This window comes from Pseudonocardia yunnanensis (assembly GCF_039534065.1).
Lineage (GTDB): Bacteria > Actinomycetota > Actinomycetes > Mycobacteriales > Pseudonocardiaceae > Pseudonocardia > Pseudonocardia yunnanensis.
Window position 1 is genome coordinate 340,726 of record NZ_BAAAUS010000027.1, and the last position, 57,671, is coordinate 398,396.

General features: G+C 71.9%; 51 protein-coding genes (2 of these 51 only partly in view). 24 read left to right on the top strand and 27 right to left on the bottom strand.

All coding sequences use genetic code 11. The features are described 5' to 3' along the window. From metK to ABD743_RS26355, 6 genes are all read right to left on the bottom strand, one after another. Positions 1-301, bottom strand: the 5' end (the start) of a protein-coding gene (gene metK / locus ABD743_RS26330) for a methionine adenosyltransferase (protein WP_379659419.1). Its footprint begins 905 nt before the window's first position; 301 of the gene's 1,206 nt are visible here — the first part of the coding sequence; it begins with the start codon at positions 299-301; its stop codon lies beyond the left edge, outside the window. Between the two features lie 5 nt (positions 302-306). Further along, a complete protein-coding gene (locus ABD743_RS26335; RefSeq protein ID WP_344724903.1) occupies positions 307-1,416 on the bottom strand; it encodes a uroporphyrinogen decarboxylase/cobalamine-independent methonine synthase family protein in 1,110 nt (369 codons plus the stop codon). After that, positions 1,416-2,891, bottom strand: a complete 1,476-nt coding sequence (locus tag ABD743_RS26340; RefSeq protein ID WP_344724904.1) for an SAM-dependent methyltransferase — start codon at positions 2,889-2,891, stop codon at positions 1,416-1,418. The genes ABD743_RS26335 and ABD743_RS26340 overlap by 1 nt, the downstream gene beginning before the upstream one ends. After that, positions 2,881-3,825, bottom strand: a complete 945-nt coding sequence (locus tag ABD743_RS26345; protein WP_344724905.1) for a methylenetetrahydrofolate reductase — start codon at positions 3,823-3,825, stop codon at positions 2,881-2,883. The genes ABD743_RS26340 and ABD743_RS26345 overlap by 11 nt, the downstream gene beginning before the upstream one ends. Beyond that, positions 3,822-4,361, bottom strand: a complete 540-nt coding sequence (locus tag ABD743_RS26350) for a methylenetetrahydrofolate reductase C-terminal domain-containing protein (RefSeq protein ID WP_344724906.1) — start codon at positions 4,359-4,361, stop codon at positions 3,822-3,824. The genes ABD743_RS26345 and ABD743_RS26350 overlap by 4 nt, the downstream gene beginning before the upstream one ends. 79 nt (positions 4,362-4,440) lie before the next feature. Further along, complete coding sequence (locus ABD743_RS26355) at positions 4,441-4,734, bottom strand: hypothetical protein (protein WP_344724907.1); 294 nt, start codon at positions 4,732-4,734, stop codon at positions 4,441-4,443. 136 nt (positions 4,735-4,870) lie between these two features. Here ABD743_RS26355 and ABD743_RS26360 point away from each other — a divergent pair, with 136 nt between their 5' ends. The 3 genes from ABD743_RS26360 to ABD743_RS26370 are packed head-to-tail and all read left to right on the top strand — an operon-like array spanning position 4,871 to position 8,692. Then, complete coding sequence (locus tag ABD743_RS26360; RefSeq protein ID WP_344724908.1) at positions 4,871-6,211, top strand: PucR family transcriptional regulator; 1,341 nt, start codon at positions 4,871-4,873, stop codon at positions 6,209-6,211. Beyond that, positions 6,208-8,052, top strand: coding sequence for a bifunctional homocysteine S-methyltransferase/methylenetetrahydrofolate reductase (locus ABD743_RS26365; RefSeq protein ID WP_344724909.1), 1,845 nt, complete (start codon positions 6,208-6,210; stop codon positions 8,050-8,052). Before ABD743_RS26360 ends, ABD743_RS26365 begins: the two co-directional genes overlap by 4 nt. Before the next feature lie 46 nt (positions 8,053-8,098). Beyond that, positions 8,099-8,692, top strand: coding sequence for a UdgX family uracil-DNA binding protein (locus ABD743_RS26370; protein WP_344724910.1), 594 nt, complete (start codon positions 8,099-8,101; stop codon positions 8,690-8,692). A 23-nt stretch (positions 8,693-8,715) separates the two neighbouring features. On the opposite strand, the gene ABD743_RS26375 is transcribed toward ABD743_RS26370, so the two are convergent. Next, positions 8,716-10,836 (bottom strand): helix-turn-helix domain-containing protein, encoded by a 2,121-nt coding sequence (locus ABD743_RS26375; protein ID WP_344724911.1) that lies wholly within the window; start codon positions 10,834-10,836, stop codon positions 8,716-8,718. Positions 10,837-11,563: 727 nt separating this feature from the next. On the opposite strand from ABD743_RS26375, the gene ABD743_RS26380 reads away from it, so the two are divergent. Next, positions 11,564-12,673, top strand: coding sequence for an alpha-hydroxy acid oxidase (locus tag ABD743_RS26380; RefSeq protein WP_344724912.1), 1,110 nt, complete (start codon positions 11,564-11,566; stop codon positions 12,671-12,673). A 152-nt stretch (positions 12,674-12,825) separates the two neighbouring features. Here ABD743_RS26380 and ABD743_RS26385 read toward each other — a convergent pair whose 3' ends face one another. The 8 genes from ABD743_RS26385 to ABD743_RS26420 form a co-directional block, all read right to left on the bottom strand. Then, complete coding sequence (locus tag ABD743_RS26385) at positions 12,826-13,479, bottom strand: 2'-5' RNA ligase family protein (RefSeq protein ID WP_344724913.1); 654 nt, start codon at positions 13,477-13,479, stop codon at positions 12,826-12,828. Between the two features lie 42 nt (positions 13,480-13,521). Next, positions 13,522-14,166, bottom strand: coding sequence for a 2'-5' RNA ligase family protein (locus ABD743_RS26390; protein ID WP_344724914.1), 645 nt, complete (start codon positions 14,164-14,166; stop codon positions 13,522-13,524). After that, complete coding sequence (locus ABD743_RS26395) at positions 14,163-15,554, bottom strand: ABC transporter substrate-binding protein (protein WP_344724915.1); 1,392 nt, start codon at positions 15,552-15,554, stop codon at positions 14,163-14,165. Before ABD743_RS26395 ends, ABD743_RS26390 begins: the two co-directional genes overlap by 4 nt. A 73-nt stretch (positions 15,555-15,627) precedes the next feature. Next, positions 15,628-16,521: a carbohydrate ABC transporter permease gene (locus tag ABD743_RS26400; RefSeq protein WP_344724916.1), complete on the bottom strand. Its 894-nt coding sequence runs from the start codon at positions 16,519-16,521 to the stop codon at positions 15,628-15,630. Then, a complete protein-coding gene (locus tag ABD743_RS26405; RefSeq protein WP_344724917.1) occupies positions 16,518-17,411 on the bottom strand; it encodes a carbohydrate ABC transporter permease in 894 nt (297 codons plus the stop codon). The genes ABD743_RS26400 and ABD743_RS26405 overlap by 4 nt, the downstream gene beginning before the upstream one ends. 1 nt (position 17,412) lies before the next feature. Beyond that, positions 17,413-18,492 carry a LacI family DNA-binding transcriptional regulator gene (locus ABD743_RS26410; protein ID WP_344724918.1) on the bottom strand — a complete coding sequence of 360 codons (1,080 nt, stop codon included), beginning with the start codon at positions 18,490-18,492 and terminating at the stop codon, positions 17,413-17,415. Further along, the gene (locus tag ABD743_RS26415; RefSeq protein WP_344724919.1) at positions 18,485-19,108 is read right to left on the bottom strand and encodes an HAD family hydrolase; all 624 of its coding nucleotides are present in this window, start codon (positions 19,106-19,108) and stop codon (positions 18,485-18,487) included. Before ABD743_RS26415 ends, ABD743_RS26410 begins: the two co-directional genes overlap by 8 nt. A gap of 80 nt (positions 19,109-19,188) precedes the next feature. Next, positions 19,189-21,741 carry an ATP-dependent Clp protease ATP-binding subunit gene (locus ABD743_RS26420; RefSeq protein WP_344724920.1) on the bottom strand — a complete coding sequence of 851 codons (2,553 nt, stop codon included), beginning with the start codon at positions 21,739-21,741 and terminating at the stop codon, positions 19,189-19,191. 211 nt (positions 21,742-21,952) lie between these two features. Between ABD743_RS26420 and ABD743_RS26425 the strand changes: the two genes are divergently transcribed. The 3 genes from ABD743_RS26425 to fabG all read left to right on the top strand — a co-directional run bounded on the left by ABD743_RS26425 (position 21,953) and on the right by fabG (position 25,025). Continuing rightward, positions 21,953-23,335 carry an MFS transporter gene (locus ABD743_RS26425; RefSeq protein ID WP_344724921.1) on the top strand — a complete coding sequence of 461 codons (1,383 nt, stop codon included), beginning with the start codon at positions 21,953-21,955 and terminating at the stop codon, positions 23,333-23,335. Positions 23,336-23,385: 50 nt separating this feature from the next. Then, complete coding sequence (locus ABD743_RS26430; RefSeq protein ID WP_344724922.1) at positions 23,386-24,141, top strand: IclR family transcriptional regulator; 756 nt, start codon at positions 23,386-23,388, stop codon at positions 24,139-24,141. 122 nt (positions 24,142-24,263) lie between these two features. Next, positions 24,264-25,025, top strand: a complete 762-nt coding sequence (gene fabG, locus ABD743_RS26435) for a 3-oxoacyl-ACP reductase FabG (protein ID WP_344724923.1) — start codon at positions 24,264-24,266, stop codon at positions 25,023-25,025. A gap of 101 nt (positions 25,026-25,126) precedes the next feature. On the opposite strand, the gene ABD743_RS26440 is transcribed toward fabG, so the two are convergent. The 7 genes from ABD743_RS26440 to ABD743_RS26470 form a co-directional block, all read right to left on the bottom strand. Continuing rightward, positions 25,127-26,467 (bottom strand): hypothetical protein, encoded by a 1,341-nt coding sequence (locus ABD743_RS26440; RefSeq protein WP_344724924.1) that lies wholly within the window; start codon positions 26,465-26,467, stop codon positions 25,127-25,129. 42 nt (positions 26,468-26,509) lie between these two features. Further along, positions 26,510-28,261 carry a thiol reductant ABC exporter subunit CydC gene (gene cydC / locus ABD743_RS26445; protein WP_344724925.1) on the bottom strand — a complete coding sequence of 584 codons (1,752 nt, stop codon included), beginning with the start codon at positions 28,259-28,261 and terminating at the stop codon, positions 26,510-26,512. After that, the gene (gene cydD / locus ABD743_RS26450; RefSeq protein ID WP_344724926.1) at positions 28,258-29,979 is read right to left on the bottom strand and encodes a thiol reductant ABC exporter subunit CydD; all 1,722 of its coding nucleotides are present in this window, start codon (positions 29,977-29,979) and stop codon (positions 28,258-28,260) included. The genes cydC and cydD overlap by 4 nt, the downstream gene beginning before the upstream one ends. Beyond that, positions 29,976-30,980: a cytochrome d ubiquinol oxidase subunit II gene (cydB, locus tag ABD743_RS26455; RefSeq protein WP_344724927.1), complete on the bottom strand. Its 1,005-nt coding sequence runs from the start codon at positions 30,978-30,980 to the stop codon at positions 29,976-29,978. Before cydB ends, cydD begins: the two co-directional genes overlap by 4 nt. 18 nt (positions 30,981-30,998) lie before the next feature. Continuing rightward, positions 30,999-32,432, bottom strand: a complete 1,434-nt coding sequence (locus ABD743_RS26460) for a cytochrome ubiquinol oxidase subunit I (RefSeq protein WP_344724928.1) — start codon at positions 32,430-32,432, stop codon at positions 30,999-31,001. Positions 32,433-32,642: 210 nt separating this feature from the next. Further along, complete coding sequence (locus ABD743_RS26465; protein ID WP_344724929.1) at positions 32,643-33,353, bottom strand: anti-sigma factor family protein; 711 nt, start codon at positions 33,351-33,353, stop codon at positions 32,643-32,645. Further along, positions 33,350-33,889, bottom strand: a complete 540-nt coding sequence (locus tag ABD743_RS26470) for a sigma-70 family RNA polymerase sigma factor (RefSeq protein WP_344724930.1) — start codon at positions 33,887-33,889, stop codon at positions 33,350-33,352. The genes ABD743_RS26465 and ABD743_RS26470 overlap by 4 nt, the downstream gene beginning before the upstream one ends. A 209-nt stretch (positions 33,890-34,098) precedes the next feature. Between ABD743_RS26470 and ABD743_RS26475 the strand changes: the two genes are divergently transcribed. From ABD743_RS26475 to ABD743_RS26540, 14 genes are all read left to right on the top strand, one after another. Then, on the top strand, positions 34,099-34,809 hold the full coding sequence (locus tag ABD743_RS26475; protein WP_344724931.1) for a hypothetical protein: 711 nt from the start codon (positions 34,099-34,101) through the stop codon (positions 34,807-34,809). Continuing rightward, positions 34,806-35,402, top strand: coding sequence for a DUF6529 family protein (locus ABD743_RS26480; protein WP_344724932.1), 597 nt, complete (start codon positions 34,806-34,808; stop codon positions 35,400-35,402). Before ABD743_RS26475 ends, ABD743_RS26480 begins: the two co-directional genes overlap by 4 nt. A gap of 10 nt (positions 35,403-35,412) precedes the next feature. Continuing rightward, complete coding sequence (locus ABD743_RS26485; RefSeq protein ID WP_344724933.1) at positions 35,413-35,877, top strand: Rieske (2Fe-2S) protein; 465 nt, start codon at positions 35,413-35,415, stop codon at positions 35,875-35,877. A 165-nt stretch (positions 35,878-36,042) separates the two neighbouring features. Next, a complete protein-coding gene (locus tag ABD743_RS26490) occupies positions 36,043-38,007 on the top strand; it encodes a methylmalonyl-CoA mutase family protein (RefSeq protein ID WP_344724935.1) in 1,965 nt (654 codons plus the stop codon). Continuing rightward, positions 38,004-40,175, top strand: coding sequence for a methylmalonyl-CoA mutase (scpA, locus tag ABD743_RS26495; protein WP_344724936.1), 2,172 nt, complete (start codon positions 38,004-38,006; stop codon positions 40,173-40,175). The genes ABD743_RS26490 and scpA overlap by 4 nt, the downstream gene beginning before the upstream one ends. A gap of 34 nt (positions 40,176-40,209) precedes the next feature. After that, the gene (gene meaB, locus ABD743_RS26500; RefSeq protein ID WP_344724937.1) at positions 40,210-41,193 is read left to right on the top strand and encodes a methylmalonyl Co-A mutase-associated GTPase MeaB; all 984 of its coding nucleotides are present in this window, start codon (positions 40,210-40,212) and stop codon (positions 41,191-41,193) included. Positions 41,194-41,378: 185 nt separating this feature from the next. Then, positions 41,379-42,392 carry an aldo/keto reductase gene (locus ABD743_RS26505; RefSeq protein WP_344724938.1) on the top strand — a complete coding sequence of 338 codons (1,014 nt, stop codon included), beginning with the start codon at positions 41,379-41,381 and terminating at the stop codon, positions 42,390-42,392. Between the two features lie 59 nt (positions 42,393-42,451). Further along, entirely contained in the window at positions 42,452-43,255 is an 804-nt protein-coding gene (locus tag ABD743_RS26510; protein ID WP_344724939.1) for a metal-dependent hydrolase, read from the top strand. A 76-nt stretch (positions 43,256-43,331) separates the two neighbouring features. After that, positions 43,332-44,159: a DUF1932 domain-containing protein gene (locus tag ABD743_RS26515; RefSeq protein WP_344724941.1), complete on the top strand. Its 828-nt coding sequence runs from the start codon at positions 43,332-43,334 to the stop codon at positions 44,157-44,159. A 738-nt stretch (positions 44,160-44,897) separates the two neighbouring features. Further along, positions 44,898-45,401 (top strand): adenylyl-sulfate kinase, encoded by a 504-nt coding sequence (cysC, locus tag ABD743_RS26520; protein ID WP_344724942.1) that lies wholly within the window; start codon positions 44,898-44,900, stop codon positions 45,399-45,401. A gap of 25 nt (positions 45,402-45,426) precedes the next feature. Next, positions 45,427-46,173 carry an HAD family hydrolase gene (locus ABD743_RS26525; protein WP_344724943.1) on the top strand — a complete coding sequence of 249 codons (747 nt, stop codon included), beginning with the start codon at positions 45,427-45,429 and terminating at the stop codon, positions 46,171-46,173. Next, the gene (locus tag ABD743_RS26530; protein WP_344724944.1) at positions 46,170-48,530 is read left to right on the top strand and encodes a glycoside hydrolase family 65 protein; all 2,361 of its coding nucleotides are present in this window, start codon (positions 46,170-46,172) and stop codon (positions 48,528-48,530) included. The genes ABD743_RS26525 and ABD743_RS26530 overlap by 4 nt, the downstream gene beginning before the upstream one ends. 128 nt (positions 48,531-48,658) lie before the next feature. Beyond that, entirely contained in the window at positions 48,659-49,018 is a 360-nt protein-coding gene (locus ABD743_RS26535; protein ID WP_344724946.1) for a TraR/DksA C4-type zinc finger protein, read from the top strand. A gap of 60 nt (positions 49,019-49,078) precedes the next feature. Further along, positions 49,079-50,137 (top strand): DNA topoisomerase IB, encoded by a 1,059-nt coding sequence (locus ABD743_RS26540; RefSeq protein ID WP_344724947.1) that lies wholly within the window; start codon positions 49,079-49,081, stop codon positions 50,135-50,137. A 22-nt stretch (positions 50,138-50,159) separates the two neighbouring features. Here the strand turns inward: ABD743_RS26540 and ABD743_RS26545 are convergent, their stop codons facing one another. Then, complete coding sequence (locus tag ABD743_RS26545; RefSeq protein ID WP_344724948.1) at positions 50,160-50,369, bottom strand: hypervirulence associated TUDOR domain-containing protein; 210 nt, start codon at positions 50,367-50,369, stop codon at positions 50,160-50,162. A 76-nt stretch (positions 50,370-50,445) separates the two neighbouring features. On the opposite strand from ABD743_RS26545, the gene ABD743_RS26550 reads away from it, so the two are divergent. Both ABD743_RS26550 and ABD743_RS26555 read left to right on the top strand, forming a co-directional pair. Next, entirely contained in the window at positions 50,446-51,027 is a 582-nt protein-coding gene (locus ABD743_RS26550) for a type 1 glutamine amidotransferase domain-containing protein (RefSeq protein WP_344724949.1), read from the top strand. Between the two features lie 72 nt (positions 51,028-51,099). Beyond that, positions 51,100-51,657 (top strand): DUF6328 family protein, encoded by a 558-nt coding sequence (locus tag ABD743_RS26555; protein WP_344724950.1) that lies wholly within the window; start codon positions 51,100-51,102, stop codon positions 51,655-51,657. A gap of 27 nt (positions 51,658-51,684) precedes the next feature. Here ABD743_RS26555 and ABD743_RS26560 read toward each other — a convergent pair whose 3' ends face one another. After that, positions 51,685-52,458 carry an RNA polymerase sigma factor SigF gene (locus tag ABD743_RS26560; protein WP_344724951.1) on the bottom strand — a complete coding sequence of 258 codons (774 nt, stop codon included), beginning with the start codon at positions 52,456-52,458 and terminating at the stop codon, positions 51,685-51,687. Positions 52,459-52,592: 134 nt separating this feature from the next. Here ABD743_RS26560 and ABD743_RS26565 point away from each other — a divergent pair, with 134 nt between their 5' ends. Next, positions 52,593-55,031 (top strand): HelD family protein, encoded by a 2,439-nt coding sequence (locus ABD743_RS26565; protein ID WP_425566981.1) that lies wholly within the window; start codon positions 52,593-52,595, stop codon positions 55,029-55,031. 4 nt (positions 55,032-55,035) lie between these two features. On the opposite strand, the gene ABD743_RS26570 is transcribed toward ABD743_RS26565, so the two are convergent. The 3 genes from ABD743_RS26570 to ABD743_RS26580 form a co-directional block, all read right to left on the bottom strand. After that, positions 55,036-55,803, bottom strand: coding sequence for a 3-oxoacyl-ACP reductase (locus ABD743_RS26570; protein WP_344724952.1), 768 nt, complete (start codon positions 55,801-55,803; stop codon positions 55,036-55,038). Positions 55,804-55,854: 51 nt separating this feature from the next. Then, positions 55,855-56,901 carry a hypothetical protein gene (locus tag ABD743_RS26575; RefSeq protein ID WP_344724954.1) on the bottom strand — a complete coding sequence of 349 codons (1,047 nt, stop codon included), beginning with the start codon at positions 56,899-56,901 and terminating at the stop codon, positions 55,855-55,857. 64 nt (positions 56,902-56,965) lie between these two features. Beyond that, positions 56,966-57,671: the 3' portion of a gamma-glutamyl-gamma-aminobutyrate hydrolase family protein gene (locus ABD743_RS26580; RefSeq protein ID WP_344724956.1), read on the bottom strand. It continues 20 nt past the right edge of the window; only the last 706 of its 726 coding nucleotides appear in the window; its start codon lies off the right edge, out of view; its stop codon occupies positions 56,966-56,968.

Sequence of the window (57,671 nt, forward strand, 5' to 3'; positions counted from 1 at the left end):
GCTTGTCGAGCGTGATCATCACGGCGCAGTGCCGGCCGTCGAACCCGTAGGCGCCGTCGTCGTAGCCGATGTCGCAGATGGTGCGCCGGACGACCGAGGCGAAGTCGATCGTGGCCCTGGTGGTGATCTCGCCCGCCACGACGACGAGCCCGGTGGTGACCAGCGTCTCGCACGCCACGCGCGAGGTCGGGTCCTCAGCGAGTGCCGCGTCGAGAATCGCGTCCGAGATCTGGTCGGCGATCTTGTCGGGGTGGCCCTCGGTGACCGACTCCGAGGTGAAGAGGTGTTCGTTCTCGGCCAGGGGGATCACGTGTTCTCCTTCTGGATACGGTCGCGGACAGCGGCGGCCGCGCTGGTCATTGCGCGCAGCTTCGCGCGGGCGGCGTCGGCCGGCACATGCCGGAGCCCGCAGTCGGGGGTGACGAGAATCCGATCGGCGGGCAGAACCTGAAGAGCGCGCTCGATGCGCTTCTCGATGACGTCGACCGCTTCGACGTCGGGCGTCTTCACGTCGAGGACGCCCACGCCGAGCACGCGGTCCCACCCGTGTCGCTCGATCAGCTTCAGGTCCTCGTCGCCCTTGCGCGCGAACTCCAGCAGGAGCTGGTCGACCGCGGCGTCCAGGACGGCGGGGAACAGGAAGTCGTAGTGCCCCTCCCACAGGGGACGGGCATAGCGGTTGCCGTAACAGACGTGCAGCGCCCAGGTGACCGGGACGTCCTCGGTGACGATGTTGACCGCCTCCACAGCGAGCCCCACGTCCTCAGGGTGCCCTGCGAGCAGCGGTTCGTCGATCTGCAACAGTTGCGCGCCCGCCGCGGCGAGCGCGCGGGCCTCGGCGTTGAGCACGCGGGCGATCCCGCGCACGAGGTCGGCCCGCTCCGAGTAGGCGGCGGTGCCTCCGCACCGCAGCCGTCGCGACAGGGAGAACGGGCCCGTGACGGAGAACCGCACCGGCCGGTCGGTGTGCGCGAGGGTGAACTCCAGGTCGGGAACCAGCCCGAGGGGCCCCGGCCCGGGGTCGGGGATCGGCCTGGGCAGGTGCAGGTCCAGGTAGTCGAAGTAGAAGGCCTTCACGGCGTCGCGCACCTCGACGCCGGGCACGCGGGCCAGCAGGTAGTCGATGTCGTTGTCGCGGCGCAGCTCACCGTCGGACACGATGTCGATGCCTGCCACCTCCTGGTCCTTCAGCGCGGCCTTCACCGCCATGTCGTGCATGTCCGCGAGCTGGCTTCGGCTCACGCTGCCGTGGTGGACACCGGTCTTGGCCCGCTCCAGCCAGTCCGGCACCGACCATGATCCGATCACAGTGGTGGGGAGCAGCGTGCGGGTGGGCCGGGGCGAAGTTTCCGGTGCGGCCTGCGGGCCCGCCGGGGCCGTGTCCGGGATCGTCTCCTGGGCCGTCGTCACGGTCATCAGTCCCTCACGTCCGCCGTCATCGTGGTGATGTTGCTGCCGCTGCGCCGGAACGGCGCGAACGAGACGTCGAAGCCCTTGCGGGCACCGATGTGGGCGAGCAGCGGCCCGTTCACCCAGTTCACGACCGACCCGTCGTACTTGCCCGGACCGCGGAAACTGTTGCGGAACTGGTGGGAGTCGGTGACGACGATGTCGTGGCACTGCAACGTGCCGTAGGGGTGCAGCAGCGGGAGTGTCTCGGCGAAGCTCGTGGCCGCCCCGTTCGACACGTGCATCCGCACGTCCCCGCCGGTGGAGAGCAACGGCCGCAGCAGCTCGCCGTTGATGCCGGGTGCGATCTCGTAGGTGTCGAGGCCGTGCAGCGGAACGTAGCGCTCCTGCAGCTTCAACGCCTGCCAGCAGGCCCGCCAGAACTGCACCGCCGCGGGGACGTCGGCGAAGTGCTGCGGCATCGCCTCGGCCAGGAGGGCGGGACCCAGACGCAGCAGCTTCTGCACGAGTGCGGCGAGCGCCTGCTGCTCGATCCCGAGGCCCGCGGCGATCGCCTCGGCCTCGGGCTCGGGGAGGTAGGCCCGCGCTTCCACCAGGTGCTCGCGCTGCCCGATCGTGGCGATCTCGTCGGTGGGCAGGTTGTCGTAGACGTTGGAGATGTAGACGAAGAAGACCTTGAACTTCAGGAAGGCGAGCGAGGTCAGCGGGCGCATGGCGTCGAGCACGAACGAGCTGACGTGCTCGGCGTGGCCGCGGACGGTGGCTCTGGCCATCTCGAGGACGTGCGGGGAGTAGTCGCACATGAGGTAGTGCAGGCGCCGGTAGTACTCGCGGCCGTGTGCCCGGTCCATCTCGACGAACGTGTCGAGCCAGGTGCTGGCCTGGTTGCCGTTGCCCACGCCGAGCTCCACGACGTAGAGCTCCTCGGGCAGCGCCCGGCGCTCGGCCAGCGAGTCCCAGATCGCGAACAGCCTGCCGATGGTCTCGCGTACCGGCTCCAGGTGGCGAGCGTCGCTCTGCCCGCCCGGCAGCGCCGACTCGTAGCCCTGCCCCGTCGCCTCCTCCCACAGCTGCAGGTGCTGCCAGTACAGCGAGTTGAACGCCCAGATCAGGCTGGAGCGGCTGGGCGCCCACTCCTCCAGGATCACGTGGCGGGCGCTCGCGCCCCCGCCCCGGTGGGCGTGGAGGGCGGCGCCCACCCCGGAGCTGACGGCGTCCGGGTCCGCCCCGGAGAGCCCGCGCAGGTCCAGGGCCAGCTCGGGCGATCCACCCCCGACCACGGGGCGCAGCTCGATGGGGGTGCGGAAGTTGTTGCGGTACTGAACCCAGTCGGCCACCACCCGCAGCCGGGACAGGTCGGTGACCGGCCCGTCGTCGGCGTTCTCGGTGCCGAGGGCGCCGAACACCGGGGCCAGCGCCGCGGTGATGTCCACGGCGTTCTTGCCCCGCAGCCGGGCCGCCGGCCGGATCTCAACCAGCACGTGCACTCCTCTCCAGCCCGGCCCGCTCGAGGATCTCAGGGATCCCACGCTCGTAGCCGAACGCCATGATGTGCACCCCGGCGACACCGGGGATCTCGCGCAACGCCTGGATGGTCTCCACGCAGATCGCCACGCCCTCCGCGGCGACGCGGTCGGCGGGCACACCGCGGAGCCTGCGGCCGACCTCGTCGGGGACGTGGATGCCGGGCACCTTGGTGCGGATGAACTCGTATGCGCGCAGCGACCGGATCGGGCCCACTCCGGCGAGCACGGCGCAGCGTGTGTCCAGTCCACGGTCCGTGACCTCGGCCATGAAGCGCGCGAAGCCCGCGACGTCGAACACGAACTGGGTCTGGCAGAACTCCGCGCCCGCGGCCACCTTCTTGCCCAGCCGCGCCGCGCGGAAGTCGGCCGGCGGGGCGAACGGGTTCTCCACGGCGCCGATCAGGAACCCCGGCCGCGGGTCCAGCGGCCGCCCGGAGAGCAGCAGTCCGTCGTCCCGCATGGTGCGGGCGGTCCACACGAGCTGGACGCTGTCGAGGTCGAACACCGGCTTCGCGTCCGGATGGTCACCGAACCTGGGGTGGTCCCCCGTGAGCAGCAGCACGTTGGGGATGCCGAGGGTGGCGGCGGCGATCAGGTCGGACTGCAGCGCGATCCGGTTGCGGTCGCGGCAGGTCAGCTGCATCACCGGCTCCACACCGGCCTCGGCCGCCAGCAGGCTCCCGGCGAGGCTGGAGAGCCGGACGTGGGCCCCCTGGTTGTCGGTGACGTTGGCGGCGTCGACCCAGCCCCGCAGAAGCGCCGCCGACTGCCGGACGGAATGCGGATCGACCCCGCGGGGCGGCCCGATCTCGGCCGTCACCGCGAACCGGCCCGCCGCGAGCGCACCGCGCAGGCCGCCTGCCGTGCGGAGCTGCGGTGGCGCGTTCACGTGCGCACCGCCGGCAGCCCGAGGTCGACGGGCGTGCGGTGGATCGCGGGACGGTCGGCGAGCCCGTCGTCGCCGGTCCAGAGGTTCTCGTCACGGCCGAGCCAGTAGTTGACCCAGGAGCTCGACCCACCGCAGCGGTGGTCCACCGGCCGCTGCAGCAGGGCGAGGTCGTCCGCCCGGCCCGCGCTCGCGGCCCGTTCATGGGCGATGACCCAGACGCAGCGTTCGGCCGGGTACACCTCGCACGCGCCGCTCGGCGACACCCCGCCGCACGGCCCGTTGCGCAGCTGCTTCGGGCAGGTCATCGGGCAGGCGTAGCCGGTGGCGGGAAGCGCGCACTGACCACACATCCGGCAGCCGAACACGGCTTCCTTGGTGCGCCGCTCCGCGGCGGTGAACACGCGCAACGCCCGCGGCGAGCGCTCCAGCCAGGCGGCCACTCGTCGATACGCGGAGTTCGGTCGCAGGAACGGAGCCAGGCGATAGGTGCCGCGCGCGGATGCCGCCGGCGGAGTGGGGTGCGGCCGTTCCGTCATCGGGGTGCCTCTCCCTCGCACGTGCTGTCGAATCGCGAGCGGTCACCGCGTTTGTGGCCGATTACAGCCGCGCGGGCACTCAGCCCGTGGACGTGGAAGGGTCGGAGCCTGCCGACTCCACAGCGATCATGGCGCGCGCAACGACGGGCTGCAGGTGCCTCGGCAGCGCGGCGGTGCCTGCGCGCAGGTGTGCCACGGCCGCCCGCAGAGCGCTGACCTCCGCGCGCAGTGCGGCGATGACAGCCTGGTCAGCGGCGGCACGCTCGGTGTCGGCATGCCCGGAGATGCGTTCCAGCTCGCGCAGGAGCGGGCCGACCGGGGAGCTCTCGGCGGCGGTGCGCAGATCTTGTCGCGGCCTCGAAGTCGTGTCCACGCCCGCTCCTTCGCTTCGTCGTCCCGGTGGGTGTTGTTGACGTTATCCAGGCCATGGCGCCGATCACATGTGCCGGAACACAAAGAGCGACCGTTGATCCTTGGGTCAATCGGACAGAGGTGATTACGCTCCCCCCATGCCTGCGTCGGCGCATCCGTCACGGGTCGCTCCGGCCGCGACGGCGGCGGGCGACCGGCGGGAGAACGTGCTCCTGCGTGAGCTGGTGGCCGTCTACAGCCACCTGTCGGGCCTCGCCTCGCAGGACTCCGACGTCGACGGCGTCGTGCGGCTCGTCGCGCACCGCACGGGATCGGCGGTCGCCGTGCTGGGGCCCGCGGTCGAGGTGCTCGCCGCCGCGCCTGCCGACACGGGGGAGCGGCTGGCGGAGACCTCGGCGTCCGCCTCGCTCGGGCCCGTCCTCGCGGCGGCCGCGCAGAACCGCAGGCCGGTGTCGCTGCCGGGACTGGGCGTCGACGCCGGGCCGGTCGTGGGGCCGGTCGTGGTGGCGCCGATCCTCGTCGGTGACGAGGTCGCCGCGTACCTCGTGACGCTGCCGCCGGCGCAGCCCCGTGCGCCGGAACAGGAGCTCGACGACGACCTGAACCTTTTGCTGACCGAGCACGCGGCCACCATCTGCGGGATCATCCTGGGCCGCGAGCGGGTGGTCGCCGCAGCCGCGGGCCGGGCCCGCACCGACCTGATCGAGGGCCTGCTGCTGGCCAAGGACCGCGACGACGAGGAGGCCCAGCGCTGGGCCGGGCACCTCGGGTTCGTCCGGGGCACCGACCATCACGTCCTTGCCGTCGGGCTTCTCGACGGCAGCGCGGGGCGCGCCCCTGCCGACACCGCCCGCGTGCTCACGCCGGCCCAGCACGTGATCGCACGCCGGATGCCGGGCGCCATCGTCGCCTTGCGGGACACGGAGGTCGTGGCCGTGGTGCCGGCGCCCCCCGACCGCGGTTGCGGCCTCGACGGGGTCCGTGCGCTGGCCGAGAAGTGCCGGGCGGCCGTGCTGGACCGCCATCCCGACGCGGCCGTCGTCGCGGGAGTCGGCGGGTGCTGCCGCACGGCCGGGGAGATCTCCCGGAGCTACTCCGAGGCGCGCAGCGCGGTCGACGCGGCGCGTCGGATGGGCCGGGCGCCCGCCGTGCTCGCCTTCGACGACCTGGGGGTACACCGGCTGCTGCTGCAGGTGCCCGACCTCGGCGAGCTACGCGCCTTCGCCGCGGACGTACTCGGCGAGCTCGTGCGCGACCGGGAGCACCGCGCCGATCTGGTGGGCACGCTCTGCGAGTGGTTCCGCTGCAACGGCAGCCCGCAGCGCACCGCCCGGGAGCTGCACGTGCACCCCAACACGGTGACCTACCGGATCCGGCGGGTCGAGGAGATCGCGGGCCTGCGGCTGGACCACTACCGTGACCGGCTGATGGCGCAGCTGGCGTGCGAGATCATGCAAGTGCTGGGGGACGTGCCATGACAGGGTCGAACGGGTCGCCCGAGGGGTTCCGGGAGCGGGTGGCACAGGGGGTGCTCGTCGCCGACGGTGCGATGGGCACGGTGTTGCACGCCGCGGGCAACCCGCTGGAGCGGGCGCTACCGGAACTGAACCTGTCCGATCCGGACCAGGTGCAGCGGATCCACGACAGCTACCTCGCCACCGGGGTGGAGCTGATCCAGACCAATACGTTCGGGGCGAGCCGGCTGCGGCTGGAGGTGCACGGCCTCGGCGATCGCACGGCCGAGATCAACATGGCGGGCGTGCGGGTCGCCAGGGCGGCCGCGGCGGCAGCGGGCCGTCCCGTGTTCGTGGCCGGATCGGTGGCCCCGGCGGTCACACTGCAGCAGCGGCGCCGGGTGGCGCCAGCCGACCGCGAGGCAGCGGTGCGCGAGCAGGTGGCAGCGCTCGTCGCCGCCGGGGTCGACGTGCTCGTGCTCGAGACCTTCGGCTACCTCGACGAGCTGGTGGAGGCCGCAGGCGTCGCCGTGGCGACCGGCGTTCCGGTGCTGGCCCAGGCCACGTTCGCCGCCGACGGGCGCACCCTCGGCGGGGACACCCCGCACGACGTGTGCGCAGCGCTGGCCGACCTGCCCGTTGCGGCGCTCGGCACCAACTGCACCCTCGGGCCGCAGGGCGTGCTCGCGGTGGTGCAGGAACTGCGCTCCCACACCGACCTCCCGATGTCGGCGTTGCCGAACGCCGGGCTCCCGCGCCGCACCAGCGGTCCCCGCTTCTCCTACGACGTCGACGCGCACTACTTCGCCCGCTACGCGCAGTTGCTCGTGGCGGCGGGCGTCTCGGTGGTGGGCGGGTGCTGCGGCACCACCCCGGCGCACCTCGATGCGGTCGTCCGCGCGATCGCCCGCACCGTCCCGGGCGTGGCCTCGCGCCGTGCGGCCGCCGTGGCCGAGCCCGCCGCCGCCGGATCCGCCGCCGAGCGGCCCGGACCGCGCTTCGAGGTGCTGGCCGAGATCCAGGCACCGCAGGCCGGGCACGTCGCCGAGGCGCTCACGCAGGCCGAGGCCGTCCAGGCGCTGGGTGTGAACCGGGTGTGGGTACCCGCCGGCGACGGCCCACGGGCCCAGCTGAACCCGGTGAACCTGGCCGTTCACCTGCAGAACCAGCTCGACGTCGAGGCGCTCGCGAGCGTCACCACCTGGGACCGCACGATCATGGCGTTGCAGGCCGACCTGCTCGGGGCGCACGCGCTCGGGGTGCGCCGCGTGGTGTGCGAGACGGGCAGCCCCCCGCTGCTCGGCGACTACCCGCACGTCGACGGAGTGTGGGACGTGGACTCCATCGGCCTGGTCGAGCTGCTGGCAGGCCTCAACGACGGCCGTGACTGCAACGGGCTGCGGCTGGCGGGCAAGACCGCGTTCGAGATCGGGGTCCGGGTGGCGCCGGGTTCGCACGACCTGCAGGCCGAGGCCACCCGTGCGTTGCGCAAGGTGGAGGCGGGGGCGCAGTTCATGATCACGCGGCCCGTCTACGACTTCGACTCGTTGCTGCGGTTGCGCGACGTGCTGGGCGAGCCGGCTCCGCTGCTCGTGTCCGTGCGGCCGCTGCGCAGCTTCGCCGAGGCGGAGTACCTCGCGCACGAGGTGCCCGACACGGCGGTGCCCGCGGCCACCCTCGTTGCGCTCGACCGCGCCGACAGCGGCCGGGACAGGGCCGCGGGTGGCGGAGCGGCCCGGGCCGGCGTGGAGCTGGCAGCCGAGCTCGTGCGAGCGGCCCGGACGTTCGCGGCGGGCGTGGTGCTGGCCCTGCCCTCCGACGCCCAGGCGGCCGCAGAACTGCTGGCCGCAGCCCGGGGCGACTGAGACGGCGCGACGGTTCCCCGGCCGTTGGTGTGGGTAGCACGACAGGGTGGGGACCGCCGAGATCGCCCTGGACGCGCTGCGTCACGAGGCCGCGCACTGCACGGCCTGCGAGCTCTACAAGTCCGCCACGCAGACGGTGTTCGGCGAAGGCCCACCCGCAGCCTGGCTGATGCTGGTGGGGGAACAGCCGGGCGACAAGGAGGACATCGCGGGCAGGCCGTTCGTCGGGCCGGCCGGGCGGGTGCTCGACACGGCATTGGAGCGCGCCGGAATCGATCGGGGCGAGGTGTACATCACCAGCGCGGTCAAGCATTTCCGGTTCGAGCAGCGGGGCAACCGCCGACTGCACAAGACGCCGGGCGTGACGCACATCCGGGCCTGCCGCCCGTGGCTGGACGGCGAGCTGCGCGCGGTGCGGCCTGCCGCGGTGGCCACCCTCGGCGCGGTCGCGGGCAAGGCGCTGCTGGGTCCCCGTTTCCGCATCACCGACGCGCGCGGGAAGGTGCTCGACTGGGAGGGCCACCAACTGGTGCCCACGGTGCACCCGTCGGCGATCCTCCGGGGGCCGCCGGAGACCCGGGACGAGGCGCTCGACGCTCTGGTGTCCGATCTCCGGGTGGTGGCCGGCCTGCGCCGCTGATCCGGGCTGTCGGGACGGCGGCGTCAGTCGGGTAGCGCCCGTAGGGCGGCGCGGAGGCGCAGCATGAGATGAAGGTCGAGTCGGCGGGCGGGTTGGCGCCAGTCGTCCCCGAGCGCCGCGGTCACCGTCTCCAGCCGCTGGTAGAGGGTGTTGACGTGCACTGCGAGCGCTTCGGCTGCTGCTCCGGGACGGAGGTTGTGCTCGAGGTAGGCCAAGAGCGTCGCGCCCAGCGGGACGCCTCGTCGTTGCTCAGCGGACAGCAGGGGGCCGAGGTTGCGTTCGATGGCCGCGCGCAGGCCGGCGCGGCCGGCCGTGCTGAGCAGCACGCGGTAGATGCCGAGGTCCTCGGCGGTGCAGAGTTCGCCGACCCGTCCGAGGGCGAGCAGCGCGTCCACGATCTGACCGGCCTCGCGGTAGGTCCGCCCCAGCCGCGCGCCTGCCTGCTCCGGACCGTCCGCACCATCGGCGTGTGTGCCACGTGCCCCAGCGGCGACCGGGCCGGCCAGCCCGGCGGTGACGGAGCCGAAGCGGGTGCTCCAGGAATCCGTCACCGCCTCGACCGCATCCTGGGGGAGCACGATGACCGTGCGCGACCCGAGGTCGGCGACTACCGCGTTCTTGGGCGCCGCTGCCCGCAACGCGGCCAGCTCGTCGCCCGTCGTGGTGGTCCCGGCTGTGGCCACCAGCACGTCGTAACGGGTCGACGGGTCGAGACCGGCGAACCGCATCTGGCGGTCGAGCACGGCCGGGTCGGCGCCGGGGTTGTTCAACAGGTCGGACAGGAACGAGTCGCGCGCTCGGCGGGCCGCCTCGTCGACCGCTTCGGCCCTGGTCAGCGCGAGTGCCAGCGCCGGAGCCGCGCGAGCGAGCAGCCGGTCGATGAACTGGTCATCCAGGAACCTCGATCCATCTGCTGCCGTCGCCGAACCCGCCCCAACGGATCCGGGCCCCCAAGGCTGAGCTCGGGAGATGTCACCGGACGCTTCAGACCCGGTGACAACCTCGGAGCCGAGGCTCTCGGCTTGGAGTGCGGGCCCGAGCGCGGGCTCGGTGTGGGCGAGCCTGGGTGCGGGCACCGTGACCAGTGCGCCGAGGACGCGGCGACCGGCGACCACCGGGTACAGACCAGGCTCCGAGGGGACGGGGGCAGTCGAACCACTGGCGGAACGGCTGGTCGAACTGGTGGCGAGAGTGGCCAGAGTGGCGTGTGCGGCGGCCAGTCGGTCCGCCGGCATGCCTTCCGGCGGTGGACCGTCGGAGGTGACCAGGTATACCGGGCGGCCGACCAGCGTACGGACCTCGGCCAGCAGGTCCGCGACCTGACCGCCTCGTAACACCACCTGGGTGAGCATGTTGTCCCAGCGCAGCGCCTGCTCGAGCTCACCCGTCCGCCGTTCCAGTTCGCAGTTGACCCGGTTGAGCTGGGCCAACCCGTCCTGGTACCGCTGCACCAATCCCTGGTTGTCCAGCGCGACGGCGGCGTGCGCGGCCAGCGCGACCAGCAGCGCGATGTCCTCCCCGGTGAATCGGCGCGGCCGCCGCTCCAGCACGAACAGCACCCCGAGTACCCGGTCGCGGCCGAGCAACGGCACTCCGAGCACGGCCCGGGCGTGCTCGGCCCGGGCGGCGGCGTCGTTGTCCGGGTGATGGCTGAACGGCGCGGTCTCGTAGTCGTCGGTCCAGGCCGGCCGCGTATGGCTCAGTACCTCGCCGGCCAGCCCGGCTTCGGCCGCCATCGACATCCCGACCATGTGAGGGGTGAGCGCGCCGCTCACCGCGTGGATCCGCAGCCGGCGACTCGCCTCCACGAGGCCGAGGTAGGCCATGTCCACCCCGAGCACCCTCCGGGCGTGCACGACGATGTCGTCGATCAGCGCTAGCTGGTCGCGCCGGCCGGTGGCTGTGAGGTCTGCGGCGACCTCGTTGAGCGTGGCCAGCTCGCGGGCCCGTTGGGTGCGCTGTTGGAGCAGGGCCCGGATACGCAACGCGGCCACCGCCTCGCCGGCGGCGCGTTCGGTCGAGCCTCGCTGCTGGGCCAGCCGATGCTCGTGGGCCGCGAACTCGGCCTCTGGCGCCTCGGTCAGAAGCAGCTCCAGCCAGCCTCCCTCGTCCACACCCACCCCACTGCTAGTGCACTTCTCCATCGGAGCAACCAACTAATGGAGACCGTATCCATTGTAGCTACCTCCCTCGGCTGATTATCTGGTCATCACGACACTGAGATATTTGAGAACGGAGGACGATGTAGACAATCGGCATTTTCGGCTGACCAGTCGTGTATGCCGAAAACCGTGAGTTATCCGGCGGGTCCGCGCGTATCGATCGAGGAAGTGCGGCGGCCGCGTCAGCGGGACCCGGCCGCGACGTTCCGGCTGTTCGGACGCTTGCGGTTCGGCGGGCGAGCCATCGGCGACGTGCCCCGGTGGTTCAACTGGTTCGGTTTCCACCCCTGTGGGTGCGAATCCAGGTGAGATGGCTCTTGTGCACCACTCGTCGACCATTCCTGAGTCACACCACCCAAGGAAATGCCGATGCCGAGCCCTTCTGCTGGCGCCGGAGCAGGTGGAACCCGTTGCGGACCGGGTGTTCGTTGCCACCGAACTGCCGCACACACCGGCGGCTCGAGGTGCTCCGCGAAACCATCGGTCGCCGAGTTGACCCTGGCTCTGTCGCACGAGACCGTCCAGGTGGGACGAGCGGTCGAGGCGCGACTCCACGGAGCCCGCCCGGCAGCTCGCGACGACCCGTTCTCAGCCGGACCCGGGGTGAAACCACTGCTTCCCTGCTCGTCGGTCTGATCACCGCGTCCCAGGACACGGTGATCGACCGCCTTGTGATCGCGGACCGAACACCAGCAGAAAGGGCCTGATAATGGCGGCACCCGACGACGTGATCAGCTACTTCCCACGAGATGCCGATTTTGCGACGCTGTCGGAGATCGTCGAGGCGGCCCGCGCCGGGCTGCCGTCGGACGTCCGCGACTTCCTCGACGGCGGTGCCGGGCGGGAGGTGACGCTGCGGCGTAATCGGCAGGCATTCGAACGGTGGGCCTACCGCCCGCGGATCATGACCGGCATCGGCGCGCCGGACCTGGCCACGTCCTTCCTCGGCGTCCCGCTGGGGCTCCCGATCCTGACCGCGCCGTTCGGCGCGGACGGGCTGTTTCACCCCGAGGGGCACTGTGCCGTAGCTCGGGCGAACGCGGCCGAGGGCGTGGCCAGCATCGTGCCGGAGGCAGGCACCCACGCGGTCGAGGCGGTCGCGGCAGCCGCCCCGGTCGCGGCGCGGATCGCCCAGATCCACCCCATGGGCAGGCCCGCGAACTTCGCCGCCATGTTGCGTCGGATCGAGGACGCCGGGTACGGCGCCGTGTGTGTGACGGTCGACTGCCCGACCGTCGGCTGGCGCGAAGGCACCCGGCACAACAGGTTCGACCCGGACCCGGCCGTCCTGACCGGCAACTACCCGGTCGGCGGTCCGGTGGCGCTCGACGAGGTCTTCGGGCAGCTGTTCACCCGCACCGAGCCGGACTGGACGTGGGCGGAGCTGAGCGAGCGGATGGCGGCGACCCGGCTGCCGTGGATGGCCAAGGGCGTCCTGACCGCCGAGGCCGCCTCCGCGGCGGTGGATGCCGGCGCTTCCGCGGTCCTCGTGTCCAACCACGGCGGGCGCCAGCTCGACGGGGCTCCCGCGGCGCTGGAGCAGCTGCCCGAGGTCGCCGCCGCGATCGCCGGACGGGCACAGATCGCCCTCGACAGTGGTATCCGCTCGGGCACTGATGTGGTCACGGCGCTCGCGTTGGGCGCTGACGCGGTTGTGATCGGCCGACTCGCCGCCTACGGGCTCGCCGCCGCGGGTGAGGCCGGGGTCCGGCGCATCCACCAGCTGTTGCGCGATGAGATGCACACGGTCCTCACCCTGCTCGGTGCCGGCAGCGTGCGTGACCTCGGACCGGACTTTCTGCAGAAGGTGCAGCCGTGAGTGCCCGCCTACCGGGCGGCTTCTCGCGATTCCCAGGGCCGTGGTGCACGCCGGCGTCCTACACGGCTGGTTCGAGCTGACCATGTCGTCGCCGGTCGTCCTGTGGTTGGCCGCGGAGGGGGCGGCCAATCACGGGACGGCCTCCAGAGCGGTCAGCCGGCCCCGGGCAGCCGCCAGGTGTGCAGGTGCTCCCACGTAAGGGTGAGCCAGTACCGGCCGCTCCAGTCGTCGCTGCGGGTGCGGTAGAGGGAGACGAACTCCGCGGGGAACGCCGGTGGCACCTCGATCCCGAGCCCGTGGATGAACTCCTCGACCTCTTGGCTCAGGTCCGGCCGCAGGCGCAGGTCGTGCGAGGCCAGGGAGAGGTGCGCGCGGAAGGCCTGGCGGTCGAACAGGTTCGGCTCGGGGTCCTCGGCGGGCCTGCGCAGCGGTGCCACGGCGGTGTCGATGGCGGCGGCCAGCTCGACGAGCGGGGTGTTCGGGCTTTCGTCGGCGAGGTGGTGCACGTCATAGACGACGGCGCCGCCGTCACCGAGCCGCCGGATGCCGCGGTTGACCACCGGGAACGACGTCAGCGGGGCGACGGCCTTCGTGACGGCCTCGACGATCATGTCCTCGTCGCGGCCGATGTGCTGGCTCCCGACCAGGGTGGCATGCGGCGGAAACGCGTCGGCGGAGATGAACCCGAACTGCGCGCGCAGCTGCGTCGTGATGGTGGTGACGGCGAGGCTCGTGCGCGGGTCCGGGCGCAAGAATACCCCGTAGCGGTAGGGATCCCCGGCTTGGCGGGGCGAGAAGCGGGTCATGGGCGGTCCCTGAGGTCGATGGTGTTCGGGGAATCGGAACGATCACGGCGCCGGCAGCCGCCAGGTGTGCAGGTGCTCCCACGTGAGCGTGTGCCACCACCGGCCGCTCCAGTCGTCGGCGCAGGTGCGGTAGAGAGCGACCGTGTCGCCCAGGAACATCGCGGGGGCCTCGACACCGAGTCCTCGCACGAACTCCTCCACCTCGTCGCCCAGCTCGGGTCGTTCGTAGAGGTCGTGCGAGGCGAGCGAGAGGTGCGCCCGGAACGTCGCGGTGTCGAACCTGTTCGGCTCGGGATCGTCGGCGGGCAGGCGCAGGGGCGCGACGGCGGCGTCCACGGCCGCGGCCAGTTCCACGAATGACGTGTTGGGAGCCCCGTCGGCGAGGTGGTGCACGTCGAAGATCACCCCGCGACCCGGTCGCCGGATCCCCTGGTTGACCACCGGGAACGCGGTCAGCGGGACCAGGGCCTTGGTGACGGCGTCGACGATCGTGTCCTCGTCGCGGCCGAGGTGTTCACTGCCGACCAGCGTGGCGTGCGGCGGGAACGCCCCGGCGGATACGAGACCGAACTGCGCGCGCACGTGCGTGGTGATCCTGGTGACCGCCAGGCAGGTACGCGGGTCGGGCCGGAGGTAGACCCCGTAGCGGTAGGGGTCACCGGCCGCGCCGGGGGAGAAGCGCGTCACTGGCCGGCCTGCTCGCGGTAGTCCCGGATGATGTTCGTGCTGGTGGACTGGGCGTCCGAGATCGCGGCGTCGAACGGGGTGGTGCCGCCGAAGGCGCGGTACAGCGACGCGATCATGGCCTGCCGCACCCTCGGCAGCGCGCCGGACAGGCAGCCCGCCGTGGCAGGGCTCGCCGGAGTGTGGTCGAACTCCTGCATCACCGCGGCCCAGGCCGGGTGCTGCGCGAGGAACTGCTGCTGCGTCGGGCTCTGGTCGACCCTGACGTTGATCGGCGCGTATCCGGAGGCGTGCGAGAACTGCTCCTGCACGGGCGGGGAGTCGAGATAGCTGATGACCTTCCAGCTCGCGGCCTGGTGCGCGGCGTCGTGGCCCGGGCCGCTGACCCACAGCGACGCGCCGCCGATGATCGCACCGGCCTGTCCTGCCGGCCCGGAGAGCGGGATCGGGAGGGCCGTGTACCCGGTCAGGCCACCCGTGGTGAGGTTGCCGATGACACCCGAGGAGTTGAACATCATCGCCACCTTGCCCGCGATGAACGCCTGCGTGAGGGCATCGTCGTCGGAGCCCGTGTTGAGGGCGACGCCGTCGGCGTAGAGGCCCGTGACCGTCTGCAGGCCGGCGCGCTGCTCCGGGTTGTTCAGGCTGAGAGCGGTGGCGCCGGTGCCCGTGCGCCCGTTGTCCGGCGTGCAGTACTCGGCACCTGCGGCGGCCGTCATCTGCTCGAACCACCAGCCGTCGCCCTGGGGTTCGGCGAACCCCGCCACCTCCGGTATCGCCGAGTGGATCTTCCGCGCCGCCGCGTCCAGCCCGGTCATGGTGGTCAGCGTGGCCTTGTCGACCCCGGCCTTCGTCAGTAGCGAGTCGTTGACGTACAGCATCGGCATCGAGGTGTTGAACGGCGCCGAGAGCAGCTTCCCGTCGGCGGTGTAGTAGTTCCGCGCGGCGGGGCGGAGATCCTGCAGGTTCAGCTCGCCCGGGTTCGCGGCCGCGAGGTCCTGCGCGCTGACCGTCTGCCCGGCGTCGTGGATGAAGCCGGTGGACACGTCATTGGAGAGCAGCATGTCGGGTGTGTTGCCGTCCCGGATGGCCGAGGTGTACTTCGCGAGCGTGTCGTCGTAGTCGCCCTGGAAGACCGCCTGCACGGTGATGTGGTCGCCGTTGTGGGCGTTGAAACCGGCCACGGCGTCCTGCAGCGCCTTGCCGGCCGCACCGCCGAGGCCGTACCAGAGGGTCACGGTGACGGGCCCCGCCTGCGCGAGTGCCGACGGGCCGGGTGCGGGGCCCGAGGCGGGAGCCGTGGAGCTCGAGCAGGCGGCGCTCAACGCGGTCACCAGGGTTGCGAGAACGGTGACGGCGAGGCGCCGCCGGGTGCGGTGGTCCGTGCGCATGGACTTCCCTTCTCCCCGCGCTCGACGGGGACGGTCGATCAGGACACGTGACGGGCGAGCGGGGGAATGGCGGTCAGGTGATCCGCGCCGCCAGGCCGCGCACGAGGAACCGCTGCCCGAGGAGCACCAGCAGCAGTGTCGGGGCGAGCACGACGAGGGTGCCGGCGTAGATCACCCCCGGTGCGCCGAACTCGCCGGCGACGAGCTGGGCGAGGCCGACCTGCACGGTGCGGTGCGCGGCGGAGTCGGTGATCAGCAGCGGCCAGAAGTACCCGTTCCAGGCCGACAGAGCCGACCATAGGGCGGCCGTCACGAGCTGCGGCCAGGTCATCGGCACCACCACGTGGGCCAGACAGCGCAGGTGGCCCGCGCCGTCGAGCCGCGCGGCCTCCCAGACCTCCCGGGGCAGGGTGGTGAACGCCTGCCGCAGGAGGAACACGGGATACGCGACGCACAGGTAGGGGAGTGCGATCGCGACGACGGTGTCGCGCAGCCCCAGGCCGCTCACGGTCTCGACGTTCGGGATGACGACACTCTCCCCGGGGATCGCGAGCGTGGCGACGACGACGGCGAACGCCGCGGTCCGCCCGCGCCAGGCGGGGAAGACGAGCGCGTAGGCGGCGAGGGATCCCGTGATCAGCTGGGCGCCCGTCTGCAGCACCGTGACGGCCACGCTGACCAGGTACTGCTGGAGGAGCGGTATCACGCTCAGGGCCTGCCGGACGTTGTCGAGCGTCATCCGCCGCGGGTCGGGGAGAAGGTCCCCGCGGGCGACGTCGCCGGCCGGCAGGAAGGCCGTGGCCAGGGTGGCGTAGACGGGGAACAGCACGATCACACAGAGCACGACGAGCCCTGCCCAGCGCAGCACGCTGCCCGTCCGGGACGACGCCGCCCGTGTCCGAGCGGAGGCAGTGGGCGGGGACGCCGCCCCGGCGGCACGCGGGCGCGTCGTCGCCGACGTGGTCACGAGCGCTCCCGGGCCAGGCGGAACTGGGCCGCCGTGGCCAGGACGACGAGCACGAGCAGCAGCAGGGCCAACGCCGACGCCGTGCCGTACTGCGGCGACCCGCCGCCGAAGGCCCGCTGATAGAGCTCGAAGACCAGCGTGTGGGTGGCGTCCGAGGGGCCGCCCCCGGTCAGCACCTGCACCTGCGTGAAGATCTGCAGCCCGGCGACGGTCTGGGTGACCACGAGGAACAGCAGGCTCGGGCGCAGTGCCGGCACCACGATCGAGAACGCGGTGCGCACCTCCCCGGCCCCGTCGAGCGCGGCGGCTTCGAGGACCTCACGGTCCAGCCGGGAGATCGCCGCGACCAGAACGAGGAAGGTGAATCCGAACTCGTACCAGGCGGTCGTGATGACGATGGCGGCGATCGCCGACGCCGGGCTCGCGAGCCAGTTCGGCCCGGCGATGCCGGCCACGGCCAGCGTCCGGTCGAGGATGCCCACCGCCGGGGCGAACAGGCCGGCGAACGTGGCCGACACGGCGGCGGTGGAGTAGGCGAAGGGCAGCGACAGTACGAGGGAGGCGACACGCCCGCCCCGGGGTGCCGCCCCGCGCATGAGGAGCGCGGCGGCGAGCCCGGCACCGGTCGCCAGGGCGGTGGTGAGCACGGCGATCAGCACCGTCGTCAGGATCACGCGGCGCAACTCGGGATCGCTGCCCAGGCGCTCGAAGTTCTCCGCCCCCACGAACCGCGTCGGACGGCCGAGCAGGTCGCTCCCGTGCACGCTGAGATAGCCGCTCTGCGCCGTCGGCCAATAGGCGAACAGGGCGAGCAGCACCAGGCACGGCGCCATCAACAACGGTCCGGCGAAGCGGTTCCGGGACAGCGGCGTGGGAACGTTCCCCAACACGTCAGGAACGTTGCTGCCCACGGGTGGCCGCGGCGCCGATGCGGGCTGAACAGGCCCTGAACGAGGTGGAACGGCTCAGCGGCGTGGCGGTCCGGCCGTCCGGCCGCTGATCAGTTGTCCGTTGATCGCCTGGTGGCGGGTATCTGTGGTGAGTCCTTCGACGTGGGAAACGACCTCGTCGACGGCGCGCGTGCCGAGGTCGGCCAGCGGCTGCACCCATGTCGTGAGACCGAGCAACGGCGTCGTAGCCGGTGACGGAGAGGTCGTCCGGTGCCCGCAGGCCGCGCCGGTCCAGCGCCTCCAGGATCGCGAGGGCGTAGTGATCGGTGGGAGCCATGACCGCCGTGATCGCCGGATCCGCGAGAAGGCGCTCCACGAGCCCGTTGATCCCGTCGTCGCCTGCGCGGACCTCCTCGTCAGGCACCTCGACCACGTCGGCGCCGAACTCATGCAACCGCCGGGCCATCTCTGCGGTCCGCGGGGCCTGCGTGAGCGAGCGTTCCGGCCGCAGCGTCACGACCGCGACCCGGCGGTGCCCGAGCGACCACAGATGGTCGGCCATGCCGCGCCCGCCGTCGATCTCGTCGCAGTACACGCTGCTCAGGGCCCTATCGGTAGCCGGGCGACCCGCGAGGACCGTCGGGACGCGGCGGGCGTGCGGCAGGACATCCGCGACGGGGAGCAGACCGCTGCAGACCACGAGCCCCTCCACCTGGAGCCCGACGAGCGTCTCCAACGCCCGTCGTTCGTCGGCGACGGCGAAGCTCCCCGACCCCGTGGCCGTCACGACCCGGTACCCCCGCGCGGCCGCGTGCTCCTGCATCGCGGTGAGCAGGTGCCCGTAGTACGGGTTCGAGGCGTCGCGCACGAACGCACCGATGGTGTGCGTGCGCCGGGCGACCATCCCGCGGGCCATGGCGTTCGCGACGTACCCGAGCTCGGCGGCGGCCAGCCGGACGCGCTCCTGCGTGCCGGCCGCCACTCCGCCGGACCCGCTGAGGGTGCGCGAGACGACCGATTTCGACACGCCGGCCCGCCGCGCGACGTCGATGATCGTCGGAGCCGTGCGCGGGTCAGGCACCCGGCACCGCTACACCTGCCGACGCGAGGTCGGTGAGGCACTGCCGCGGCCCCTGCCACCGGAACGCCGACCACCCACTCTGCTGCGCCGCGAGGACGTTGACGGGCCGGTCGTCGAAGAACACCAGCTCGGTGGCGGGCAGACCGAGTGCGTCCTCCACCGTGGCGTACACGCCGGGGTCCGGCTTGGCGAGGCCGATGTCGCACGAGAAGAGCTTGGTCGGGAACCTCGCTCCCCACCGGGAGCTGCGTACCTGATCGGCCATGGATCGGGGCGCGTTGGACAGCAGCGCCAGCTGCACCCCTGTCCGCGCGATGGCGTCGATGAGGTCGGCGGCTCCGGGGGCGAGCTCGGACCATCGCTGTGCGTCCGCCAGGTCCAGCCGGCGCACCTGCGCGGCGGTCAGGTCTCGGCCGAGGTCGTTCGCCACGCGGTTCCAGTAGTCCTCCGCCGCGCTGCCCAGGTCGTAGGCGTCGCGGTGGCGCCAGTAGGCCGCCGCAAAGCTCGTGGCGGCCACACCGAGCTCGGCGGCGAAAGCGAAGATGCCGTCGGCGGAGCCACCCAGCACACCCCCGATGTCGAACACGACGGCGCTGGGCGGCCCGATGCGGTCCACATGGCCACTCTATGGAAGCTCCTCGGGCAGCGGCAGGGCGCCCGTGCGGACGGGCAGGGCCGCGGTCCGTGGGATTCCGGCTAGTCGGCAGCCACGGCATTACCGACGTGGATGTCGAACTCGCCGTCGGGGGCGTCCACCGCGACGTGGCTTCCGGACCCGAGCTTGCCGTTGAGCAGGAGGCCGGAGAGCCGGTTGTCGATCTCGCGCTGGATCGTGCGACGCAGCGGACGTGCCCCGAACTCGGGCTGATATCCCAGCTCAGCCAGTCGCCGGACCGCGGCAGGTGTGAACTCGATGCTGATGTTCTGTGCCTGCAGGCGACGGCGGGTGTCCTCCAGCAGCAGGTCGGTGATCGTGGCGAGTTGCTCGGGGTCGAGCCGGCGGAACACGATGATCTCGTCGATGCGGTTGAGGAACTCCGGACGGAAGATCTCGCGCAGCCGCGGCATGATCCGGTCGCGCAGCGCGGCGTCGTCCCGAGCCCCCGCGTCGGTGGAGCTGCCGAAGCCCAGGGTCGCGCCCTGGCCGGAGACCAGTTCCGAGCCCACGTTGCTCGTCATGATGATCACGGTGTTGCGGAAGTCGACGGTGCGGCCCTGCCCGTCGGTCAGCCGCCCGTCCTCGAGTACCTGCAGCAGCACGTTGAACACGTCCGGGTGCGCCTTCTCGATCTCGTCGAGCAGCAGCACGGAGTATGGCCGGCGCCGGACGGCCTCGGTGAGCTGGCCGGACTCCCCGTAGCCGACGTAGCCGGGCGGCGCCCCGACCATCCGGGCCACGGTGTGCCGCTCGCCGTACTCGCTCATGTCCAGGCGCACCATCCGGTCCTCCTCGCCGAACAGTGCGACCGCGAGCGCCCGGGCCAGCTCGGTCTTGCCGACGCCGGTGGGGCCGAGGAACAGGAAGCTCCCCACCGGCCTGCCCTCGTCGCCGAGCCCGGCTCGGTTGCGCCGGATCGCCTCCGCCACGGCCGTGACGGCCTCGTCCTGGCCCACCACCCTGCTGTGCAGCTCCTGCTCCAGGCGCAGGAGCCGGTCGCGCTCGGTCTCGGTCAGCTCCGACACCGGCACGCCGGTCTGGCGCGACACGACATCGGCGATGTCGCTGACCCCCACCTCCGGAACGCTGTCGTCCGGGTCGTCCCCGGAGCCGAGCCGGGTGCGCAGCTCGGCGATCTGGTCACGCAGCTCGGTGGCCCGCTCGTACTGTTCATGGGCCACGGCCTGGTCCTTGTCCCGTTCGAGCTGCTCGAGCCGGCGTTCCATCCCGCGCCGGTCACTCGAAGGCGTGCGGGTGCGCAGCCGCACCCGTGCCCCCGCCTGGTCCATGAGGTCGATCGCCTTGTCGGGCAGGTACCGGTCGGTGATGTAGCGGTCCGACAGCTCGACGGCTGCGCGCAGCGCGTCCTCGGTGTAGCGCACCTGGTGGTGGGCCTCGTAGCGGTCGCGCAGCCCGTTGAGGATCTCGATCGCGTCCTGGGCGCTCGGTTCCGGTATCAGGACGGGCTGGAACCGGCGGGCGAGCGCGGCGTCGGACTCGATGTGCTTGCGGTACTCGTCGAGCGTCGTGGCGCCGATGACGTGCAGCTCGCCGCGGGCGAGTGCGGGCTTGAGCATGTTGCTCGCGTCCATGGCGCCCCCGGTCTCCCCACCCCCTCCGCCCGCGCCCACCATCGTGTGCAGTTCGTCGATGAAGACGATCAGCTGGTCGCCGTGGTGCCGGATCTCGTCGATGAGCGCCCGCAGCCGTTCCTCGAAGTCGCCGCGGTAGCGGGTGCCGGCGACCACACCGGAGAGCTGCAGCTCCACCACGCGGCGCCCGAGCAGCGTGTCGGGGACGTCGCCGTCGACGATGCGCTGGGCGATGCCCTCCACGATGGCGGTCTTCCCGACGCCGGCCTCTCCGATGAGCACCGGGTTGTTCTTGGTGCGCCGCGACAGCACCTCGATGGTCTGCTCGATCTCCTCAGCGCGCCCGACCACGGGATCCAGCCGGCCGCCCCGCGCGGCTGCCGTGAGGTCCTGGCCGAACTGGTCGAGCGTCGGGGTGCTCGACGCGCCCTGCCCGGTCTGCGCCCCGCCGGGCACACCCGGCTGCATACCCGGCTGCGGCGGCCCGAAGCCGGTCGGTCCGCCGCGGGAGAGGGCGTGTGCGAGCAGTTTCCCCGCGGCCGACTCCGTGTTGGCGGCGATGGCCAGCAGCACGTGCTCGGGCCCGATGTAGGTGGAGCCGAGGGAGCGCGCCACCTGGTGCCCGTCGAGCAGCGCGCGCTTCGCGGCGGGCGTGAGGGTGGGAGCGCGGCCGGTCGGCTCGCTGCGCTGTAGCCGTTCGTCTAGCAGCCGGGCCACGGCGTCCGGATCGACCCCGGCCCGGCCGAGCCACCGGCGCGTCGCGTCGATCGCGGTGGAGGCGAGCAGCAGGTGCTGGGTGTCGAGATCGGTCTCGCCGCGGTCCATCGCCTCCTGCGCGGCGGCCATGACGAGCTCGCGGGCGCCCGCGCTCATCAGCCGGTTGAAGTCGACCCGCCGCGCCGGACCGCGGGGACCACCGGTGCCTGAGGCGGAGCCGAGGTAGCGGGCGAGGAACTCGTCGAACGAGGCTGGCTCGTCGGGCCCGGTGAAGCTGGTCATCAGCACGGCCTTCCCGTCGGATGTGGTTCGCGGTGAAGCGTTCCCGCGGGGCCGGTCGTGAAACGGTTGCTCGTCGTGGTGCCGGCACTGCGGAGCGGCATGGGCGCACCGGCTGGACTGCGCTTTCCATCCGGACGAACCGGGCGTATCGTGCGCAGCCATCCTAGAACGCAGTTCCATGTGCCGGAACGAGCGCCCGAGGAGCGATGAGATGACGACGCCCCGGTCCACCGATGCCACACCGACGCCGGACGGTGATCGGCCCACCCCGGTCGCGCCGGGTGCCTCGACGACCGCGACCACGCCCGTCGAGCTGCGCCGGGTGGTCAGCGGTTCGCTGGTCGGCACCGCACTGGAGTGGTACGACTTCTTCATCTACGGCACCGCCGCGGCGCTGGTGTTCAACGTCCTGTTCTTCCCGCAGTCCGACCCTGCCGTCGGCACCCTCACCGCGTTCGCGACGTTCGGTGTGGGCTTCGTGTTCCGGCCGCTGGGCGGGATCCTGTTCGGCCACATCGGCGACCGCATCGGCCGGCGCGAGACGCTGATCATCACGACGCTGGTGATGGGCGTGTCCACCGGTGTGATCGGGCTGCTGCCCACCTACGCGTCGATCGGGGCGTGGGCGCCTGCGCTGCTCGTCCTCCTGCGGGTGCTGCAGGGGCTCGGTGCCGGCGCGGAGTTCGGCGGCGCGTCCACCCTGCTCGCCGAGCACGCCCCGGCCGAGCGCCGTGGCTTCTACACCTCGTTCGCACAGACCGGCGTGCAGATCGGCCTCGTGCTGGGGACGGTCGCATTCCTGCTGGTCGGCCTGTTGCCCGACGAGCAGCTGTTCGCCTGGGGCTGGCGGGTGCCGTTCCTGGTGAGCTTCCTGCTGATCGGCGTGTCCCTGTACGTGCGGCTGCGGGTGGCGGAGTCGCCTGTGTTCCGGGCGCTCGCCGCCGAGCGGCAGACGGTGAAACTGCCCGTGCTGGAGGCGCTGCGGCGCTACCCGCGCAACCTGCTCATCGGTGTGGGTGCCCACATCGCCGACACCGCGGCGGTCTACCTCTACGCCACGTTCACCGTCTCCTACGCCACAGGCACGCTGGGCATCCCGCGGGGCACCGTGCTCACCGGCGTCATCGTCTTCGGCATCGTGGTGATCGCCCTGCAACCCGTGTACGGGGCGCTGTCGGACCGGATCGGCCGCCGCCCGTTGAACATCTTCTCCGTGGTGTTCACCGCTGCGTTCGCGTTCCCCTACTTCTTGCTGCTGCGCACCGAGCAACCCGTGCTGGTGGTGCTCGCGCTCGTCGTCGCCACCGCCTTCGGAGTGGCTCCGATGATCGCCGTGCAACCCGCCTTCTACGCCGAGCTGTTCGGCGCGCGGGTGCGCTACACCGGCTTCGCCACCTCCCGGGAGGTCGGTGCAGCCCTGGCCGGGTTCACCCCGCTCGTGGCCGCGGCGCTCGTCACCGCCGCAGGCGGTGCCCCGTGGCTGGTGGCCGCCTACCTCATCGCCCTGTGTCTGGTGTCGTTCGTGGCGTTCGTCGCCGCGCCGGAGATGAAGGACATCGACATCGCCGACGCGGGGCCGGCAGGACCGCCGTGAGCCCGTGGCCGGAGAGCGAACCGCCTGGTCGGGCCGCATAAGCTGGCGGGGTGGCACGTCCGGTCGGCAGCAACGCAGTGGAGAAGACCCTCGCGGTGCTCGACGCGCTGGGCGACCACGAGCGGATCGCCGACATCGTCGTCGCCACCGGACTGCACAAGTCCACGGTGCACCGGATCCTGCAGGACTTCGCCCGGCTCGGCTTCGTCCGGGTCACGGAGCGGGGCACCTACGAGGGTGGACCGCGGATCCTGCGGCTGGCCGGTCGCGTGCTCGCCCGCACCGACGCCGCCGAACGGGCGGCCCCGGAACTCCACGCCCTGCAGGAGCGCTGCGGCGGCACCGTCCACTTCGCCGTGCTCGACGGCGACGAGGCCGTCTACGTGGCGAAGGTCGAGGGCAACAAGCCCTACCGGATGGCGTCGCGGATCGGCATGGCCGTGCCGCTGCACTGCACGGCCATCGGCAAGGCTGCGCTCGCCGAGCTACCCGAGGACGCGGTGCGGGCCCTGCTCCGTCGTGCGCCCCCGCACGCCCGCACACCGGCCACGATCGCCGACCCCGACCGGCTGGTCGAGCACCTGCACGCGGTGCGGGCCCGCGGCTGGGCGGTGGACGAGGAGGAGAACGAGGCCGGCGTGCGCTGCGTCGGCGCCGCGGTGGCCGACCACACCCGCCGCGTCATCGGTGCCGTGAGCGTCTCCCAACTGGTCGCCGACGTGGCCGGCCGTGCGCCGGACGAGCTCGGACCCGAGGTCGCCGCCACCGCACGCACGATCTCGCGGCTGCTGGGGGCGCCGGGCTGAGTGGGCGCGGCGGGTCCGCGGGGCGACCGACACCACATCCCGCGCCGGTGCCCAGGAGTTGGCGATCATCGCCGTCGGGGGAAAGACTCCGATGACGGCGTCGTCGACAGGAAGAGGATCAGATGACCCAGACCACCGCCCGGGTGGCAATCGTGACCGGAGCGGCCCGCGGAATCGGGGCCGCCACTGCGCAGCGTCTGGCTCGTGACGGGTTCGCGGTTGCGGTGATCGATCTCGAGGAGTCCGCGGCCAAGGCGACGGTTCGCGCGATCGAGGACGCGGGCGGGCGGGCGCTCGCCGTCGGCGCCGACGTGTCCGATGCGGCTCAGGTCGACGCCGCCGTCACGCGTGTGGCCGAGGAGCTCGGCCCGCCGACGGTGCTGATCAACAACGCCGGCATCACCCGCGACAACCTGATCTTCAAGATGGCGGAGCAGGACTGGGACATGGTGATGGGCGTGCACCTGCGCGGCTCGTTCCTCATGACCCGGGCTGTCCAGAAGTACATGGTCGAGCAGCGCTTCGGCCGCATCGTCAACCTGTCGAGCACCTCGGCGCTCGGCAACCGGGGCCAGGCCAACTACTCCACGGCGAAGGCCGGACTGCAGGGCTTCACCAAGACCCTCGCGATCGAGCTCGGCAAGTTCGGTGTCACGGTCAACTGCATCGCGCCGGGCTTCATCGTCAGCGACATGACCAGGGCGACGGCCGAGCGGATCGGCGAGGACTGGGACACCTATGTGGCCGCCAGGGCCGCTGCGATCCCCGTGGCGCGGGCCGGCCAGCCGGAGGACATCGCGAACACCGTCTCGTTCTTCGTCAGCGAGGGCGCCGGGTTCGTCTCCGGTCAGGTGATCTACGTGGCGGGCGGCCCGAAGGCCTGACCCGGGGGGATCCGCGTCGCGCCGTTCATCGTGACCGACGGCTCCTGAACGCCGACCGTCCTACCGGCCGCGGGGCGATGAGCCCGCGGCCGGTACGGACGTCAGGGAGCCCGCTGGGAGAGCAGGACCGCCCACGGCGCGAGCGGTTCGCCTTCCGAGAGATCGACGGGGTTCTGCGTCAGGTTCACCACGAGCATCCCGTCCGGTGCCCGGAACGCGAGCACCGGGAGCGTCGGTGAGTGCCCGATGGCCACGTGGCCCGCCTCCAGCCGCGGCACGAGCCACTGCCATCCCGCGGTGAGCGGGGTGGGGCGGCCGCCGTCGGACTGGGTGCTGTCCGTCCAGAGCGCGGAGAACCCGAGGTCGGACCCCTGCGGACCCCAGAGGAGGGCGCCCGACACCCCTGACTGCGCATAGGCCGCCAGGACCGCGAGGGTGGACGCGGCGCTGGCCTGGCTGGTGGCCCCGCCCTGCTGGTCGGAGGGCACGTCCGGGTAGAACTCGGCCCACCAGACGGGTAGCTGGGTACGCGCCCGGATCCACGTGGTCAGGTCGGCGAACTTCCGCGCAGCCGCGTCGGCAGGCTCCGCGAGCGTCTCGTTCCTGGTGGCCGTGGCTCCGTCCACCGCGACGAAGTCGGCACCGACGTTGTTGGCCAGCCAGTAGTCGACGACGTCGAGGGCACGCTGGTCGGCGACGCCCCAGGGGCCCCGGACGTCCGAGGAGTCGGGGGAACCGGGATCGAGGCTGGTCAGCACGACGTACGGGCCGCCGACCTCGACGTCGGGACGAACCGCCTTCACCGCCGTGTAGACCTTGTTGTAGAGCTCGGTGTAGCCCTCGTAGTCCCAGCGGTTCTTGTCGGCGTCGTAGAAGCCCTTGAGCTCGTTCCACACGAGCACCCGCTCGATCTGCGGATAGCGCTGCACCGTCTGCGCGGCGAGCGCGGCGAAGTCGTCGAAGTGGGCGGGCTCGGGGGCCGTCTCCAGCTCTGACCAGTCGGTCTGGCCCGGTTGGCCGCCCTTCATCCAGTCTGGCGAACAGCACAGCGTGAGGACGGTGCGCCCGCCGGTCTGCTTCACCAGCTGCATGCGTTCGTCGAGGCTCGACCAGTCGAACTGGCCGGGAGCGGGCTCCGGGTTGAGCGTGCCGAAGCCCATCAGGTGGATGTTCTGCCAGATCGCGCCGTTGTTGGCCAGGATGCCCTCACCCCGTTGGCGGGCCTCGGTGGGCTCGTCGGGGTCGAGGCTGTACTGGGTGTGTGTGACGCCCAGCTCGAGCGGGTTGACCTGCTGCTTCCAGTTCCAGTCGTTGCCGAAGCCGAGTGCGCGCACCGTCGCGTCCGACAGGTCCGATGGGCCTGTCGGTGCGGGTGCACCGGAGCAGGCGACCAGCGCCATGACGAGCGCCACCAGGACGGCGGCGAGCTGGGGACGACGCACGAAGGACCTCATCGAATCGGTGGATGGTGGATGATCTCGACCCTATCGACATGAGAGTGTCGGATCGTCGCTGTGGGCCGACTGAGAGAGCCACCCACACCGGTACCATCCGGGCGCGCTGATCAGCTGGTCATGCGTGCCACGCTGCACCACTCGGCCCCTCACCACCACGATGATCTCGTCCAGCCGGTCCAGGCGGGCCGTGTCGTGCGTGATGAGAATCATGGAGCGGCCCTCGGTGGCTGCGAGTAGATCGTCGAGCACCGCGTCGCGGGTGTCGGGATCGAGGTGGGTGGTCGGTTCGTCGAGCACCAGCATCCCGGGATCGACGAGCAGCGCCCTGGCCAGGGCGAGCCGCTGCCGCATCCCGCCCGACAGCCGGGCGCCGTGTGCGCCGACCTCCGTGTCGAGCCCGTCGGTGGCGCGCAGGTCGGCCGCGAGCCGGACGCGTTCGAGAACGTCCCACAGCTCCTCGTCGGACGCACCGGGGCGGGCGAGCCGCAGGTTCTCCCGCACGGTGCTGGCGAAGACGTGCGGGTCCTGCGGCACGCCGCTCACGCCGGCGCGCACGACGTCGGGATCCTGGGTCGTGACGTCCACGCCGTCGAGGAGGACGGTGCCGTGGTCCGGGTCGCGGAAGCGGAACAGCACGTCGGCGAGCGTGCTCTTCCCCGAGCCGCTGGGACCGAGCACCGCGATGCGCCGGCCCGGTGGGACGTCCAGGTCGAGGCCGTCGAGGGCCCACGGCTCGTCCGGCCCGTAGCGGACGCGCAGGTCCCGGATCCGCAGGCCGTTCTCCGGGAGGGCGGGCCGGGCAGGCCGGAGCCGTACCGCGTGCGGGGTGTCGAGAACGTCGAACAAGCGCGCGCCCGCCGCGCGCACCGCCCCTAGCCGTGCCGCCGCCGCGGGCAGCGGGGCGACGATCTCGAACGCGGCGAGTGCTGTGAGCACCAGCACGGCGAGTGGGACCGGTCCGAGCGCGCCGTTCTCGACAGCGGTGACGCCCAGCAGCAGCGTGCCCCACAGCGTCAGGCCTGCGATCAGAGCGGATGCCCCGGCACCGAGCCCGAGCAGCCCGGCATCACGCCGCTCGACCGCCGTGAGGTCGGCGTCGGCCTCCTCGACGCGTGCGATGGCAGCGGGCATCGCCCCGTAGGCGACGAGGTCCGGCGCCCCGTGCAACGCGTCGACCAGTGCGGTGGAGAGCGCCCCGCGGGCAGCGGCGCGCCGGCGGCCCGGCTCCCGCCCGGCGGCCGCTGCGATCAGCGGTACGGCGACGCCACCCAGCAGCAGTCCGGCCGCGAGCAGGGCTCCGCCGGGCACCAGCACCGCCGTGGCGACCGTGACGACGCCCGCACCGGTGATCAGGGCGGCGAGCGGAGGGGTGAGACCGCGGACGAGCAGGTCCTGCGTGGAGTCGGTGTCGCTCACCAGCCGCGTCACCAGGTCGCCCGTCCGGAAGCGGTGGATGGGCTCGGTGCGCGCGAGCCGCTCGTACACGCGCACCCGCACGTCCGACAGCGTCCGCAGCGCCGCGTCGTGCGTGATCAGGCGTTCCAGGTAGCGCGCGACCCCGCGAGTGACACCGAGTGCCCGGGTGGCGACCACCGCCACGCTGAGCGCGGTGATCGGGGGATGGGTGGCGGCGGTCGCGATCAGCCAGGCCGCCACGACGAGCAGGCCTACTCCGGCCGCGGTGGCGGTCGCGCCGGCCAGTACACCGAGGGCGAACCGGGCCCCGCGCGGGCGGGCCAGCGCGATCATGCGGCGCAGCGGGCCGTGCGGGCGCCTCATCCGACCGCTCCGACTGTCTCGGCCTCCGCCGCGATCCGCCCGTCCTGCAGGTGCACGACGTCGTCGGCGAGGTCGGTCCAGCCCGCGTCGTGCGCCACGATCACGCCCGTGCGTCCCTGCAGCAGCCGGGTGACGCCCGCCCGCACGGCCGCGGCGTTCTCCGGGTCGAGGTGAGCGGTGGGCTCGTCGAGCAGGACGATCGGCGCGGTGTCGATGAGCGGGTCCCCGTCCTGGCGAAGGAATGCCCTCGCGAGCGCGATGCGCTGGCGCTGCCCCGCCGAGAGCCTGCTGCCGCGCTCACCGAGCCGGGTCGCGTACCCGTCGGGGAGTGCGCCGATCAGCTCCTCCGCCTCGGCGAGCCGGGCCGCACGGCGAACGGCGGCGTCGGAGGCGTCCGGGTTGCCGAGGCGGATGTTGTCGGCCACGGAGGCGTCGAACAGGTAGGGCCGCTGCGGCACCCACGCGATGCGGCGGCGCCACTGGTCGACGTCCACATCCCGCAGGTCGCAGGGCTCGCCGTCGTCCCCCGTGACCGTGATCCGTCCCGCCGTCGGGTCGGTGAACCGCAGCAGCAACGACACCAGGCTCGTCTTGCCCGCTCCGCTGCGTCCCGTGACGAGGACGGTGGCGCCGGGCCGCAGCGTCAGATCCACACCGGCGAGTGCGGGTTGCGACCGGCCGGGATAGGTGAGCCCGACGCCGTGGAACCGGACCTCGGGGGCGGCGGCGACTCGCCCCCGGGAACCCGTCTCAGGCGCGCGAGTCGCCACGGTGTGCGGGCGCTCCAGTGCGGCGAAGACCTGATCAGCCGCCGCGAGGCCCTCTGTGCTCGCGTGGAACCGGGCTCCTACCTCCCGCAGCGGGAGGTAGGCCTCGGGGGCGAGGATCAGTACGAGCAGGGCGGTCTCCAGATCGAGCTGCCCGTAGAGCAGCCGCAGCCCGATCTCCACCGCGACGAGCGCCACGGCGAGCGTGGCGAGCAGTTCGAGCACGAACGCCGACAGGAACGCCACCCGCAGCGTGCCCATCGTGGCGGAGCGATGCTCCTCGGTCACCCGCCGGATCAGCCCGGACTCGGCCTTCGCCCGGCGGAACACGGCCAGGGTCGGGAGCCCCTCCACGACGTCGAGGAAGTGGCCGCCCAGGCGTTCCAGCAGGTGCCACTGCCGGCGTGTACGGGACTGGGTGTGCCAGCCCACGAGCGCCATGAACACCGGAATCAGCGGCAACGTCAGTGCGATGACGAGTGCGGAGATCCAGTCGGCCCGGACCACCACCACGAGCACGGCCACGGGGACGAGCGCAGCGAGAACGAGCTGGGGCAGGTACCGGGCGACGTAGTCGTCGAGGGCGTCCAGGCCGCGGGTGGTGAGCGTGACGAGCCGGCCGGCGTCGGTGGAGGCGGGGTCGCCGCCTGTGACGTGCCGGACGAGTCGCCTGCGCAGGTCCGACTTCACCCCCGCCGCGCTGCGCAGGGCCATGGTCTCCGCCCCGTACGCGAGCCCGGCGCGGGCCAGCGCGACGAGCGCCACGGCGCCGACGGTGCCGGCCACCGCCTGCGCGGTGACGCCCGCGGTGGCGGTGGCGACGGCGTGGGCGATCAGCCAGGCCTGCAGCAGGATCAGTCCGGTGGCGGCGGCTCCGCAGGCCACCGTGACCGCCAGATGCACCCGCACCGCGCGGGTGGTGCGCACCAGCCGTGGGTCCAGGGGTCTCATCCGACGTGCGCCCTGGTCACCCGGCGCCGGAAGACCCAGTAGCTCCACGCCTGGTAGGCGATCACCAGCGGCAGGAACACCGCGCCGACCCAGCTCAGCACCCCCAGGGTGTACGGGCCCGACGCGGCGCCCGCGACGGTGAGGTCGAACGCCGGGTCGACGAGCGAGGGGAGCACCACCGGGAACAGTGAGCCGAAGATCGCCGCGGTGAAGGCCGCGACCGCGACGGCCGTGGCCGCGAACGACCAGCCCTCCCGCCTGCGGAACACGAGGACGAGCGCGGCGAGCAGGGCTGCGACCGACACGGCGGCGGGGATCACCAGCACCCCGTGCTGGTCGGCGGTCCACAGCAGGAACCCGGCCAGCGCCACCAGCGCCACGGGCCCGGTCCTCCGGGCCATGGCCCGGGAGCGGTGGCGTACGGGTCCGTCCGTCTTGAGCGCCAGGAAGACGGCGCCGTGCAGGACGAACAGCGTCACCGTCGTGATGCCGCCGAGCAGCGCGTACGGGTTCAGCAGGTCGACCAGGCTCGAGGTCACGACCCCGTCCGGTCCCAGCTCCACGCCCCGCACGATGTTGGCGAACACCACCCCCCAGATGAAGGCGGGCACCACGCTGCCCGTGACGATCGCCGCGTCCCATCGCGCCCGCCAGCGCGGATCGTCGACCTTTCCGCGGTACTCGAACGCCACGCCGCGGCCGATCAGCGCCAGGATGACCAGCAGCAACGGGAGGTAGAACCCGCTGAGTGTGGCCGCGTACCAGGCGGGGAAGGCCGCGAACATGGCGCCGACCGCGGTGATGAGCCACACCTCGTTGCCGTCCCACACTGGGCCGATCGCGTTGATGACGACACGACGGTCGCTCTCCCGGTGGGCAGGGTCGGCGTCCCTGCCGAGTACGGGCAGCAGCATCCCGACGCCGAAGTCGAAGCCCTCGAGCACGAAATAGCCGGTCCACAGCACGGCGATGGCGACGAACCAGACTGTTGGGAGATCCATCTCGGCTCCTCGTGGCCGCTAGTAGCTGAACGCCGGCACGGCGTCGGGTTCGCGCTCGCCGTCGCCCGGGTAGGGCATGACGTGGCCGGGGCCGGCCTTGACGTAACGCCAGAGCAGCCGGGCCTCCACCACCGCGAGCGCCCCGTAGATCGCGGTGAACAGGGAGAGTGAGAACGCCACCTCGCCCAGGCTCACGCCGGGGGAGACGCTCGCGGCCGTCAGGAGTTCGCCGACCACCGTCCAGGGCTGGCGTCCCATCTCGGTGAGCACCCAACCGAAGATGTTGCCCACCATCGCCGCGGGCAGGCCGAGCATCGCCACGCGGTACATCCACCGCTGTTCGGGCAGGTGCCCGCGCCGGGTGACCCACAGCCCGAGCACGCCGATGACCACACCGGCCAGGCCCAGTCCCATCATCAGCCGGAACGCCCAGTAGATCACCGGGATGTTCGGCGCGTAGTCGCCGGGACCGTACTGGGCCTCGTAGCGTTGCTGCAGGTCGTTGATGCCCTGCACCTCACCGGCCGGCGACCCCGTGGCGAGGAAGCTCAGGACGTAGGGCACCTGGATGTCGAAGACGTTCTGCCCGGTGCCGGCCTCGCCGATCGCCGGGTCGCCCACCGCGAAGAGTGAGAACCCCGCCGCGTTCTCGGAGTCCCAGAGCGCCTCGGCGGAAGCGAGCTTCATCGGCTCGTACTGTGCCGCGAGCTTGGCTTGGTGGTCGCCGGAGTAGATCACCACGGCTCCGGCGACCACGGTGGTGATGAGCCCGGCGCGCAGGGTCTTGCGGAACATGCCGGGCTCGCCCGGGTGTGGTGCGCGGTCGCGGTGCAGGAGCTTGTAGGCACTCACCGCCACGACGAACAGTCCGGCGATCACGAACGCCGCTGAGACGACGTGCAGGTAGGTCGACCAGGCCTGCGGGTTGGTCAGCACCGCCCCGATGTCGGTGAGCCGTGCCCGCCGCGTGACGGGGTCGACGGTGAACCCGACCGGGTGCCGCATCCAGGCGTTGGCGGCGAGGATGAAGTAGGCGGACAGGTTGGAGCCGATCGCGGCCGCCCAGATCGTGGCGAGGTGCACGCGGCGCGACAGCCGGTCCCAGCCGAAGATCCACAGTCCGAGGAACGTGGACTCCAGGAAGAACGCGAGTAGTGCCTCCATCGCGAGCGGGGCCCCGAAGACGTCCCCGACGAAGGTCGAGTAGGCGCTCCAGTTCATGCCGAACTGGAACTCCTGCACGATGCCGGTGACCACGCCCATCGCGAAGTTGATCAGAAACAGCTTGCCGAAGAACTTGGTGGCCCGCAGGTACTCGGTCCGGCCCGTGCGGTGCCACGCCGTCTGCAGCGCGGCGACGATCACGGACAGGCCGATCGTCAGCGGGACGAACAAGAAGTGGTAGATCGTCGTGATCCCGAACTGCCAGCGCGCCAGGTCCAGGGCGTCCACTCAGAGCCTCCGCTCGACCGATTTTCTACCTTATGTAGTAGTTCTACATCAGGTAGAAGGTGACGGCCGAACAGGGTGTCGGAGGTCTCGAAGTTGACCGAGGACGGTGCCCGCCCACCGGTGTCACGAGCGGCGTGCCCGGAGACGAAACGACCAGGCACCCGCGCGCTGTGATCAGCGCGCGGGTGCCTGGCCCGGTCTATGCCTGGTCTATGCGTGCAGCTCGGCGAACTGGTGGCCCGCCTCGTTCTGCACCACCACGGCTGCCACCTGGTCCGGAGCCACGATCGCCGAGCCGTCGAGCGTCATGCCCTGGCGCCAGCCCGACTGCGGTACGAGCCAGCTTCCGGCCACCTCGCGGCTCCCGTCGCGGCCCACCACGACCAGTTGGCACCGCTCACCGGCCGGGATGCCCCGCACCGTGGCGCTGACCCGCACCCAACCCGAGGCCGGGATGATCTTTGCCGTCATCTCCACGCCGTCGGGGCCGGTGCCGGTGAGCACCCGGGTGCCCGCGACGGCGTCCTCGTCCGCCGGTGCCTGCGCGGCGGCCACGCTGGTGGGCTCGGGCGCTACGGCCCGGCCGACGGCGACACCACCGCCGAGCACCACGGCCACACCGACGACCGCTGCCGCCGCCACGGTCAGGCGTGTGCGCCGCTGTCTGGCGCTGACCTCCGAGCGGATCTGCCGCAGGGTTCGCTGCAGTACCAGATCCCCGTCCGGAGGGCCCTCGAGGAATACCTCGGGGGGAACCTCATCGAGCAGGTCGGTCATCTGGCGTAGCTCCTCCCACTCGCGGTGGCACTCCGGGCACACGGCGAGGTGCTCCTCCACGACATGTGCCTGCTCCGGGGTGAGGAGTCCGAAGACGTAGGCCCCCAGCTCCTCCGGGTCGTGCGATCGATAGGCGTGCGTCATGCCGGCACCTCGTCCCCAGCCGGGTCGCGGCTCGTCAAGTGCTGCCGCAGGGCGCGCAGCGCGTAGTACGACCGTGACTTGACCGTGCCCGGCGGTATGCCGAGCGCAGAGGCGGCCTCGCCGAGGCTCCGCCCCTGGAAGTAGATCTGGTCGAGCACGCCCCGGTGGTCCTCGGACAGCTCTTCGAGGGCCGCCAGGACGGTGACGGATGTGACCACGCGGTCGGCGTGGTCGCGCTCCACGGGTGGAGCGTCGGGCGCCTCAGGCACTTCTTGGGGCCGGGAAGCTCTGGCCCGGATCCGGTCGGTGATGATGTTGCGCGCCACGGTCAGCAGCCATCCCCGGGTGGAGCCCTTGCCGTTGGCCAGCGCCTCCGGATGGCGCCATACGCGGATCAACGTCTCTTGCACGACATCCTCCGCGGCGCCGCGGTCGCCGGTGAGGCGGGTGGCGTAGGCGAGCAGGGCTCGCCCGTGGTCCTGGTAGACGGCATGCACCAGGGCCTCGTCTGGTGTTCGAGGACGCGCATCGGGCATGCTCCCGGATCTCCCTGGGACGTCGGACAGGGCGCGGAACCCCAACGGGGAACAGCACCTATACATGGGACGTATCAGGGCGTCCGGCGGTTCAGTGCGGCTGGTGTTCCGATTTCGCAGAATATCCGATTGAACTCTCCCTGCCCGTTAGCCGTGTGTTGAGTGAGCACGTCCGGCAGCCGGCCGGGCCCCGACCTCGCGGGGAGAACATGAAGAGGTACGCGCCCCTGCTGACGCTGGCCGCGATGGCTGCACTCGGCGCCGGTTTCCTCATCGCCAACACGCTGAGCCAGCGAGACGCGGCGCAGCAATCCGCAGCCGCGCCTGCGGCCGGACCGTCCACTGTGGTCGACCTCGCTCGTCTCACGCCGGTGCCCGCGCCGGCTGCCGCCGCCCCGGCCGAGGACGCCGGCGCCGCGAGCGAGGCCGTCACCGAGAAGGCCTACGCCGGGTGGACGGCGGGCCGGGAGGCCTCGGTGGCGATCGCGGTGAAGGACGGCCGCGCCGTCGCCTACGTCTGCGACGGCAAGGCGATGGAGGCGTGGCTGGAGGGATCCCTGCGGGGTGACCAGCTGACGCTCGAGAGCAAGGACGGCTCGACGACGATCACGGGCACCGCGGACGGCTCGTCGTCGACGGGCACCGTGAAGACCAACGGCGAGGAGGCGTGGTCGTACACGGCGGAGGGCGTCGACGCGCCTGCCGGGCTCTACGAGGGACGAGCCGACGTGCGCGGCGTGGCCACGCGGGTCGGCTGGGTCGTCACCGGTGACGGGGAGGTGACCGGGGTGGCGTCCGCGGCGGGGGAGCGACGGCCCGCCCCCGTGCTCGACCCCGCGAACCCCGGCGGTGTCACGATCGACGGTGCGCCCGTCGAGGTCACCGCGCTCGACGGTGGCTCCACGGTGATCCGCCGGTGACCGCGGCGATGCGGTCCCCCCACGCCGTCCGCAGGCGTCCCCGCCGTGGGTTGCGCAGGCGCCCCCGCCACGGGGGAGTGTTCCTGTCTGTGGCGATCGGCACGCTCGTCGCCGTCGGGCTCGGGGTCTACGGCCGGGTGCACGAGCCCACCTTCTTCGCCATCAACCTCGCCGGCTTCTCCAGCGGCGTCGCGGTCAAGGCGTGGCTCGGCACCGCCGCGTTCCTGTTGGTCCTCGTGCAGCTCGGCTCGTCGATGTTGATGTACGGGCGGTTCCCGCGCATCCGCGCACCGCACTGGGTGCCGGCGCTGCACCGCTGGTCGGGCCGGGTAGCGGTGCTGCTGACCGTGCCGGTCGCGGTGCACTGCCTCTACGCGCTCGGGTTCCAGGGCGGCAGCCTGCGCACGCTCCTGCACTCGCTCTTCGGCTGCTTCTTCTACGGCGTCTTCGTCACCAAGATGTTGTTGCTACAGAGGTCACACACCCCGGCATGGAGCCTTCCAGTGCTGGGCGGGATGGTGTTCACGGCGATGACCGCCCTCTGGCTGACCTCCTCGGTGTGGTTCTTCACCACATCGGGCCTGACCTTCTGAGGAGTCCCTCGTGCACGCCAAGCTCCCCACCCCGGCCCTTCCGCGGCGGGCTGTCATGGTCGGCGCCTGCGGCGTCTGTGCCGCGGCGCTGAGCGCTTGCAGCAGCTACGGCTCAGGCGGTTCCGCGGCTCCGGCCGCCCCGGCGCCCGCCCCCACCGGTGCCCCGGGTGCGGCGTCCTCCGGTGGCGGCGCCGCGCTCACCAGCACCACCGACGTCCCGGTCGGAGGAGGCACGATTTTCGCCGACCGGCAGGTGGTCGTCACCCAGCCGACGGCCGGTGAGTTCAAGGCGTTCTCCTCGACCTGCACCCACGAGGGATGCACCGTCTCCCAGGTGTCCGACGGCACGATCAACTGCCCGTGCCACGGCAGCCGGTTCTCCGTCACCGATGGCTCCGTGGTCCGGGGGCCGGCGCAGTCGCCGTTGCCCGCCAAGAACATCCAGGTGGAGGGCAACTCGATCGTGCTGGCGTGAGACCGCGGTGCGGCACGTCACGCTGCGCGCGAGAGGCCTCCGGGCGGCGCCGTTCACTAGACTCCGACACCTGGCCCGTACACGGCGCAAACGCCGCGGGCGGCGAGGAGTCGCAGTGATGAGCAGGTCGAGGACGGCGACGATCAGCGCGAAGACGGCGAAGCGATGAACACGGCGAAGGTCGACGGCGACGCGCTGGACGCCGACGCCCCGGCCGAACCGGAGGAGCTCTCGCTGGCGGCGGACTTCCCTCCCGCCGGCCGCGACGACTGGCTCCGGCTCGTGGACGAGGTCGTGCGCCGGTCCGGGCGTATCGGCGAGGACGCCTCGCCCGGCGCGGGGTTCGAGAAGCTGACCCGGACCGGTCCCGGCGGCCTTCGGGTACGCCCGCTCTACACCGCGCAGGACGCACCACGGCTCGACGTCGGCGTACCCGGCGCCGCCCCGTACGTGCGGGGTGCCCGGGCTGCGGGACCGGCGCCGGACGGATGGGACGTCCGGCAGCGGCACGCCGAACCCGACCCCGCAGTCGCGAGGCAGGCCGTGCTGGCCGACCTGGAGAACGGCGTGCGGTCGATCTGGCTGGCCGTCGGCGAGGGAGCCACCGCCGTCGCCGACCTACCCTCCGTGCTCGGCGACGTGCATCTCGACCTGGCGCCCGTCGTCCTCGACGCCTCCGCAGCCCCGGCCGGCACCGAGATCGAGGCCGCGGAAGCGTTCCTCGAGCTCGCCGCCGAGCGTGCGGTCCGAGCTGCCGACGTGCTCGGCACACTCGGACTCGACCCCGTCGGACGGCGGGTGCGCACCGGTGAGGGCCCGGACATCGCCGAGGTGGTCCCGCTGGCCAGGCAAGCCGCCGAGGAGTCCCCGCAGGTGCGGGCCATCGTGGTGGACGCGCTGCCGGTGCACGGGGCAGGGGCGTCCGACGCGCAGGAGCTGGGCTGGTCGCTCGCGGCGGGCCTCGAGTACCTGCGCGTGCTCACGGGCACCGGTGGGCGCGAGGGCGACTTCGCCGGCCTGGACCTGGCGACCGCCACCCGGCTGCTGGAGTTCCGCTACGCGGCCACCGCCGAGCAGTTCCCCACGATCGCGAAGCTGCGGGCGGCCCGGCGGCTCTGGGCGCGCGTCACCGAGGTGTGCGGCTCGCCTCAGCCGCAGCGCCAGCACGCGGTCGGCTCCCCGGCGATGCTCACCCGGCGCGACCCCTACGGCAACCTGCTGCGCGGCACCCTCGCGGGCTTCGCCGCCGGGGTGGGTGGTGCCGACGCGGTCACCGTCGCGCCGTTCGATGCCGCGCTCGGCGCCTCGGAGCCGTTCTCCCGGCGGGTCGCGCGCAACACCCAGTCCCTGCTCGTGGAGGAGGCGCACCTCGCCCGCGTGATCGATCCGGCCGGTGGCTCCTGGTACGTCGAGTCACTCACCGCGGAACTGGCCCGCTCGGCATGGGCGTTCTTCCAGGACATCGAGGCCGAGGGCGGCGCGCTCGCCGCGATCGGGTCCGGCTTCCTGGCGGAGCAGGTGGCGATGGTCCGTGGGCGCAGGCTGGCCGACGTGGCAACGCGCCGGGCCGCCATCACCGGGGTGAGCGAGTTCGCCGATCCCGCCGAGAAGCCGGTGGAGCGTCGCCCCGTGCCCGAGGCCCCGGGCGGCGGGTTGCCGCGATTCCGGCCAGCCGAGCCGTTCGAGGCCTACCGGGACCGGTCCGACGCTCTGCTCGCCGCCACCGGAGCCCGCCCGCGCGCGTTCCTCGCCACGCTCGGGCCGCTGGCCGCCTACACCGCGCGGGCCGGGTTCGCCCGCAACCTCCTGCAGGCCGGCGGGATCGAGGTGCCCGAGGCCGGGCCCACCACCACCGCCGACGAGGTCGCCGCCGAGTTCGCCGAGGCGGGGACGCCGGTGGCGGTCCTGTGTTCCACCGACGAGATCTACCGCGAGCAGGGCGAGGAGACGGCGGCGGCGCTGCGCGACGCGGGCGCCCGTTACGTGCTCCTCGCCGGCACGGTCGCCGTCCCCGGGGTGGACGACACGCTCTACACCGGCGTCGACGCGCTGGCGGTGATCGAATCGGTGTACGCGGCCCAGGAAACTGCACAGACGCCAGGAGCGACGGCACAGGAGGGGGCGCGATGAGGAGCCTGCCCGACTTCACCCAGGTCCCCCTGGAGAGCGGCGCGCAGAGCGGGGCCGGGCAGTGGCACGCCGATGTCCCGACGTGGGACTCCCCAGAGGGGATCGCGGTGAAGCCGCTGTACACGGCGGCGGACCTCGCCGACGTGGACTTCCTCGGCACGTACCCGGGCATCGCGCCCTACCTGCGCGGCCCGTACCCCACGATGTACACGACCCAGCCGTGGACGATCCGCCAGTACGCCGGGTTCTCCACGGCCACGGAGTCCAATGCGTTCTACCGGCGCAACCTCGCCGCCGGGCAGAAGGGGCTGTCGATCGCGTTCGACCTGGCCACCCACCGCGGCTACGACTCCGATCACCCGCGCGTGGCGGGTGACGTGGGCATGGCGGGCGTCGCCATCGACTCGATCTACGACATGCGACGGCTCTTCGAGGGCATCCCGCTCGGCGAGATGTCGGTGTCGATGACGATGAACGGCGCCGTGCTGCCCGTGCTCGCGCTCTACATCGTGGCGGCGGAGGAGCAGGGCGTCCCCCACGAGAAGCTCACCGGGACCATCCAGAACGACATCCTCAAAGAGTTCATGGTCCGCAACACCTACATCTACCCGCCGCAGCCCTCGATGCAGATCATCTCCGACATCTTCTCGTTCACCTCACGGGAGATGCCGCGGTTCAACTCGATCTCCATCTCCGGCTACCACATCCAGGAGGCGGGAGCCACCAACGACCTCGAGCTCGCGTACACCCTCGCCGACGGCGTGGAGTACCTGCGGGCCGGGCTCGACGCGGGCCTGGACATCGACCGGTTCGCGCCGCGCCTGTCGTTCTTCTGGGCCATCGGCATGAACTTCTTCATGGAGGTCGCGAAGCTGCGGGCGGCGCGCCTGTTGTGGGCGAAACTCGTGAAGCAGTTCTCTCCGCAGAACGAGAAGTCGCTGTCGCTGCGCACCCACTCCCAGACCTCGGGCTGGTCGCTGACGGCGCAGGACGTCTACAACAACGTGATCCGCACCTGCGTCGAGGCGATGGCGGCGACGCAGGGCCACACGCAGAGCCTGCACACCAACGCGCTGGACGAGGCGCTCGCGCTGCCCACCGACTTCTCCGCGCGCATCGCGCGCAACACGCAACTGCTGCTGCAGCAGGAGTCCGGCACCACGAAGGTGATCGACCCGTGGGGCGGCAGCTACTACGTCGAGCGCCTCACCTACGACCTCGCCCGCCGCGCCTGGGCGCACATCCAGGAGGTGGAGAAGGCGGGCGGGATGGCGCAGGCCATCGACGCCGGGATCCCGAAGCTGCGCGTGGAGGAGGCCGCGGCCCGCACACAGGCGCGGATCGACTCGGGCCGCCAGCCGGTGATCGGCGTGAACAAGTACGTGGTTGACCAGGACGAGGACGTCGAGGTCCTGAAGGTCGACAACGCCGGGGTGCGCCGCGAGCAGCTGGAGAAGCTGCGGCAGCTGCGCGAGGAGCGCGACTCGCGCGAGGTCGACGCGGCGCTGCAGGCTCTGACCAATGCGGCAGCGCAGATCGCGGAGGGCTCGGAGCGCAGCGACGAGCAGAACCTGCTGGCCCTGTCGGTGAACGCGGCGCGTGCGAAGGCCACAGTGGGGGAGATCTCCGACGCGCTGGAGAAGGTGTTCGGGCGCCACGCCGGTCAGGTGCGCATCATCTCCGGTGTGTACTCCGAGGAGGCCGGGTCGAGCCCGGCGATCGACCGGGCGCGCGAGCTGGTGGACGAGTTCGCGGCGGAGGAGGGGCGCCAGCCGCGCATCCTCGTCGCGAAGATGGGCCAGGACGGGCACGACCGCGGCCAGAAGGTGATCGCCACCGCGTTCGCCGACCTCGGCTTCGACGTCGACGTCGGCCCGCTGTTCCAGACCCCGGGTGAGGTGGCCCGGCAGGCGGTGGAGGCCGACGTGCACGTCGTCGGGGTCAACTCGCTCGCCGCGGGGCATCTCACGCTGGTCCCGGAGCTGCGCGAGGAGCTGGCGAAGTTGGATCGCGCCGACATCATGGTCGTGGTGGGCGGCGTGATCCCGCCCGGGGACTACCCGGCCCTGCACGATGCGGGCGCTGCGGCGGTGTTCGGCCCGGGCACCGTGATCGCCGAGGCCGCCGTGGACCTGCTGCAGAAGCTGGCGGCCCAGCACAGGGCGTGAGCTCCGCCGATGCGGCGAGCTCGGGAGGAGGGCCGTGGCCCGCGAGATCGATGTGCCGGCCCTCGTCAAGGGGGTGCTCGGCGGCTCGCGCGCGGTGCTGGCCCGTGCGATCACCCTCGTCGAGTCGAACCGCACCGACCACCGGCAGGCGGCGCAGCAGCTGCTGATGGAGCTCGCGCCGGAAGCCGTCACGTCCCGGCGGGTCGGGATCAGCGGCCTGCCCGGCGTCGGGAAGTCGACGTTCATCGAGCGGCTCGGCACGCGGCTCACCGGCGCGGGGCACCGCGTCGCCGTGCTTGCCGTCGACCCGTCCTCGACCCGGACCAAGGGCTCGATCCTGGGTGACAAGACGCGGATGGCCGCCCTGGCCGTCGACGAGAATGCGTTCATCCGGCCGTCGCCGAGCGCGGGGACGCTCGGCGGGGTGGCGCGCGCCACCCGCGAGTCGATCGTGCTGGTGGAGGCGGCCGGGTACGACGTGGTGCTCGTGGAGACGGTCGGCGTCGGCCAGTCCGAGGTGGCCGTGGCCGGGATGGTCGACACGTTCCTGCTGCTCACGATCGCCCGCACCGGCGACTCGCTGCAGGGGATCAAGAAGGGCATCCTCGAGCTGGCCGACGTGATCGCGGTCAACAAGGCCGACGGCCCGCACGAGAAGGACGCCACCCGCGCGGCAAGCGAGCTGGCCGGCGCCTTGCGGCTCGTGACGCCCCCGAACGCCGTGTGGCGTCCCCGCGTGCTGGCCTGCAGCGCCCAGAGCGGCGTCGGCATGGCGGAGGTATGGGATGCGGTCGAGGCTCATCGCGCCGCGCTGGAGGAGGCGGGCGAGCTGGCCGGGCGCCGCGCCGACCAGCAGGTTCAGTGGATGTGGGCGATGGTCCGCGACCAGCTGATGGACCGGCTGCAGTCCGACCGCAACGTGCGCGAGGCGATCCCCCAGCTCGAGCGCGACGTGCGCGGCGGGGAGCTCACCCCCACTCTCGGGGCACAGGAGATCCTGAAGCGCCTGGGTCTCTGAGCAACGGGCGGCCGATCAGCAACCGCCCTCGACGACGATGCTGCTGCGGCTCGTCACTCCTGACCGCGGCGCTCCCTCGAGTCTCGTGCCTCACAACCGAGCGTAGCGGTCCGCCGGACCGATAGCGTCGGCGTGGCCACCGAACCGGGCGAGTCGACGACAGGGGATGGCACCGGGATGCTCTCGTGAACGAAGCACGGATCACGCTCGGACACAGCACCATCCCGATCATGCCGATCGGCCTCGGATGCATGGGCATGTCGCAGTTCTACGGCACCGCCGACCGTGAGGAGTCGATCACGACGATCGCGGTCGCCATCGACTCGGGGGTGAACTTCTTCGACACCTCGGACATCTACGGCGCGGCCGGCTCAGCGCCGACGAGCAACGGGTTCGGCCACAACGAGACGCTCCTCGGCGAGGCCGTCCGGGGCCGGCGCGAAGAGGTCGTGCTCGCTACGAAGTTCAGCGCGCGGCCTGCGCCCGAGGGCGGGGTGGTCTTCGACGGCCGCCCGGAGTACGTCCGGGCGGCGTGCGACGCCAGCTTGGCGCGACTGCAGACCGACCACATCGACCTGTACTACTACCACCGGCTCGACCCGATGGTGCCGGTCGAGGAGACCGTCGGCGCGATGGCCGAGCTGATCGCCGCGGGGAAGGTGCGGGCGATCGGCCTGAGCGACGTCGAAGCGGACATCCTGCACCGGGCGGCCGCGGTCGCGCCGATCTCAGCCCTGCAGAGCGAGTACTCGCTCTGGGAGCGCGGCATCGAGGCCGAGGTCCTTCCGGCGTGCCGCGCACTGGGTATCACCCTCGTGCCCTACAGCCCGCTGGGCCGGGCAGCGCTGACCGGCACCGTCGGGAGCGACACGACGTTTGGCGCTGGGGACTTCCGCGCGACGTTGCCGAAGTTCTCCGACGACAACCTCCGCCACAACCTGACGCTGGTCGAGGAGCTCAAGCGGTTCAGCGAGGCTCGTGGTGCGACGCCGGGGCAGGTCGCTCTCGCGTGGCTGCTCTCCCAGCCCCACGACGTCGCGCCCATCCCCGGCACCAAGCGGGCGAAGTACGTGCGGGAGAACGCCGCAGCCACGGCCGTCGCATTGAGCGCCGACGACGTAGCCGTGCTCGGAGCGGTGTTCTCCCCGGAACAGGTGCGCGGCGCCCAGTACGGCGAGCTGGGCGTGCGGAGCCGCTGACGGGCCGGCTCCGGCGCGCCTCGCACATCTGTTCGGCCAAGATCGATTACGTTGTCCGAGTGCTCGGGGTAAGTCACGCAACGTCCGGTGCGGCCCTCGGGCTCGCTGTCGCAGGATTCGCACCACGGTGGGTGGGCGTCGAGCCGAGTGCGGGGACGGTGCTGACCTTCGCGGCGGTGTGCGCGGGCGCGGCGCTGCTGCCCGACCTGGACCATCCGTCGTCGATGGCGACCCGGCGGTTCTCCGTGGCGTCGTGGTTGGCCTGCTACCTGGTCCGTCCGCTGTCCGGCTTCGTCTACGACCTGACGAAGGGTCGCCGAGACACCGGCAAGGGCACGCACCGCGGGCTCACCCACACCGTGGCGGCGGCCGCGCTGATCGGCCTCGCCGTCAACTTCGCGTCGGGCCGTTGGGGCACTCCCGTGTTGATCGGAACGCTCTTCGTGTGCCTCGCACTGGCGATCAAGGGGCTCGACGCGCTGGTGCCCGGTCCACCGTCGCTGGTGATCGCGGGCTTCCTGACCTATGCGGTGGAGGAGTTCGTGCCGGGCGGCACGGCGGGCACGGCCGGCTGGCTCGGCTCGGCTGTGGCGCTGGGCATGGTGGTCCATTCGGTCGGCGACGCGGTCACCGAGTCCGGCGCCCCGCTGCTGTGGCCCATCCGGATCCGCAAGCGCAGCTGGTACCCGGTCGGCAGCCCGCGCCCACTGCGTTTCCGCACCGGCGGGAAGGTCGAGACCTGGGTGGTCGCGCCTGCCCTCACCGTGGCGACGTTCGTGCTGGCCGGGCTGGTCGTGCCGGGCGTGCGCCCGATGCTGCTGGACCTACAAGCCGAGGTGGTAAGGCTGATCGCCGGCGCCTGACGGCACTGCGCTTCGCCGACCGCCCACATCACGCGGTCTGTGCCGTGCCTGTTGTGCGAGGGGCGATGATGGTCACGTGGACGAACACGCAGGCCTCCCGCCCCGCCCGGTGATCGGCGTGCTGCACCCCGGCGCCATGGGTGCGGCGCTCGGAGCAGCCCTCAAGCCCGTGGCCGGCGCCGTGATCTGGGCCGCCGCCGGACGCAGCAACGCCACGTCGAAGCGCGCGGAGCTCGCTGATCTCGTCGGCGTACCCGACCTCGCCGCGCTGGCGGCCCGCTCGCACGTGATCGTCTCGATCTGCCCGCCCCACGCCGCCGTCGATGTGGCCGAGCAGGTGGCCGCTGCGCTGGCCGACCGCCCGGAACGGCCGATCTACGTCGACGCGAACGCCGTCTCCCCGGAGACCGTGCGGCGGATCGGCACGGTCCTGGGCGCCGAGAACGTCGTGGACGGGGCGGTCATCGGGCCGCCTGCGTGGGAAGCCGGACACACCGTGCTGTTGCTCTCCGGCGCGCACGCCGCCACGGTGGCGGAGCTGTTCTCCGGTTCGCCGTTCGAGGCTCGCGTGCTCGGGCCCGACCTGGGCTCGGCGAGCGCGCTCAAGGCCTGTTACGCGATGCAGAGCAAGGCGATGCCCGCGGTCTGGCTCGCGGTCGCCGCCGCGGCGCGTGGCTACGGCGTGCAGGACGCGCTGGGTGACCTGCTGGCCCGGGACGGGGTGGACCTCGCGGCGGTCCTCGACAAGCTGAGTGCGCAGGCGGGTCCGAAGGCCTGGCGCTGGGTGGGGGAGATGGAGGAGGCCGGCGACACGATGGCCGGCGTGGGAGTGCCCGACGGGTTCTCCCGCGCTGCCGCCGAGATGTACCGGCGGATGGCGCAGGAACACCCGGCAGATTCCTGAGGGGGCGTATCGGAAGGACCGAACGACCGCCGCCGCACCGGGGGGAGGGTAGGGCGGCGGCGGTCGACGGGGCGGGGTGTCGCCCCGGTCTCGTGGGCTAGTGGTCCACCGGATCCGCGGTGTCTCGCGGGTCCTGGCTCCAGCCTCGGTTGGTTACCGATTTCCAACCACGGTTGCCCGGCACGCCCACAGCCACCGCGTCGCCGACAGCGGCTGCGGTTTTCTGTGACGTGCGGTGCATGTGGGACAGCTTGGACTGTTGTGGCTCATGAGATCCAATCGTCCTGAGAATCTCACTCGAAGGTGTTCGTACCAGCGGACTTGACGTGCTTTCGAACCCGTGGGGTTGTTGTCGGCCGTGGTGCTCGCCACGGCACAGCCTCGATGGATGCCCGATGAGCCCACTACGGTTCAGCCGGCGAATTTCTTCGACGCTGTTCGGTCGAGTATCGGAGCGGATGCCGTCGACGTCTCCGCCGAGGCCTGGACGTCCACGCCTTCGGCACCGCGCTTGACGCGGCCTACGACGCGGGCGCGCGCCCACCGACCGGCAAGAACGGGTGATGCAGCGGCTTCCCGAGTTCCGGCGCCTTCCGGGCATCACGGCGGCGCTGGATCCGAAGGGCATCATTGCGTCTGGGAAATACAGCATCACATAAATGGCCCATCCGTCGTTTCGGCGTATGTGAGCTGCGCGCCACCCGATCAGCCGTCATTGCGGTACTAGATTCGATGGGCGTGACGGGATCGGATTCCAGCCTCGGTATCACCGTGTGGTTCACCGGTTTGCCCAGTTCCGGAAAGTCGACGATCGCCGCAGGACTCGCGGCGCAGCTACGCGACGAGGGATCGCGGGTCGAGGTGCTCGACGGCGACGAGATTCGGCGCAACCTCACCCCGGATCTCGGGTTCAGTCGGGCCGATCGGGAGGAGAACGTTCGGCGGATCGGTCATATCGCCACGCTGCTCGCACGCAATGGCGTCATCGTGCTCGTCCCGGTGATAGCGCCGTATGCGGAAGCACGGGACAAGGTTCGTGCCGCACACGCCGAGTCAGGCGTGGAGTTCTTCGAGGTGTACGTCGCGACCCCTGCCGACGTGTGCGCCGACCGCGACGTCAAGGGCCTCTATGCGCTGCAGCGTGCGGGTCGGCTGACCGGCCTGACCGGCGTGGACGACCCGTACGAGCCGCCCGCCGTACCCGACCGAGTGGGTGAGCAGGGCGTGCGCCCCCGAAGGTGATCATGGGCTTCTGTACCGTTGTTCCATGCTCGGCCTCCCTGATGGCACGCGCGCGTGCCTCTTCGATCTCGACGGTGTCCTGACCGACACCGCCAGCGTGCACGCCGCCGCGTGGAAGCAGATGTTCGACGACTATCTGCGAGCCCGCGCGGAGCGCGACGGCACCCCGTTCCAGCCCTTCGACGTCAAGGCCGACTACGGCCCCTACGTCGACGGAAAGCCGCGGCTGGCGGGCACCGACGCGTTCCTCCGCTCACGTGGGATCGAGCTACCGGAGGGTGAGCCTGGTGACCCGCCCGACGCCGAGACGCTCTACGCGCTGGCCACCAAGAAGAACGATCTCGTCCAGGAGAAGATCACCACGGTCGGCGTGACCGTCTACCCGGGGTCGGTCCGGTATCTGCACGCCGTCAAGGACGCGGGCCTGGCCACGGCATGCGTGTCGTCCTCGGCCAACGCCGCCCAGGTGCTGGACGTGGCCGGGCTGAGCTCCCTCATCGACCACCGCGTCGACGGCGTGACGGCCCGTGAGCGCGGCCTGCCGGGCAAGCCGGCGCCCGACACATTCCTCGCCGCAGCCGCCGACCTCGACGTCGACCGGTCGCAGGCCGTGGTGTTCGAGGACGCGCTGGCGGGAGTTGCATCGGGGAAGGCGGGCGGGTTCGCCTTCGTCGTAGGGGTCGACCGCGTGGGGCACGCCGACGCCCTGCGCGCGAACGGAGCGGACACGGTGGTCACCGACCTCGCACAACTGCTGGAGGAGCAGCGATGAGCCCTGACACCGCACGGCCCTTCACCGTGGAGCCATGGGTTGTCCGTGAGCCGAGACTCGACCTGGACACTGTCGGCCAGGTCGAATCGGTGTTCGCGCTGTCGAACGGCCACATCGGGTTGCGGGGCAACCTCGACGAGGGGGAGCCCAACGCCTGGCCGGGCACCTACCTCAACTCGTTCTACGAGCGCCGCCCGTTGCCGTACGCCGAGGGTGGGTACGGCTACCCCGAATCCGGCCAGACGATCATCAACGTCACCAACGGCAAGCTGATCCGGCTGCTCGTCGAGGACGAGCCGTTCGACCTGCGCTACGGCGAGCTGCGCCGCCACGAGCGGGTCCTCGACCTGCGGGCCGGCACGCTCACCCGCGAGGTGGAGTGGGCGTCGCCCGCCGGCCGGGTGGTGGCCGTGCGCAGCACGCGGATGGTCTCGCTCACGCAGCGGGCCGTCGCCGCGATCTGTTACGAGGTCGAGGTGCTCGACGCGCCCGCACTGCTCGTCGTGCAGTCGGAGCTGGTGGCCAACGAACAGATGCCGGCCCGCAACGACGACGACCCGCGCGTCGAGGCCGCACTGACCGACCCGCTGGTGGCCGAGCAGTACCGCGCCGACGAGGCCGGCGCGATCCTGATCCACCACACCCGCCGGTCCGCCCTGCGGGTGGCGGCGGCGATGGACCACGAGGTCCACGGGCCCGACGGCGTGAGCGTCAGCTCGGAGGCCAGCGACGACATCGGGCGCACCACGGTGATCACCCGGCTGCAGCCGGGGCAGAAGCTGCGGATCATCAAGTACCTGGCGTACGGCTGGTCGGCGCGGCGCTCGCAGCCGGCGTTGCACGATCAGGTCCGCGCGGCGCTGGCCGCGGCCCGCTACACGGGTTGGGAGGGGCTCCTGGCCGAGCAGCGCCAGTACCTCGACGACTTCTGGGAGACCGCCGACGTCGAGATCGACGGCGACGCGGAGCTGCAGCAGGCCGTGCGGGTGGCGGTCTTCCACGTGCTGCAGGCAGGTGCCCGGGCCGAGCGACGGGCGATCGGGGCCAAGGGGCTGACCGGCGAGGGCTACGACGGTCACACCTTCTGGGACACCGAGACCTTCTGCCTGCCGGTGCTGTCGCACCTCGCGCCGGAAGCGGCCGCGGACGCGCTGCGGTGGCGGCAGTCGATCCTCCCGATGGCCTACGAGCGCGCCGAACAGCTGGGGCTGTCCGGAGCGGCGTTCCCCTGGCGGACGATCCGCGGGCACGAGTGCTCGGGCTACTGGCCGGCCGGCACCGCGGCGTTCCACATCAACGCCGACATCGCCGACGCGGTGCGCCGGCACGTCGCCGCCACGGGCGACGTCGACTTCGAGCGTGAGGTCGGGCTGGAGCTGCTGGTGGCCACCGCGCGGTTGTGGCGTTCCCTGGGCCACCACGACTCCGCGGGACAGTTCCGGATCGACGGCGTGACGGGCCCGGACGAGTACACGGCCATCGTGGACAACAACGTCTACACGAACCTCATGGCCCAGCAGAACCTGCGCGTCGCCGCCGATACAGCGGCGCGGCACTCGCGTGCGGCGGGGCGGCTGGGCGTCAACGCCGAGGAGATGGCGAGCTGGCGCGACGCCGCCAAGTCGATGCGCATCCCCTACGACGAGGTGCTGGGCGTCCACCCGCAGTCGGAGGGCTTCACCAACCACCAGGGCTGGGACTTCGAGAACACCCCACCGGAGAAGTACCCGCTGCTGCTGCACGTGCCCTACTTCGATCTGTACCGCAAGCAGGTCTCGAAGCAGGCCGACCTGGTGCTGGCGATCCAGCTGCGACCGGACGCGTTCACCACGGAGCAGATGCAGCGCAACTTCGCCTACTACGAGGCCATCACGGTGCGCGACTCGTCGCTGTCGGCCTGCACGCAGGCCGTCGTCGCCGCGTGGACGGGGCACCTGGACCTGGCTTACGACTACCTCGCCGAGGCGGCGTTGGTCGATCTGAACAACCTCGCAGGCAACACCGAGCACGGCGTGCACATCGCGTCGATGGCGGGCACCTGGACGGCGGTCGTGTCCGGGTTCGGCGGGATGCGGCTCGACAACGGTGGCATCGCGTTCGACCCGCAGCTGCCGCCCGCGCTGTCGCGCATCTCGTTCGGCCTGAAGTGGCAGGGCCGGCAGCTGCGCGTGGAGATCCGGCCCGGCGAGGCCGAGTATCGGCTCGTCAGCGGGCCTCCGATGCGGCTGCGCCACCACGGCGAGCCGCTGGCCCTCGCGGACGCCCCGCAGGTGCGGCCGATCGTGGCGTGCGAGCCCGTCGAGCCCGTCGAGCAGCCCTACGGTCGCGCTCCCAACGCCCGCCACCCCGGGAGCTGACCCCTCGAGAACCCGCTGAGCTGGTCGTCTCCACCACCGGGCGGACCGCCCGTGGTGGAGGCGTACCGGCTCGGCGGGGTGGGTATGCGAGTCCACTGATGCTTCCCGCACGCGACGGAAGGACGAATGTGGACCTCGACCGTGCCCGCACGCTGCTCACCACCGAGCTGGCCGAACTCGACGAGCGTGAACGGTTCGCCCGGTCGAGCCTGGCGGAGGCGTCGGCCGACATGGTCGGCGAGGAAGGCGCCCTCGGCCAGCATCCGGCCGACTACGGCTCCGAGGTGAACACCACGATGGAGGCCGGGCTCAGCGTCGACACCATCGCCGAACAGCGCCGCCGGCTGATCGACGCCGTCGAACGGATCGACACGGGAACCTACGGCCGCTGCGCCGTCTGCCACCGCCGGATCGACGACGAACGGCTGGAGGCCCGGCCGGAGGCCGCGACCTGCCGGGAGCACGCGGACACGCCTGTGGTCACCTGACGGGCGGTTCCGCCTGGTTCGGCGGGATATGGAGCCGTCCGGGCGGGTATTGAGCGCAGTGTGAGTGAGGCACCACTCGGGCTGGTCCGCGTCGATCCCGAGACACCCGGCCTGACCCGACGACGCCGTGGGCGCGGATGGAGCTACTACGACGCTGCCGGTAGCCCGATCGCCGACCCCGCGGAGATCGCCCGGATCAAGGCCTTGGTCATCCCACCCGCCTGGCAGGACGTGTGGATCTCGGCGGACCCGGATGGGCACATCCAGGCGATCGGCGTCGATGCGGCAGGCCGTCGCCAGTACCGCTACCACGAGGAATGGCGGCGCCTGCGGGATCAGGAGAAGTACGACCGGGTCCTCGGCCTCGGGAGGCGGCTTGCCGACGTGCGGGCCGAGCTGCTGGACCGGCTGGCGGAGAAGGGCCTCGGCCGGGACCGTGTACTGGCTGCCGGCGTGCGGATGCTCGACATCGGGGTGTTCCGATCAGGTGGCGAGGAGTACGCCCCCGGAGACGACGACGAGGACGGCACCTTCGGGCTGGCGACGCTGCGCCGCGAGCACGTCCGGCTCAAGCGCGGCGCCGTCCTGTTCTCCTACCCGGCCAAGGGCGGGATCCCGCGCACCATCGCGCTTCGGGACCCGCTGCTGCACAAGGTCGTCAACTCGCTGCTGCGCCGTCGTGGCGGTGGGGAGGACCTGCTCGTCTACCGCGTGGGCCGGGACTGGCACGACGTGCGGGCCGAGGACCTGAACACGGCGGTGAAGGAGCTGATGGGGGAGCAGCACACGTGCAAGGACCTGCGCACGTGGAACGCAACGGTGCTGGCCGCCGTCACGCTGGCGGCGGGCGTGGCACAGGGCGGCGTCCCGGAGAAGGAGCGGGCGCGGGGGCGCGTGGTGAACCGGGCGATCAAGGAGGTGGCCGACCACCTCGGCAACACCCCGACGGTGGCCCGTAGCTCCTACGTCGACCCGCGGGTGCTCGAGCGTTTCGAGGAGGGCCGGACGGTGCTCCCGGCGCTGCGCAGGATGAACGGTTCCTCGCCGGTCCCCGACCTGACCGATGACACGATCCGGGCGGCGATCGAGCGGGCCGTGGTGCGTCTGATCGGCTCCTGACGCCCACGCCTGCGCCGTAGGGTCAGCTCTCCTTCTTCAGCGCACCCGGCTTGTGCACAGCGTCGCGGCCGCTCTTCTCGCTGCGGACCTTGTACTGGGGGTCGTCGCGCGAGGCCCGGACGGTGCGTCCGGCGGCCTCGGTGTCCTCGGTGATCTTCTCCTCGACCTCGCCCTCTGCGGTGCCCCCGTGGCTCTTCCAGGAGACGCGGTCGCCCTTCTCGAACTCGGCCATGCCGGGGCTTACCCGCCATCGGGCCCGGGTACGCGACCAGGAGAGACCTCGATACCAGGGAGCGAGGAAGCAACACATGGCAGGCAAGCTGGACGGTAAGCGCATCGCGATCCTGGCCACCAACGGAGTGGAGCAGGTGGAGCTCGAGCAGCCGCGCGAAGCGGTGACCCGGGAGGGCGCGCGGACGGAGATCCTCTCGCTGTCCGAGGGCGAGATCCAGGCGATGAACCACGACATCGAGCCCGCTGACACCTTCACCGCGGACAAGGCGGTGAAGGAGGCATCCGCGGCGGACTACGACGCTCTCATCCTTCCCGGCGGCACGGTCAACGCGGACCGGCTGCGGATGGACCGCGATGTGGTCGGCTTCGTGCAGGAGATCTTCCGCGCCGGGAAACCGGTGGGGGTGATCTGCCACGGGCCCTGGACGCTGGTCGAGGCCGACCTCGTGCGTGGCCGGACGCTCACGTCGTATCCGAGCCTGCGCACCGACATCCGCAACGCGGGGGGCACGGTGGTCGACGACGAGGTCGTCACCGACCACGGTCTGGTGTCGAGCCGCAACCCCCGCGACCTGCCGGCGTTCTGCGCGAAGATCGTCGAGGAGTTCGCGGAGGGAGCACACCAGGGGCAGGCGAGCGGAGCGACGGCAGGCTGATCAGGCATCCGGCGGGACCTGGAAGGCTCTCAACGGAGTATTCGCCCCCGGTGGCCCGGGTACCCTCCCTGCATGGAGGGCCCGGGCTGCGGTGCGCCGGACGTCGGGATGGAGCGCCCCGGCGAGGGACCCTTGCAACGGGCCGACCGCAACATGATCGAGCTGCTGCAAGAGCTGCGGGTGGCGCAGACAGGCGTGCAGATCCTCTTCGCGTTCCTGCTGTCGCTGTCGTTCACCGAGCGGTTCGCGAGGCTCGACGAGGTGCAGCGGTGGACCTACATCGTCACCTTGCTGCTCTCGGTCATCACCGCCGGACTGATGGTCGCTCCTGCCGCCGCCCACCGCATGACGTTCCGCCGCGGGTTGAAGCAGGAGACGGTGCAGCTCGGTCACAAGCTCTTCACCGTCGGACTGGCCACGCTGGCGCTCACGCTCACGGGGTCGGTGCTGCTCGTGCTCGACGTGGCGCTCGGCGACGAGATCGCGATACCGGTCGCGACCGCGGTCGGGGTGATCCTGCTCGGGTTGTGGTTCGTGCTCCCGCTGCGCCTCCTGCGGCAGCCTCGCGACGGCGGCGGCACCGTGGCCGGCGGCCGGCCGGACGAGGAACGCACGCCGGCGCGAACCTAGTGCCGAGAAGCGTGGTGGCCGGTCCGGCTACTCCTCGTCCTCCGTGATCCGCCGGCGCATCTGGGCCAGCGTCTGGGACAGCAGCCGCGACACGTGCATCTGGGAGATCCCGACGCGGTCGGCGATCTGCGTCTGCGTGAGGTTGCCGAAGAAGCGGAGAAGCAGGATCGTCCGCTCCCGTTCGGGAAGCTCTTCCAGGAGCGGGGCGAGGGCCTCGCGGTACTCCACCTTCTCGAGTTCCGCGTCGGCGCTGCCGAGTGTGTCCGTCAGAGTGGTGTCGGCGCCCGCCACGAGCTCGTCCAGCGAGGTGCTGCGGTAGGCCTGCTGGGCGTCCAGGCCCTCGACGACCTCAGCGGGCGGGATGCCGATCCGCATCGCGATCTCGCTCGGCCGCGGAGCCCGGCCCAGCTCCTGGGACAGCGGGCCGATCGCCGAGTTGATGGCGCTCTGCAGGTCCTTGAGGCGCCGCGGTACCCGCATCGACCAGGTGCGGTCGCGGAAGTGCCGCCGGATCTCGCCGGTGATGGTGGGTACGGCGTACGAGAGGAAGTCGACGCCGCGGTTCGGCTCGAACCGATCCACCGCATTGAGCAGGCCGACGGTGCCGGCCTGCTCGAGGTCGTCGACCGGCTCGCCGCGCCCGGCGAAGCGCCGGGCGATGTGCCGCGCCACCGGCAGGTAACCTGTCACGAGCTTCTGGCGCAGCCCGGCTCGGCCAGGATCGTCCGGCGGCAGGGACGCGAACTCGGCGAACAACGGCGCCAAGTGGGCGTAGTCGGATTCGCGGGAGGAGTCAGACACGGCGCACCGGGCACCTGGGGCAGGGATCGGGTCGCACCGTGTGAGCTACCCGTGAGCAGTCGGTCGAAAACGCTCGCGCTGGTACGTTCGTAAGCTGCTATTCCGTCCGTCCGCTTCTCGAAGGTGAATTGCCGGTGTCGAACAGCACGTCCCACGCTCGCAGCGGCAGCGACACTCCGGCGGGTGACACACCGACGGGGGACACCCGTACCAGCGACAGCGCCTCCGCCGAGGTTCTCCGCGACGGCGACGGCGGAATCGAGTACGAGCGCCGCTACGTCGGAATGCTCTACGAGCGGCTCGACGCCCGCCGTGCCGACACGGCGCGTCGGCTCGAGTCCGTGCTGCACGACGAGACGGTGGGCACCCCGCAGGCACTCACCGAACGGGACGCCGCTGCGGCGATGTACACCGACCGTCTTGCGGCCCTGCGTGCCGCGGAGCACGGGCTGGCGTTCGGCCGGCTCGACACCGACGAGGGCGAACGTCGCTACGTGGGGCGACTCGGGCTGCTCGACGAGGAGAACGAGTACGAACCGCTCCTGATGGACTGGCGTGCGCCTGCGGCGCGCCCGTTCTACACCGCGACGGCGGCCTCGCCCGAGGGCATCCGGCGCCGCCGCCACCTGCGCACCCGCCGCCGCGAGGTCACCGCCGTCGACGACGAGGTGCTGGATCTGGACGACGCCACGGCCGCGTCGCAGGCCGGTGGCCTGACGAGTGAGGCCGCGCTGCTCGCCGCGGTCGGTGCCCGCCGTACCGGCCGCATGGGCGACATCGTCGCCACCATCCAGTCGGAGCAGGACGCGATCATCCGGTCGAAGCCCAGTGGTGTTCTCGTGGTGCAGGGCGGCCCGGGCACGGGCAAGACGGCGGTCGCGCTGCACCGCGCCGCGTACCTGCTCTACACGCACCGCGACCGGCTGGCCCGCCGAGGTGTGCTGGTGGTCGGCCCCAACCCGACCTTCCTGAGCTACATCGGGCAGGTCCTCCCGTCGCTGGGTGAGACCGCGGTGGTGCTCGGCACCGTCGGGCAGCTGCACCCCGGCCTCGACGCTCGGCGTGTGGAATCTCCGCTCACAGCTGCGGTCAAGGGCCGCGCCGAGATGGCGGCCGTGATCTCCGCGGCCGTCCGCGACCGCCAGCAGGTGCCCCGGCGTCCCATCGAGCTCGTCGTGGAACAGCAGCGGGTACGGCTCGACCGGGACATCGCCAACGCTGCGCGCACGCGCGCCCGGCGCTCGCGGCGGCCCCACAACGAGGCGAAGCGGATCTTCCACAAGGAGGCCGTGCGGCTGCTGGCCGACCAGGTGGCGCGCACGCTCGGCGGCCGCGGGCTGCTCGATGCCGGGGACCTGTCCGACATCCGGGAAGAGCTCACGGAGAGCAGGGAGCTCACCCGCGAGCTCGACGCGCTGTGGCCGACGCTCTCGGCCGAGCAACTGCTCACCGATCTGTTCTCCTCGTCGAAGCGGCTCAACACGGTGGCCCGGCGGCTCGCCGCCGCCGACCACGAGCTGCTGCTGCGCGACGCCCCCGGCGACGACGTCCCGGCGAACCTGCGCTGGACGCCCGCCGACGTCCCACTGCTCGACGAGGCCGCTGAGCTGCTCGGCGACGACGGCGCGGAGGCGGCGGCACGGGAGGCCGCCGCGCTGCGCGAAGAGGTGCTGTACGCCCAGGGCGTGCTCGACGTGCTCGACCTGGAGGAGGACCTCGACCCCGAACTGCTGCGCGCCACTGACGTCGTTGACGCCGACCGGCTGGCTGAGCGCCAGGCCGTGCGCCGCTACGACTCCACCGCCGACCGGGCCGCGGCCGACCGCGAGTGGACCTACGGCCACGTGATCGTGGACGAGGCGCAGGAGCTCTCGCCGATGGCCTGGCGGCTGGTCATGCGCCGCTGCCCCACCCGCTCGATGACGATCGTGGGCGACATCGCACAGACCGGCGACCTGTCCGGCGCGGCGTCCTGGGGCGAGGTGCTCTCGCCGTTCGTGGCCGCCCGGTGGCGGCTCGAACAGCTCACCGTCAACTACCGCACGCCGTCGGAGATCGCGGACGTCGCCGATGACGTGCTCGCCGCGATCGAGCCGGGGCTCGCCGCGCCGCGCTCGGTGCGCAGCACGGGTGTCCCCCCGCGCGCGGTGCGCGTCGACCTCGGGCCAGGCCCCGACGGTGCCCGCACGGCCACGGCGCTGGAGGACACCGTCGCGAAGGTTCTGGCCGAGGAGACCGGGGCGGTGGGTGACGGCCGCACCGCGGTGCTCGCCCCGGCCGCGCGGGTCGCCTCGCTGCGGGAGCGGCTGCTGGGGACGCCCGACCCCGAAGCCGACGGAGCCGGCGCCGAGATGGACGTCGACCTCACCGCGCCCGTGGTGGTGCTCCCGGTCACCGCGGCGAAGGGTCTCGAGTTCGACGCGGTCGTGGTGGTGGAACCGGCCGAGCTCCTGGCCGAGTCGGTGCGCGGTGCGAACGACCTCTACGTGGCCCTCACCCGCTCCACGCAGCGGCTGGCGGTCGTGCACGCCGAGCCGCTGCCGGCGATGCTGCACCGGCTGCACCACGCCTGAACTGCTACATGGGTGTCACGTACGCACCCGAGATGCCGCCGTCGACCAGGAACGTCGAGGCCGTGATGAAGGAGGCGTCGTCGCTGGCGAGGAACGCCACGGCGCCGGCGATCTCCTCGGGCCGGGCGAAGCGGCCCATCGGAATGTGCACCAGCCGCCGCTGTGCGCGCTCGGGGTCGGCGGCGAAGAGTTCCTGCAGCAGCGGGGTGTCCACCGGGCCGGGGCAGAGCGCGTTGACCCGGATCCCCTCACGGGCGAACTGCACGCCCAGCTCGCGCGACATGGCGAGCACCCCGCCCTTGGACGCGGTGTAGGAGATCTGCGACGTGGCCGCTCCCAGCACTGCCACGAACGACGCCGTGTTGATGATCGATCCGCGCCCGGCACGCTGCATGTGCGGGATCGCGGCCCTGCAGCACAGGTACACCGACGTCAGGTTGACCTCCTGGACGCGTTGCCACGCCTCGAGGCCCGTGGTGAGGATGGAGTCGTCCTCCGGCGGGGAGATGCCGGCGTTGTTGAAGGCGACGTCCACGCTGCCGTAATGCTCCGCCGCCGCGGCGAACAGCGCCTGCACCTGCTCCTCGGAGGTGACGTCGGTGCGCACGAACAGGCCGTCGACCTCGTCGGCGACCGCCTGCCCCTGGACCGTGTCGATGTCGGCGACGACGACGTTCGCACCCTCCTGCGCCAGCCTGCGGGCCGTCGCCAGCCCGATGCCGCTGCCGCCGCCCGTGACGACCGCCGTGCGTCCCGCGAACCGCTCGATCATGAGACCGGACACTAGTGCGGGCGGTTCTCGTACCCGGGCCCGGACGCTCCGCTACGCCGTGGGGACCCCGGGCCCGCACAGCTGTGCCCCCTGGCGCAGGATCGTGCGGGCCATCTCCCGGTCGCGCCGGCCCAGCCCGCACGACGCGGCGAGATCGACCGGGCGACCGAGGGCGTCCTCGATTGCCGCCACCGCCGTGCGCAGCTCGTCCGTCGTGCGGCCCTCGTGCAGGAGCCCGGCGACGAACCGGGTGTCCGGGGGCAGGCGCAATGCCGACAGCCGCGCGTAGAACGCCGGGTCGAGCGGCGTGGGCTCGCCACCGGCGGCCAGTGGGGCGTGGACGAGTTCCAGGCGGTGATCGGACGGCCAGCGGGCGGCCAGGGCGTTGAGCAGCGTCACGACCGGGCCGGTGTCGCGCAACCGGAACAGCGCGGTGTGCCGCAGGTCGCCCATGCACAGGTGCAGGCCGAAGCGCGTGCCCTCCGGGGTGAGGCGCACCAGCGCGGCGACCGTCCGGGCGAGCCAGGCCGCGACGGCCCCGCGCACCGGGGCGGGACTCATCGCGACGAAGGCGAGCTCGGCGGGCATCTCGAGCTGGACGAGCACGTCGTCGCCTGCGTCATCGCGGATGCGGCTGATCTCCCGGGCGATGGCCTCGGAGAAGGGCCGCCGGTAGAGGAGCGGCCCTCGGGGGCCCATGGTGAACATCGACATGCCGAGCCCGGTCGGCAGGCCGATCTGGAAGATCAGGTCGCTGCGGCCGTGCGCCTGACGGGCCGCGTCGAACACCGGGCGCGCCGCGGCGTACGTCTCCGGGTAGCCGAAGTGCAGGGAGTCACCGCGCAGCCGGTGGCCGCGGCGGACCCGGAAGTTGAGGAGCCGGTCGTAGCCCGCGAAGTCCCCCTCGCGGTGGACCACCAGATCGGGGTGCTTGCGCAGGCTCTGCATGACCGAGGCGATCCAGTTGCGTCGATCACCGGTCTCGCCGTCGGGCAGCGTGGCGAGGTAGGGCCCGGCCAGTTCCAGCATCTCGTTCATCGCGTCGGCCGTCGTGTCTGCCGGGTAGCTTCCGACCATGTGCAGGGCCCGGTTGATCATGAACCGAGCGTGAGCAATGGCAAAGACTTCGTCAAGTCACGCCATGGAGTGACCTATCCCAAGGTCAAGTGCGGGTTGCGGCCAGCAGCGCTGCCACGAGCCGGATGTCGGTTGCGTCCTGTTCGGGATGCCACTGCACACCCACCACGAACGGACGCGCGTCGAGTTCCACGGCCTCGACAGTGCCGTCGCCCGCGCGGGCGGTGACGACCAGGCCGTCGGCGAGCCGGTCGAGCGCCTGGTGGTGGTGGCACTGCACCGCCACCGCGGTGCCGACCGCGGTGGCCACGCGGCCACCGGGGACCAGATCGACCATGGTGGTGGCGAAGACGCCGGGGGTGGGGTTGTGCCCGTCATGCCCGACGGCATCGGGCAGGTGCTGGACGAGGGTGCCGCCGAGGGCGACGTTGAGCATCTGCAAGCCGCGGCAGACCCCGAGCACCGGGATGTCACGCTCCAGCGCCCGCTGCAGCATCGCGATCTCGGCGGCGTCGCGCTCGGCCCGCGCGTCGCCGGTGTGGGGGTGGCGGTGCGCCCCGTACCGCTGCGGGTCGATGTCGGGACCTCCGGACAGCACGAGTGCGTCGATCCGGTCGACGGCCGCGGCCGCCTCCGGGCGCGGTGGCAGGAGCACGGGGATCCCGCCCGCGGCGAACACGATGTCGGAATACGTGCGGGGGAGGAGCACCGTGTCGTGGTTCCACACCCCGTACGCCGCACGCTCCCCGTAGGTGGTGAGCCCGACGACCGGACGGTCGGGGCGGTGAGGA

Coding starts and splice junctions, on each gene's coding strand:
- ABD743_RS26525 (WP_344724943.1), top strand. CDS start 45,427: ATGCTCGGCCTCCCTGATGGCACGCGCGCGTGCCTCTTCGATCTCGAC.
- ABD743_RS26555 (WP_344724950.1), top strand. CDS start 51,100: ATGGAGGGCCCGGGCTGCGGTGCGCCGGACGTCGGGATGGAGCGCCCC.
- ABD743_RS26545 (WP_344724948.1), bottom strand. CDS start 50,369: ATGGCCGAGTTCGAGAAGGGCGACCGCGTCTCCTGGAAGAGCCACGGG.
- ABD743_RS26475 (WP_344724931.1), top strand. CDS start 34,099: ATGAAGAGGTACGCGCCCCTGCTGACGCTGGCCGCGATGGCTGCACTC.
- ABD743_RS26380 (WP_344724912.1), top strand. CDS start 11,564: ATGGCGGCACCCGACGACGTGATCAGCTACTTCCCACGAGATGCCGAT.
- ABD743_RS26575 (WP_344724954.1), bottom strand. CDS start 56,901: ATGATCAACCGGGCCCTGCACATGGTCGGAAGCTACCCGGCAGACACG.
- ABD743_RS26425 (WP_344724921.1), top strand. CDS start 21,953: ATGACGACGCCCCGGTCCACCGATGCCACACCGACGCCGGACGGTGAT.
- ABD743_RS26490 (WP_344724935.1), top strand. CDS start 36,043: ATGAACACGGCGAAGGTCGACGGCGACGCGCTGGACGCCGACGCCCCG.
- cydD (WP_344724926.1), bottom strand. CDS start 29,979: ATGAGACCCCTGGACCCACGGCTGGTGCGCACCACCCGCGCGGTGCGG.
- ABD743_RS26420 (WP_344724920.1), bottom strand. CDS start 21,741: ATGACCAGCTTCACCGGGCCCGACGAGCCAGCCTCGTTCGACGAGTTC.
- ABD743_RS26465 (WP_344724929.1), bottom strand. CDS start 33,353: ATGACGCACGCCTATCGATCGCACGACCCGGAGGAGCTGGGGGCCTAC.
- fabG (WP_344724923.1), top strand. CDS start 24,264: ATGACCCAGACCACCGCCCGGGTGGCAATCGTGACCGGAGCGGCCCGC.
- cydC (WP_344724925.1), bottom strand. CDS start 28,261: ATGAGGCGCCCGCACGGCCCGCTGCGCCGCATGATCGCGCTGGCCCGC.
- ABD743_RS26395 (WP_344724915.1), bottom strand. CDS start 15,554: ATGCGCACGGACCACCGCACCCGGCGGCGCCTCGCCGTCACCGTTCTC.
- ABD743_RS26550 (WP_344724949.1), top strand. CDS start 50,446: ATGGCAGGCAAGCTGGACGGTAAGCGCATCGCGATCCTGGCCACCAAC.
- ABD743_RS26365 (WP_344724909.1), top strand. CDS start 6,208: ATGACAGGGTCGAACGGGTCGCCCGAGGGGTTCCGGGAGCGGGTGGCA.
- ABD743_RS26470 (WP_344724930.1), bottom strand. CDS start 33,889: ATGCCCGATGCGCGTCCTCGAACACCAGACGAGGCCCTGGTGCATGCC.
- ABD743_RS26335 (WP_344724903.1), bottom strand. CDS start 1,416: ATGACCGTGACGACGGCCCAGGAGACGATCCCGGACACGGCCCCGGCG.
- ABD743_RS26385 (WP_344724913.1), bottom strand. CDS start 13,479: ATGACCCGCTTCTCGCCCCGCCAAGCCGGGGATCCCTACCGCTACGGG.
- ABD743_RS26375 (WP_344724911.1), bottom strand. CDS start 10,836: ATGGAGAAGTGCACTAGCAGTGGGGTGGGTGTGGACGAGGGAGGCTGG.
- ABD743_RS26360 (WP_344724908.1), top strand. CDS start 4,871: ATGCCTGCGTCGGCGCATCCGTCACGGGTCGCTCCGGCCGCGACGGCG.
- ABD743_RS26350 (WP_344724906.1), bottom strand. CDS start 4,361: ATGACGGAACGGCCGCACCCCACTCCGCCGGCGGCATCCGCGCGCGGC.
- scpA (WP_344724936.1), top strand. CDS start 38,004: ATGAGGAGCCTGCCCGACTTCACCCAGGTCCCCCTGGAGAGCGGCGCG.
- ABD743_RS26570 (WP_344724952.1), bottom strand. CDS start 55,803: ATGATCGAGCGGTTCGCGGGACGCACGGCGGTCGTCACGGGCGGCGGC.
- cydB (WP_344724927.1), bottom strand. CDS start 30,980: ATGGATCTCCCAACAGTCTGGTTCGTCGCCATCGCCGTGCTGTGGACC.
- ABD743_RS26530 (WP_344724944.1), top strand. CDS start 46,170: ATGAGCCCTGACACCGCACGGCCCTTCACCGTGGAGCCATGGGTTGTC.